The sequence below is a fragment of the Pseudoalteromonas phenolica genome, assembly GCF_044788725.1.
GTDB classification, from domain to species: domain Bacteria; phylum Pseudomonadota; class Gammaproteobacteria; order Enterobacterales; family Alteromonadaceae; genus Pseudoalteromonas; species Pseudoalteromonas phenolica_C.
Genome location: NZ_CP173161.1, coordinates 518,326 through 575,996, shown reverse-complemented (window position 1 = coordinate 575,996; position 57,671 = coordinate 518,326). Strand labels below are relative to the sequence as shown.

Here is a 57,671-nt window from a genome sequence, read left to right as displayed (position 1 = left end):
TATCCCAATTAGAGCGCACTTCTAAGATACCGCCTAGCTTCACAATAAATGGGAAGACGGGGGCACCGTGCCAACGTCTACCAATGTGCTTGGCTTTAGGCCAAGGGTTTGGATATAACAAGTAATGGTGCGTTGGCTGCCAACCAGCTTCTAGCGCAAGGCGCCAAAAGTCGTTTAAATCAGCCTGAACTAAAATATAGTGCCCTGATTCAGTTTGCTTATATTCCACATCATGTTTATCTAAGCGATGCGACGACTTATCGATACCAATCACTAAGGCATCAGGGTGCAGCTTAGCTAAGTTGGCTGTGCTTTCACCTACTCCGCAGCATGAATCTAAAATCAAAGGCCCGTTAAAAGCCTGAACCTTTTCATTGACCTCATCAAACGCTTTTTGCGTATGTTCGGCAATGGGCTTTTTAAACTCTGCCGCTAGGTGCTTTTGTACTATTTCATCGAGCTTTTCATGTAGCCCAGGTTGGTTTGAAACAATGCTTCTCGAATTTGCTTCACTCATCAGTGACGTAACCCTATCCCACGGCGAATTAATGTCAGTGCCGTAATAAATAAACCAGTAATTAGCACTAATAATACCGCAAATGAGGTGTAAATGCTGACATCTGACACACCTAAAAAGCCAAATCTAAATGCGTTCACCATATAAATGATCGGATTTGCTTGCGACACACCTTGCCAAAACTCAGGCAACAGCGTGATAGAGTAGAATACCCCACCTAAGTAAGTTAGTGGCGTCAGGACAAAGGTTGGAATAATACTGATGTCATCAAAGCTGTTTGCATAAACGGCGTTGATGAGGCCACCTAACGCAAAAACCGCCGATGTCAGTACCACAGTGGCGATGATCACAAACACATTATGAATTTGAATATCAACGAAAAACAAAGACACAATTGTGACGATTAAACCTACTAGCATGCCGCGGGCCATACCGCCGCCCATGTAACCAAGCACAATAATGTAATTTGGCACGGGCGCCACTAACAGCTCTTCAATGCTCTTTTGGAATTTAGTCGAATAGAAGCTTGATGCCACATTTGAATAGGAGTTGGTGATCACCGACATCATGATCAGGCCAGGAACAATAAACTCCATATAGCTAAAACCGCCCATCTCGCCAATACGCGAGCCGATTAAACTACCGAAGATCACAAAATATAAGGTCATAGTGATCGCAGGTGGCACTAAGGTTTGCACCCAAATACGTAAAAAGCGGATACATTCTTTGATCCAAATACTTTTTAACGCGACTGAATAACGACTTAAACTCATGCTTCACGCCCCTGCTCTAGTAAACTTACAAACAATTCTTCTAATCGGTTGGCTTTATTTCGCATACTCAGCACGGTATTACCTTGCGCTGATAACTGTGAAAACACCTCGTTTAACCCTTGAGATTTTGCCACTTCAACCTCTAATGTGTGGTCGTCAGTCATAACGAACTCATAACCCTCTAAGGTAACGGGCTTCACAGGTGACTGTAAGTCGAGTACAAAAGTTTCTTTGTCTAACTTGGCAAGTAAGGCTTTGATCGTGGTGTTTTCAACAATCGTACCTTGATCGATGATGGCGATGTTTTTACACAGTAACTCCGCCTCTTCAAGGTAGTGGGTTGTCAGAATAATCGTTACCCCTTGCTCGTTGATTTCACGTAAGAAATCCCACATTGAGCGACGTAGTTCAATGTCTACACCTGCGGTTGGTTCATCTAAAATAAGTAACTTAGGTTCGTGCATTAATGCGCGCGCAATCATCAGGCGGCGTTTCATTCCACCCGAAAGCGTACGCGCTTGCTTGTCTTTCTTATCGAACAGACCCAGCTTTTTTAAATATTTCTCGGCACGCTCATGGGCAAGTTTGCGTGGCACACCATAGTAACCCGCTTGGTTCACTAAAATTTGGTTCAGAGTTTCGAACTGAGAAAAGTTAAACTCTTGCGGCACTAAACCTAGCTCTTGTTTCGCGTCTTCAAGCTTTGTATCAATTGAATGACCAAAGACTTCAACTGTGCCTGCGGTTTTATTTACCAATGATGAGATGACGCCAATGGTGGTTGATTTACCTGCACCATTAGGGCCAAGCAGCGCGAAAAAATCACCCTGCTCTACTTGCAAGTCGATGCCTTTTACCGCCTCGACGCCATTTTTATAGACTTTGCGTAAGCCTTGAATATTTAATGCGATGGTCATGTTATTTGTGGTCTCCATAACCCCAACGTTTAGTGAGTGTATGTTCGATATTGAGGTGGTCTAAAATTCGCGCCACCATAAAGTCGACAAGGTCGTCGATCGACTCAGGTTTATGATAAAAACCCGGAGCCGCAGGCATGATGGTCACGCCCATCTGACTCAGTTTGTGCATATTCTCTAAGTGAATTGAGCTAAATGGCGTTTCGCGAGGCACTAAAATCAGTTGTCCACGCTCTTTGATCACCACATCAGCCGCACGTTCTAATAAGTTATCCGATGCGCCCACCGCAATCGCCGATACAGAACCCGCGCTACACGGACAAACCACCATTTTTTTCGGTGCCGCCGAACCAGAAGCCACTGGGCTAAACCAGTTATCTTTACCAAATACTTTTACTTGCTCAGGCCCTGCTTTTACCAGCTCACTTAACTGCTCAGTGCATTTTTGCTCATTGCCCGACAACTTTATATTTGATTCGGTATCAAGCACCACACGCGCAGCGCTCGAAATAAGCACATAAACTTGGTAGTTCATTGCCACCAGCACTTCGAGTAGACGAAGACCATAGGGTGCGCCCGATGCGCCACTAAAAGCCAGTGTAATGGCCTCTTTATACTGTTTCATTTTTAAACCTTTAAGCTCGACGTTGGCAACCTAGCTAAATTTAGCCTGCAACGCTGCCAATAATTTTTGATGGATACCTGCAAAACCACCATTACTCATGATAAGAATATGCTGGCCTGCCTGTGCGTTTGCACACACCTTCTCAATAATAGACTCAATCGTGCTATCGCACTCTCGCCCTGCTTCTTGGGCTTGGGCCTTCAACGACCAATCTAACCCTTCAGGTTCGAATAAATACGCTTTATCAGCTTGTTCAAGTGACGCCAACAAGGTTTGTTTGTGTACGCCCATTTTCATGGTGTTAGAACGAGGCTCTAAAATTGCAACGACCTCATCACTGCCTACTTTGGCTTTTAAGCCTGCCAAAGTGGTTTTAATTGCCGTTGGGTGATGTGCAAAGTCGTCGTAAATACGAATACCTGCTACTTCACCGATCAACTCCATGCGGCGTTTTGGTGATATAAACTCAGCTAAGGCATCAATCGACACCTCAACTGGAATGCCCACATGACGAGCTGCGGCAATGGTCATCATGGCATTTTTCACATTGTGCTCACCAATTGCGTCCCACTTCACAACCCCTTGTACTTCACCGTGTAAAAGCACTTCAAACTGCGAGCCGTCAGCTGAGAGTAAGTGATAGTCCCAATCGCCTTTTAATGTTTCTTGTTCACTCCAAAAACCGCGCTCAATCACCTCTTGCAAGGCAATATCATCTGCCGGATAAATGGCTTTGCCTTTACCCGGTAAAGTGCGAATAAGATGATGGAATTGGGTTTGAATGGCGTTTAGATCCGCAAAGATATCAGCATGATCAAACTCTAGATTGTTCATGACCAACGTACGTGGCAGGTAATGTACAAACTTACTGCGCTTATCAAAAAAGGCCGTGTCGTATTCGTCTGCTTCAATCACAAAAAACGGCGTATCGCTGACACGTGCCGACACCCCAAAGTTTTGCACTATGCCACCGATTAAAAAGCCAGGGCGCAAACCTGCGTATTCTAAAACCCAGGCCAACATACTCGCCGTTGTGGTTTTACCATGCGTGCCCGCCACAGCAAGCACCCAGCTGTCGCGCAGTAAATGATTCTTTAGCCACTCAGGACCTGAGGTGTAATTTAAGCCTTGCTCTAACACATACTCAACGCATGCATTACCACGGCTCATGGCATTACCAATCACCACCATATCAGGCGCAGGGTCTAGCTGTTTAGGATCGTAACCTTGAGTGAGCTCAATACCCAATTCTTCAAGCTGAGTGCTCATAGGTGGATAAACGTTTTGGTCTGAGCCTGTCACTTTATAACCCAAAGACTGAGCAATGGCCGCAATGCCGCCCATAAATGTGCCGCAAATACCTAAAATATGAATGTGTTTATTATTGTTGTTGCTCATAAACCAAGACCTTGGGTGAAGAATATATGGTTTGCCATATTAACGGAAATCACCATTATTGTGCTAATTAATTACAGAAACAGGTGTTATATCAATACTGATTAAATATGGGCTGAATATATAAAAAAAATGCCAGTCTTAGACTGGCATCTTCTATCTTATATTTGTACCTACTCTATTAAACAAACGCATTTATAGCAGCACATAGAACAGGTTCAAACTCTAAGTATTTCATATTGTACGTAGGCGGCAAACATATGAGACCCATAAGCATAGGTTTCCTATGTGATCGGCCTGGCTGGCGACCCAGCGATATATGTGAAGCCAACACCCGTGCGTAGCAACATATACGGGTAACCCTTATAGATTTCGTTGCGTACGAAGGAGGCAATCGAATGAGTGCCATGAGCATAGTTTTACTATGTGATTGGCCGCAATGAGAGCAGCCAACGCATGTACGCAGCGAAAGATGACGGGGTTTAGACGCCGTACTGGTCGCGGTAAGCCTTAACTGCTTCTAAATGCTCGCCCATTGAGCCTTGCTCTTCTAGGTAAGTAATTAGGTCAGCAAGTTTCACGATTGATACCACTTGTGTACCAAAATCACGTTCAACTTCTTGAATTGCAGATAATTCAGCTTTACCTTTTTCCTGACGGTCTAGGGCAATTAAAACACCTGAAAGATCAGCACCTGCCGCAGCAATGATTTCCATTGATTCACGAATTGCAGTACCCGCTGTGATCACGTCATCAACTAACATGATACGACCTTCAAGTGGAGAACCTACTAAGCTACCACCTTCACCGTGAGTTTTTGCTTCTTTACGGTTAAAGCAATACGGTACGTCTTTGTTGTAGTGATCAGCCAGTGCAACTGCAGTCGTTGTTGCAATTGGAATACCTTTGTACGCTGGGCCGAATAGTAAATCGTATTCAATGCCTGCATCTTCAAGTGCTGCTGCATAAAAACGACCTAAACGTGCCAAATCACGACCTGTGTTGAACAGACCCGCGTTAAAGAAATAAGGGCTAGTACGGCCAGATTTTAAAGTGAACTCACCAAACTTTAATACCTGCTTCTCTAGAGCAAATTCAATAAACTCTTTTTGATATGCTTTCATGTCAACTTAACCCTACTTAAATTATGCCAATGCTTGTTTTTGAATATCGATGATTTCGCGGATTGAATGCTTCGCCAAACCTAACAACTCATCTAATTCTTCAAATGAGAACGGTTCGCCCTCAGCTGTACCTTGTACTTCAATCAGCTTGCCTGTTTCTGTCATGATCACATTCATATCAGTTTCAGCTTCTGAATCTTCTAGGTATTCAAGGTCAGAAATCGCTTGGCCTTTGTAAACACCCACAGAAATTGCTGCAATCATAAACTTCAGTGGGTTATTGTTGATCATGCCTTTTGCACGCATGTTAGTCAGCGCATCAACCAATGCCACACATGCACCGCTGATAGACGCAGTACGCGTACCACCGTCTGCCTGAAGCACATCACAATCAATTGTAATGGTGTTTTCGCCAAGCGCTTTTAAATCAACCGCAGCACGAAGCGCGCGCGCGATTAAGCGTTGAATTTCCATTGTGCGGCCGCCTTGCTTGCCTTTTGCAGCTTCGCGGTTATTACGCGTATGAGTAGAACGTGGCAACATACCGTATTCAGCTGTGATCCAACCTTTACCTTGGCCTTTCATAAAGCGAGGTACACCGGCTTCAACCGTTGCTGTACAAAGTACTTTTGTGTTTCCGAACTCAACCAGCACAGAGCCTTCGGCGTGCATAGTATAGTTACGGGTAAAGGTCACAGGCCTAATTTGATTTGCTGTTCTTTCACTTGGACGCATCCACGTTCCCCTATATTCAAAATTTTCAATATTATAAAGGGTCATGCGTTATCTTGCCACGGACATTTATGTTAATTCGAGCTATAACTTACTCTCAACAAAAATGATGATTTTGTGACTGGGCAGAAATTGCACTTCAAACTGACCTGCCCTGTAGCTATAATGCCATCGGTTTTAATTTTATGATTTTAGGAATCTTTACATGATCCACAGTATGACCGCCTACGCACGCCGAGAAGTTAAAGGTGAATGGGGCACAGGGGTTTGGGAAATCCGCTCAGTTAATCAGCGTTACCTAGAAACCTTTATCCGAGCACCTGAACAATTTCGCGGTATGGAGCCGGTAATACGCGAACGCCTTCGCAAGCACCTACAACGTGGCAAGGTTGAAGTATTCTTAAAGTTTGCAGCCAACCCAGCCCATGTTGGCGAATTGTCTATCAACGAGACTCTGGCACAACAGTTAATTAAAAGTGCCCAGTGGGTTCAGTCGCAAAGCAATGGCGACCAAGCGGTAAGCACCATCAACCCAGTTGATATTTTACGTTGGCCGGGCGTAATGGAAGCCGAAGAAATCGATTTAGACACAGTAAACAGCGAGCTACTTGCTGGTTTTGATTTACTGGTTGAAGATTTCAAAGCGGCGCGCGCAAGTGAAGGTGAAAACCTTGAAGCCATGATCACGACACGTCTCGATGCCATCATCGAGCAAGTGGCGATTGTTGAAGGTCATATGCCAGAAGTGGCTAAATGGCAGCGCGACAAGCTAACTAGCCGTTTAGATGAACTTAAAACAGACATCGACGAAGGCCGCCTTGAGCAAGAACTTATTTATCTTGCGCAAAAACAAGACGTCGCTGAAGAGCTAGACCGCTTAAAGTCTCACGTTAAAGAAACAAACAAAATCTTAAAGAAAGGTGGCGCATGTGGCCGTCGCTTAGACTTTATGATGCAAGAGTTTAACCGTGAATCAAACACCCTAGCGTCAAAGTCAATCAACACAGAGATCACCAATGCAGCGGTTGAACTTAAAGTGTTAATTGAACAGATGCGCGAGCAGATACAAAATATAGAATAATATCCATTTGAGTCCAAACACCTCCGCTAGAGCCCAGTAATACTGGGCTTTTGTGTTTTTAGTGTCCAAATTATTTTGAATAATTTAGGCCAAAAATGCAAAAAAGTGGTAGTGCGAGTGGTAGTTCGCTCTCTCAAGTCACCAATGTCGTCCAAATAACCCTACAAGTTTGGAGGATATATATGTTAACTGAGACCATACTCAAATCTATCATCAAAAAGGCTGAACCAACCCGCGGAATTGCCGATAAAGATGGCCTATTTTTTTCACTCACCAAATCTGGATATGCGAGTTTTAATTTCCGTTATCAAATTAACGGAAAACGTTCGGTGATCGCTATTGGCGCCTATCCAACTATTTCTTTAAAAGAGGCAAGACAGAAAGTCTTATTTTTTCGCCACCAGCTTGCAAACGGCATCGACCCTTTAATGGAAAAACGTAAAGCAGAGTTTCAAGCACGTAATACCTTAAATGCAGTCTTTGAACATTACTTCGAAACAATCATTGAGTCTCGTTATGCACATGCAGATCGTTTAAAGCGTCTTTATGAAATGAATTTACAGCAGCCATTAGGTAACCGCTCAATTAAAGAAATAAACGGCTTGGAGATTTCAGATGTACTGCAGAAAATCAAAAAAGGCACACGAACAAAAGCACCGAGGCCATCCATTGCTAATAAGTCACTTTATTTATTGAAGGCGTTATTTAAACATGCTGTTAAGCTCGATTTAATTCGCCACAACCTAGCCCTATCCTTCACGGCAATGGACGCAGGCGGCGAAGAAAGGCCAAAGGATACCTATTTAAATGAAAAACAAATCAGACAGTTTTTCGACATAGCCGAAGCAGCAGGCACCGCCTTTAGTAGAGATAACTACCTAGCAACCTGCTTGCTGTTTTGTACGGCAACTAGAAAGATGGAACTGTTAGGCGCTAAGTGGGAAGAATTCGACTTTGACGAGTTGTTGTGGACAATTCCAGCGGAGCGCACAAAACCGCGCCGAGAGTTCTTAGTTCCACTCTCACCACAAGTCATCGTTTGGCTTGATGAACTAAAAATAAGAGCCTGTGGCAGCGAGTACGTGTTTCCGGCAAGAAAGCAAAGCCGTATACCTCATGTCTACCACGATACCTTAAACCACGCATTCAAGAATCTAAATCTACCGTTTGCACTAGCACCACATGATATCCGCAGAACAACAAGAACATTGCTAGCAAAACTAGGCGTATCCGATCAGGTCGCTGAGATTTGCTTAAACCATAAACTACCAAAGATGCAGCACATCTATAACAAGTACTCTTTCTTGCCAGAAAAACGTGAGGCTCTGTTGATGTTATCGACAACCTTTTGTGAATGCTTACCTAGCAAGGAGCAATGATATGAAACGACTAACAGATAAAAGAATCATCGAAACAATCCAAGATCTTAAGCATTGGGATGGTTATCCGCCGACCACAGAATATATCGTTCAAACTTTTCCCATGCTGGAAGAAAAAACGGTTAGGCGTGCTTTAATTAGGGCGTGTAATAGAGGAAAGATCCAAAAACAAGGAAACCACTGGTATCCATGTAATTAAGTGAAAGCTGAATTTCGGTTTAATTAGCTAGTAGCAGCCTAGTTAAAAGTATCAACTAGCTCAATTTTGCACAGAAACGTGTTATGGACGAAGGACAGTTGTGTGCCATTTGCAGCCCGTCACGTTCTCACAGGCGAGGATCTTCTTTGTACGTATTTCGGACGGTCGCTTTTTGGTGGCGTTAGGTGGCAAGTAAGGGATATTAGCGGACTTATTGTAAATCAATTTATAAGTCCACTGATAATAAGCAACAGTAGTCCAGTTGTTTTTCTTTTCTAGACTTTTATATTAATCTTAATGACTATTCGATGAACCACTAGCACTAACGAAAACTGTTTCTAAGGTGATTTTTATGAAACTAACAAGCTGGTCTGCCGTTTTTTGTTGTCTATTCTTTGCCGTAGAAACGTTTGGTCAGTACCAAACTGGTCTAAACGGCGAATTTCTGAATGAATCTGAATCTCAGACTTACAAGCAAACCAATACTTTTCATAATTCAGATGTTGTGTGGGCGGTAAATGTAGGTGGTAAGGATTACATTGGGCTAGACGGTATACACTATAAAGCTGAACAGTATGTTAGTGGTGGAATTCGGGGTGAAATAGATAAAATTTTAGGCTCTCAGGATAGTGTTTTGTATCAATCATATAGAGAGGGTGATGTCGCTATCGACTATCCTCTCGAAAATGGTGAATACAATATAGTTTTTCATTTCGCAGAGCCCTTCGATATTGACATGGACGGACGTTTGTTCGATGTAATTGCGCAAGACGAGCTGGTAATAAATGATTTGAATGTTCGCCTTGCACGGGATGGCAAGCATAAGTCAGGTTTGGTCACTGCTGTTTCAAACGTAAAAGTGACTGACGGAAGATTAAAAATAAGGTTTGAAGCAACGACAGGAAAGCCAATTTTGAGTGCGCTCGTTGTGCGCAAAACAAATGATGACACCAGAAAATGGAACTTGATTTGGTACGATGAGTTTGAAGGTAATAGTCTCGATGAGAGCAAGTGGTCGATAGATGTTTGGCCAGCATTCAAAGTTAATAGCGAAGACCAAGCTTATACTGCTAGAGCGAAAAATATCAGACTTGCTGATGGCAAGTTGATTATTGAAGCTCACAAAGAGGACTTCGAAGGCGCTGCATACACCTCTGGCCGCATTCATTCAAAAGGCAAAGGTGACTTTCTCTACGGCAAAGCCGACATCCGCGCCAAACTTCCCCGTGGGCAAGGCACTTGGGCTGCGATATGGATGCTACCAAGCGATCCTTACAAATATTCTACTACATGCAGACCCAATGAGGATTGGCAGGGAAGCAGAACCTGTGATGCGTGGCCAAATTCTGGGGAGATAGATATCATGGAGCATGTTGGCCATGACATGGGAACAGTATGGGGAACTGTTCATAACAAGGCCTATTATTGGATAAACTGGGAACAGAGAAAGGGCAGTATTATTCAAGAGGATTTGGATAAAAGATTTCACCTCTATTCAGTTGAATGGACACCAGACCATATCCATATATTTCTAGATAACAAGCTATATTTCACTTACATAAACGAGGGAACTGGTTGGAAGGCTTGGCCTTACGACCATCCATATCACCTTATTTTAAACTTAGCTATCGGTGGAAACTGGGGAAGAGCAGGCGGGCCAATTGACGACAATATATTTCCTGTTCAAATGGAAGTTGATTATGTGAGAGTGTATCAGCTAGCTGAATAAGGTTTAGAGACCAATCAAAAGCCACCTTAACACCGATAACGTCTGCGTTTTGCTGATATGCAAGATATTGTTCTGTAGCTCTGTCGACTAATGGTTACGTATTATGTGGAGCTTGTATAAAAAATTCTGACAGTCAGATTGAAGCCACAGATCTGCCGTATGCTCGAAGAAACAAGAACGGCATGAGCTTTTTATTTGCTGCACAAAGGTGGCTTTGCGGCGAAAGCGCCATTTGAAATCAGAGTACTAAACTAATCATTGAATGTCCGCTCCTTGTCTATAGCAGACCGACAATTTAAGTTGGTTCAACTTCCACTTTTCGCTCTTTTGAGTAATTCGCCTAAACACGTCTTGGGGCACAATCAAATCTGGACACAACTGGTTCAGAACTCAAATATGTTAAATCTCTACAGATAGGTAGTAACAAACATGAACTGCCTTAAATCAGTTAGATAGAAAGAAAACCAGTTTATAAATAGGGAAATTTACGGAGTTAATTGCCGTAAATTAAAGGAATGCTAAACCGCATTTGTATTGAGTTGATAATATAATTGAAAAGCTCTGCTATTACCTGACTCAACTCCTAATTAAAATACAACCGATACTTTTTTATCGTACTCCCTCGCTAGCCACCGCTAAACAAGGCCTGCACCAGTTCAAGCTCTTTTGAATTCTCTTTGCATTCCTAATAACTGCACCACTAAACAAGATTTTGAGCGTTATAGTCATAATTCCGTACAACTCCTTGCCAGTATATGTTCCAGCCATCGACAAAAATAACGATGGAGAAAACGTTGAAACTAAAAAAACGCGTGAAGCGTGCAAAAACGCAGTTAAAAAAGCTTGAACTGGAACAAGGCAAGAACTTTAAGCTTACCAAGCTATATGACTGTCTGTACGTGAAATCAACAGATGGTGATGTGACTGCCGTATTTCGTAAGCAAGTACGAGGAAAACGGCCTTATATCACTCTGGGTAAACTAACTAAGAACTACTGTGTAGAAAAAGCCTTATCCGACTGTTGGGAGTATGAGAATTCCATGCTTACTCATGGTTTTGTAGATCAAGAATTTACTGAATTACAACAGCGTATTAACTCTATCGAGACTCTCAATGACTTAGCGTGTGAGTTTTTCTTACATCACGACGAAATCAACTTTCCTACAGGCAAAGAGCCGTTAAAAGAACTTCCAGCTCTTCAGAAGAAGTACCAACAATATGCACAAAGTTATATTGGTGAAACTCTTGTCACCTGCATTGATAGGAAACACATCATAAGAGTAATGAATAAGGTCTACGAAAAATCTCCGCAGTCACAGTGCCCTCTCTGTTCAATGTACAGTGTTTGTGAACATTGTGAAGATCTAGACGATTATGCTGCATTAGCTAACTCTTTACTGTATGTGCTAACGAGAGTTTTAGAGTTAGGTGTTCAATATAGAATAATTAAGAAAAATGTGGCCGCTACTATTAAAGCCAAAGACATTGGCTATAAACCTCATAGCAATCGTAGAGCACTAGTAATGCTAGAGTTAGCCACATTAGTTAAACGACTAGAAAAGAGCATGGAATCTGAGCCAGCTAATGTGTGCGCCGTGTACTTATTACTTCTATTTGGCGCTAGAAAAATGGAACTCGTGAAAGCAAAAATCTCAGAGTTCCGAAAGGAGATAATTCCTCTAAAAGGAGGATTAAAACTTGAAGAAGACATGTGCTGGGTACAGCAAACAACAAAAACTGGCGCTATAAGAGCTAAGTTTATTACTCCTCTCATGAAAAAATATTTAGACCGACTAGTGGAGTTGAATAATGGTTCAGAGTATTTGCTACCATCGAGAACGTCTGCCAGCAAATCTCCTTATATTAGCGCCTCAACGCTTAACAAATTTATAACTCGAATTGCTTCAGATCTAAAATTTGTGGTGCATGAACTTAGGCACACGACTAGAACCTTACTTAGTAATCTTGAGATTCCAGATGACGTTGGGGATTCATACATTACCCATTCCAAAAAGAAGTATCTACATGATGCTCTTCATCTGTACCCAAAAAGAAAAGACGCAGCAATAGACTTATCAAACTTGATAGAAACCTTAATCAAACGAGCTAATGAGAGCACCGAGTCATGAGTTTACTATTTAAAAAAGTTGAACCGTCACTGACGTTTAATGAAGTACTTGCGATTCTTAAGTACGAAAAATCTTGGCTTTATGGCCAAATGAAAGCGGGAAAATTTCCCAAACCAGATCGGAAGGTCGGCAAAAAAAACTTATGGAGTCGTGAAGCTATTGAGCAATATTTAGCGATGAAAGCCATAGAGGAATCGAATAATTCTGACCAAATTTACAATTGGTCTGGAAGTGCTATGACATCCTATCCTGCAATACCTTGCACAATGACGTTCGAGTTTTAATACATGCTCTTAGAGTCGTGTTCAAAACCCTGCGAGATATTGCAGGGTTTTATTCATCTATTCTCTTTTTAAATCAAAGCATTCACACTTTATATGAGTATGTTTCTGCAATACCTCGCAGAAAACACTTCAATTGAAAACCTGTGCCCTATTGATCTGATCCAGTAAAACTGGACACTGCATTAAGCGACATTCAATTGTTCAAATCTTTCAGGGCTTAAATAGCTTAAGGCACTATGCCTTCTCTTCTTGTTATAATCAATTTCGATGTACTCAAATATGTGCTGACGCATGGTTTCTCGGTTCATAATCGGCTCATATTGAATGGCTTCAACTTTCATCGAATGGAAGAAGCTTTCAACACAGGCATTATCCCAGCAGTTGCCTTTACGGCTCATGCTTTGGATTAAACCGTTCTTCTTAATCAAGTCTCGATAAACGTGAGAGCAATACTGACTGCCACGGTCACTATGAACGATGACATTCTTAGGCTTTCCACGACGCCATAGCGCCATTTGCAGAGCATCACACACCAACGTAGAGGTCATTCGGTTACTCATCGACCAGCCAATCACTGAGCGAGAATACAAATCGATGATAACGGCCAGATATAACCAGCCTTCGCTTGTCATTAGATAGGTGATATCACCCGCCCATTTTTGATTTGGTTTCTCGGCAGTAAAGTTCTGCTCTAGCACATTCGGTGCAATAGGCAACGAATGTTTGCTATCCGTTGTGACTTTAAACTTACGTCCTGCTTTAGCGACTAACCCTTGACGCTCCATGCTGCTGGCAATGGTTTTAATGTCATGCCTATGGCCTTGCTCTTCAAGCTCTGCTTGAATACGTCTAGCACCATCTCGCTCTTTACTGTCATCAAAAATGTGTCTGACTTTTTCATCACGAACTTGCTGTGCCTGCTTTCGCTTGCTTGGCTGCTGACAAGTCTTCAACCATGAATAATACCCACTTGGCGAAACAGACAATGCACGGGTCATTCTGACAATGGAGAATGACCCGAGATTGTCTTTAATAAACTCAAATCTGGCTACTTTTGGTTTTTCGCGAAGTAGGTGGCCGCCTTTTTTAGTATTTCTAGCTCCTCGGCTTGTTCAGCCAATTGGCGTTTTAGCTTTGCATTTTCTGTGGCTAGAGTGCTTTCTCGTTCAGATGTAGATGCTTTCTTTTGTGCCGAGCTTCGCCATGCGTAAAGTTGAGACTCATAAATGCTAAGCTCGCGTGCAGCCTGTGCGACTCCAACTTTAGAAGCTAACTTTAGGGCTTCTTCTTTAAATTCGACTGAATAGGTTTTTCTGGTTTTCTTTGGGGATGTCATTATTCACCTCTGTGAGTTAGTTTACTCACTTAATGAGGTGTCCAAAACTATTGGATCAGATCACTTTGGGTAAGGCCGGTTAGCGGGAATATATCTTCAACGTACTTTTTAAGATCGGCGGAAACGGGGTTTTCTATTTCGTATAAAGCGGTGAGTATTTTGCCCTGACCTTCAAGCAAGTTTTCATCAAAAAACTCGTCATCCTGCAGTTTATCTTTAAGCCATAGAATTAGTTGATTCGACAACTCAATTTGACGCTGAAGTTGATCATCTCCGGATGGTAAGCAATTAACAGCATATTCAATTACACGATTTAAAAAACGAGACAACCAAATTGCCGCCTCCGATTGCTCCAAAACACGCTCACCAACATAAAACTTATCGTGATTTAGACGACCTGAAATTAGGTTAGTGATAAGTTGTTCGTATATTCCTGTTTGATTCATTGAATTTCGTCCTATCCCTGTTATGAAACATAATATTCACAGTGTATTGGAATATATGAGAGCTTAGATCTAACTCATTTATGGAGAATCACGAGTTCTTTGTGCATCAAGCTACCAATGGCAACGTTGTAATAAACGGCTAAATAATAGTTGGCTAAAATTGAAGCGAAACAAAAACTAGCAAACTGCTATATGCCCTATTGCTTAAGCGCTTTGTTAGGCTTTTTTTGTAAAGTGCTTTTCTATTTCATAGCCAACTGCTGTATTACTTTGTTCAAACATACGAATATATTTTTTTATCTCAGGCTTCCCATTCGAACCAAATATAAGCTTATTTAGTGTAGCCCTAATGCCAAATTGATTTTTTAAAATATTTATAGGATTTGATTGCGTTGCTATTTTAAATATACCGACCCCAGCTTCCATAGTAACTGGTTTTCCACTAGCTCCTAGACCTATCTTTGCATTTACATATTGAGCAACTGAGTCTAACTCTTTTCTATACTTATTTATTTTTTTTATGTCATCATCTGTTAGTGCATTTTGAAACTGTTTCAGCCATTCTCGAAGTTTAGAAAAATCATCTCTCAATTCTAATGCTAGATCTACAAACTGATTTATTGATGATGCCTCTTGAATTATTCTTAATGGAATAGCAGGCAAATTTACAAACAAAGAATACAATGAATCAGCACCATAAATTTTTTTTGATACTTTCATTTGCTCATCATTTAAAAATGATGTTACTTGATGAAGGGCATCTCCAGCCGGGAGCATAAACCCTGAATTTACAAAAAATCGTTTTCTCAAAGGATGCGGAGTATAGCTTTTTTCATATACAAAACTACGGGCGCACATACCTGCACCTCCCCACATTGTTGCAGATAAAAGCCCATGCTTTACCTGCTTATTTTTTCCCCAGCTATCAACATTTTCTTTATGAGCAAGTCTAAGTGATTCTGTAGAGCACATATGCTCAAGTATTCTCTCTCTAGGAGCAACTAATTTAATTGAATCACTTAAAAAAGGATAACTCCTAACTACTCCTAACTCTTTTGCTTTTAAAATAGGGCTATTTGAATTGATCCACGAATGTTCGAACTTCTCTTCAACTAAAATTTCATCTCTGAGAACTAAATCAGTCAAAAAATCAAAAAGCGCTTCTGTTTGTATAGATGCAAATGAAACAGGATTATAAACATGAGTTTGTTCTTTAATTATTATTTCGTCAGCATTACTGTCGTCCATGCCTCGCGAAAATAAATTTGTTATATCTTGAAGAGACCAGTTATCTGAAACTACACCTTGTGCCATTTATATTCCTTGGTTTGATTGAAATACCAACGCCAAAAACAGATGTTCTTAGGCGTCACCTGATTTACTTGTTACATGCCTGCACTTTCAATTTGGCTGAATACCCAAGGTGAAACATGATCTCTTAAATCTGATATTTTTTTCTTTATTTGCCGATAGTCAGGATCTTCTTGATCAATATCCTTCAGAGCGGTTTGTTTAATATAAATAGCAGTGTCTCTTGGAATTCCTTTAGCGATAAGGTATTTAGTAACCTTACTGTAAGCTCCATTTTCAATAATACTTAGTATGGAGTTCTCATCTTCTGACATATCCGACAATGGCTTTAGTAGCATAGGCAAACCAAAACACACTTTCGATGAGATAGTTTTTACTGCTTTATCTATTTGATCACTAGCGTCATTAGTAAAATTGCGCTCTCTTAATATATCTCGAAGGAGGTTTTCTCTTCCCCAATCTGTAGCATATTTGCAGATACTCCAGATATATTTATCTAATTGGTCACTATCTTTCGTTGGGTTTGAAATGTACCTATTGAAGTAATAAGGCATAATTTTGGAAAATGTTATAGTTGCGCTTTTTAAAGAATCAAGAGTATTTCTATCCCATATGTTGGTCGGCAACTTACAAATCATGTTCTTTCTGAGACCTTGGTATATGACTTCAAGATCAAATGGATCCCAATACCTATTCTTATATATAACACCAGATGGAATAGTTAAAGAATCTAGAGTTTCTATGTTTTTTAGGATTTGTTCTTTACTGATATTTATGCCTACCTCTCGAAGGCGAGCATAACTGTTTTCTCTATGCCTATATATAGTTTGTCTTATATACGTGATGAGATGCTTCTCTTTACCATCTTCTACAAAAGTGTCGTTTTCAATTGAACGATCGATATTTTCTTTAAATTTCTCGTAGTACTCACTATAGCCCGTACTTAACTCTTTTTCGGTATGTTCAAAGAGGGTTTCGTTCTCTTGTTCAATTTCAAATGAAGATTCATCAAGTACTATAGTTCTACCAATAAATTCCTTAAGAAGTCTCCCTGCTCGACCTCGTAAGTTTGAAAACTCATAGTTTGATAGTTTAACATTATCCCTATTTTTCATTTTCTTAGTAAAGAGGTATGGATTTCTTACAATTATGTTTGAAGCAGGGAAGTTCACTCCTTGCATCAATGTTGTCGTACAAACAATGTTATTTATAATGCCATTTGAAAATGAGTCTTCAATGGCAGATCGAACGTGAAGTGGAAGTTTACCTGTGTGATAAGCGATCCCATGCCTTACTAGCCCAACCAAGTCATAGTCTTTATGTACAAACTCTGCAATATATTCAGCCAATGACTCAACTTGCTCTCTATTTTTAGCTTGTGCGTTATTGGCTAGATAAATAGCTGTTTTTCGCGCTTGGTTGGCTGTTGGAGAAAATACTAAATTACTTTTATTGCTTATGCGACTGATTACAAAATCTAGATAGCTATGGAAGTTATCATTGTATAGTGTTCCTCCTAAGCCTTTAATTTGTTCATTGTGCTGAATAATAATAGAATTTGGTTCTTCGGAAATGTCACTGTACTGATTGAAGTAGAACTTCCCTTTGAATTTTGATACTGAATAGGTAATGTTGACTACTGGAGGTACTTTTGTTTCTGCTTCATAAGACACTTCATCAAATATATCAAACCCGAGATTGCCTACATTTTTTAGCCTAGGTCCACTTAAAATAATTCTTTTAGTATTAGTCTGATGTTTTATCTCTTTCAGGAAGTCATATAAGATTTTTGATCTCTGATCGCCATCATTTGCAACACGTTCAATGTTTTGAACTTCATCTACAACTAATATATCTAAGTTTTCAAAGTGAGTTTCTTCACTGAATCCTGATATGGCTCTTTCCTGTGTCAATACATAGATATACTTTTCTGGCTGTACTTCTTGAATGTGAGTATAAATCTCAGTGTCATGAAGATTAAATTCTTTGACCAAGTTTGAAAGGTCTTTTGTTACTTGGTTAACAAGACTTATTGTAGGAACAACATAAACTACATTTTTATATTCTTGTGTCAGCTTTTGAATAATTTTTAAGTATATTGAAAATGATTTTCCAGCCGATGTTGGAGCTGATATACAAACAACTTTGTTGGTGTCAATTGAGTCCCAAACACTCTTTTGAAAATCTGTTAATAAATAGGTTTTTTCGCTGATATTAACTTCATACTTTAATTGATTTGCAATAACTGAGAGCTTATTGATGTAACTACTAAATGGACTATAGATACCTTCATTTTTGTAGTTTTCATCAACTAACACTGTTGATGGAGCTATACCCATACGAGTCAATGCTGTGATATATATTTCTCGAAGTGAATCTTTATAATCTTTGCTTGAGTATTCCCAAGATAAAGCAATTGTCAATATTGCCACACGTTTTGCAAACTCTTGATCATTTCTCGACAACCTATCAACGACCGATATAGCTTCTGCCAATTCTTTTCTTTCAAGGTAAAGTTTAGGAGTATCGACCAGTCCAAGAGTTGCTGCGTAATTTCTATGTTCAACTTTTAAAAGTTTGTTTACAATCTGTTTTTGTGAATGGGATATATTAGTCATGAATCAAAACCTTCCAGCATCCCGTCAAAATCCCAAAAAGGAAATACTATATAGTGAACTCTTTGAATTAATGGCCTACTTATATCTTTTGTCATTTCCGAGTCTAACGATGAAAACCTCTCAAGAATAATGCTTTCTATCTTTTCTTTTATTTCTTTTTCACAATCTGCAAGAGGACTCTTTAATTCATTGTATGAGATTAGACAGACAAGTTCATATCTCACATTCTCTAATTCACCATCCTTTAGTTTCTCAGCAATATCTTGTAGTTGCGGATCAATGAAGTCATCATATGTATATAATAACAACTCTTGTTGTAAAGAGTTATAAGTATCAATTATGCTGCTGAGAGATTCGGAAAATGCTTGTTTGAATTTATAATTTGATTTATAAGCTTTGGATTCACCAATAAAAATAACGTTTTCTTTGTCTTTTTTTCTGTAGTGAATGGCATCAGCCCCAAAACGCTCATGACCTCTACTAGTGGTCAAAGGCATTTTTCTTAACAAGGCAGGAGCTTTAAAAAAATACTGCAGGAAATTGAATAACAATAATTCACCAAATTGGCCTTGTGGAATCCCCTTTCTGAATTTGTCTCGTGCCAAACTATCTATATGGGATGAAGCATTTTGATAGTCATGGCCTCTTTTCGCTAATTCTTTTTGGAAAAGAGTATTATATTTATCTTTTCCATAAACCCAGCTACATACAGTATTTTTTAATTCCCGTAAAAAATCACTTCTTCGTTCTTGCAAGTCCGTATAGTTTACACACACGCCTTTATGGGTTTTTCCTTCTGGATTCGTTAAATCAAACGTAAAGTGGCAAGTGTGATTTATTAAAGAATCAACATTAGTTAATAGATTTTTTATTGTTTCGTCATCCATATTCAAAACTTATTTGATTAGAACTGTGTTTATGGTTGGAAGCATGTAACAGTTTATTAGATTGCATTTCGGGTTAAGCCGAAAATGAAATTGCAAAAAATGTAAATTGGCTTTTTATTAATAAAGTCATAAGGTTAACAGGTAAATTTTTTGATGTCTAAGTAAATTAATTTTTGGAGGGCGTGCATTGGGATATTAGAGCCTTAGATCGCATGATATGTGACTTGTACATATAACAGTTTCAAAGATTTACCTTTATTTGCAACTTATTCTAGCCATAATATAGGTTACATAACGTGCCATTTTCACAAATTTTTGAGACAAATTTACTTATAAATGTTTTTATATACAGATTTTTGTTCTTGATTATTTGAAGCCAGTCACAGGCCGTTATTCGCTGTAAGTTCAAAGGCGACCTTAACGTGTAAAGAACAAGTCGTTAAAGGGTAGTATGAGTTTCCATTATTCAAATAAAAATGGTAGCGCGAGTGGTAGTTCAGTGTTAATCTTGCCAAGACGACATTGCTGAAAGACTTGATTTTATTGGGCTGCAGAGGCACTCTGGATATTGTTCTTCGTTGAGATCCAGAATATTGAGTATCGCTGTAATACTGTCAGCATCTTACATAAAAGCCCAGATTATCCGGGCTTTTTTAGTCTTCTTCAGTTATAAATTAGTACTAATCAAATAAAACTTTTTAAATTCTAAATCTGGATTCTAGAAATTAATTTACGATATCAATTAAAGTACTAAAACCACCGTCTAAATCGTGACACTTAATCGAACTCAACTCACCATTATCGATTTTAAAACGTACCGTCTCGTTGTTTGCCATTGCAATATAAGCACGACCAAGTAACTCATAACGGCGAGAGTGGTTTGCCTTTAATTTTGCGGTATCTTCATATTCAAACCAAATCCACACATCATTGTTTGGTTGAACTGTAATTGAGTCAATTTTATCTTCGCAAGTGACTACTTTTGCTTGTACAGAAGTTATAGAAACCAAGCATAGCGCTAAAGTTAATGCTAGTTTTTTCATTACTTTTATCCTTAAATTAAAAAAAACATGCTGAAAATCAGCGCTAAATATACTCAATAACTTTAGTGACAAAACAACTAAAAATTTATTAAACAATATTCGCAGTTTTACTTAAACTGAGTGACACATTTCATATTTTCTACAGATAAATGAAAGCGCTTTTTAGCCATTAACACCTCTACTACCAGCAGATTTAAAACTAATCCAATCAAACGGTCGTAGTCGTGTAGTACGCTGACAGCAACCTCTCCAATCGGGCTGCTTACATCGATAAACAAACTTAAAATCAATTCTAAAAATAGCGGTGTTACCACAGCTAAAGTCACTGCGACGGCGCGTGTCATCCATACCTTGTGGGCGGCGATGTTTTTCTTCATTGCAAGTACAATAGCTGTACTGAAGCTAATACAAATGGCGATGGCGACAATCACCAAGGATATAAATCGCGCACCTAAGTCTGTTGGTGAAAATACTAGGTGCATCCACACACCAGATATTGCCATGACGCACGCAGACAAAACTGCCAAGCGCCCCATTACGCTGTGCATCTTAGGTCGAGTTATGCGTAATCGAGTTGAGAACTGAGTAGGCAATGAAAAGAAGAAAACAATACCGCTTACCCCATGTACCAAAATTGCTGCTGGGAGTTCAAAATAACGGGCATTAATCAAACCTGATGCCTCCGCAATTGCACCTGTGCCGAGTAAAACCAGTGCGACAATAAAAACTGCAGGTATAGCGGGCAGGCCAATTAAAAAGAATAACAGGCTGACTGCTTTCCAATTACTTGGACTTATTTTGTGAATACTTGTTTTGTGATTACTTTTTTTCTGACTACAGTGAACTGCATTTGAATTACTTAATGATGGAGCTGCCTGACAGTTTGGGTCTACTAGCTGTGATTCTCGTTGATTTTTATTTGCAGTGATTAAGTTCATAACATTGCCTTGTTTGTCGTTTTGCTTGAGACAATCTTGTAATATCAATGCTAGTGTGTCGTTCAGGCCTATTGATTAAGACTTTGTCGAAGACCATTTTTGAACTTCGCCTAACCAATAGAACACCATAAGAATAAAACTAACCAACTGTAAAGTAAGGATAAAAAAGGATTACTATATGCCAGCCTCTGATTTAAATTTACTGGCAATTAATATTGCGACTTTGAGTGTTTTATTCTTTAGCGCTAACTTACTGGTTGTTCGAACCGACAAAAACCACACTTATTTTCCGCTCGCTTCGAGCTTTATTGGCATCGCGATTGTCATTTGTCAGCCAAGTCTAAAAGCACTCGCACCCGCTTTACAGCTTTCAACCTTAACGCTGGCACTGCCTGCTTTATTACTGATCGCGCCCTGCTTTTGGCTATATGTAAAAGGCTTAACGCACAATGCACCTTGGCGATTTGAAAAAGCCGATACACGGCATTTAGTTCTTCCTTGGCTTGGATTACTGATTAGCCTTATCACCTTTTTACTACCCGCTGATATTCATTACAACCTGCTTGGTAAGGGTGACATGGCGATACTCGAACAGAAATCGGCACTGTTTAGAAACTTCATCTACGGATTGCTGATTGCCACTTTTATGCTGGTTTTGGGCTGGATCGCACAGTCAGCGTTTTATCTGATTAAAATCATCAAGCGTCTACAGCACTATAGAAACCAATTGAAACAGGTATTTGCTTCGACCGAAGCGAAAGAGATCAGATGGCTAAGTGGCTTACTGCTGTTTGTAGGCATTGCTTGGGCTTTCGCTACGGTGAATTTATTACTCGATAATTTGTTTATCGCCAGTGAATATACACAAGATACCTTTCAGTTTGTTTTACTCATTACGGTTTGCTTTGTCGCCACTTGGGGATTAAGACAAAAACCGGGCTTTGAAGAGCTATTTTCTACCGAGTCGGTTGATTTTGAACATCAAGCGTCTTTAGCTGTAGATAATGAAAACAGCCAAGTTAAACAATTTGAAAATGTTTCTTCTGAGAAATACAAACGCTCAGCTCTCACTGCTGAGATGGCAGAAAACATCGCACAGAAAATGGAAGCGGCGATGACCTCAGAGCACCTTTATTTGGATGCAAACCTCTCATTACCAAAACTTGCCAAACACATTCATACGTCGCCTAATTATATTTCACAAACGCTAAACGAAACCTTATCGACTCACTTTTTTGATTATGTGAATCATAAACGCATTGTGGCAGCAAAAAAGCTGCTATTAGAGTCAGAACTAACGGTTCTAGATATCGCCATGCAAGTAGGCTTTAATTCTAAATCAGCGTTTTATAGTGCATTTAAAAAACATACTAAACTCACGCCGAGTGAGTTTAAAAAGCGCCATATTAAAAATACTTAGATTTAGCAAACAAATATAAAGCAGAAATAAAAAAGCCGAGCTTAATTTTGCTCGGCTTTTGTCTTCCCGTTGATTGTATTACAAACCCAAACTCTGTCTTACTTGCACCATCTGCTGCTGTAGTTCAGTTTGAATATCGTTAACTTGCTGACTTGAGCTATTCACCTGATCTTTCATATTGCGCATTGCTTGGCTGAAGTTATCGACTAAGCTACTTTGCTGCTGTGCGAGCTCCATAGCATGACTCGCTACTTGGTTAGCGGTTTGCGCACTTTCAGCTACCCCTTCAGAGTTACGTTTTAACTCTTGTGCATGTTCTGTTTGGGCTTGTGCGTCTTGTGAAAGTGCACCCATTTGCTCCGATACTTTCTTAGAGTTTTCGCCTAAGGTATTTAACTGTTGATGAATGTCAGACAGTGAATCTTGCGTTTGCTGCGCCAGCTTTCTCACTTCATCGGCAACAACGGCAAAGCCACGACCGTGTTCGCCAGCTCGGGCCGACTCTATAGCTGCATTCAGTGCTAATAAATTGGTTTGCTCTGCAATGGTACGGATCATTTCAACCACAGTGCCCACATCAGACACGCCTTTTAATAACTCATTTAAGCTATCTTGCCCTTGTTCTACACGCTGCTCAGTTGAAGAACTCGCTTCTAGCATTGCATCGGCAAACTGCACGCTTTGTGACATGGCTTCGAAGGTACTATTGGCATTATCAGATACCTGAGCGTTAATATCGTTGGCTTGCTCCCCCAAGTCTTTAATATTGTGTAGCAGCCCCTGAGTTTGCTCTACTTGGTTGTAGGTGTTTTCTGACTGCTGACTTATTTGCGATAGGTTTTGACTCATCTGGGCCATAAACTCGTTTACTAGTGTCAGCATTTCTTGGCGCTCTTGCGCTTCAAGTTGCTGGCGCTGAATGAGCTGATTAAAGTAGCCTGCTATCTCACCCACTTCAGTGTCTGGGTTTTTACTGTGGATCTGCTTCATCTCATTAGAGTTAATTAAGTCAGCAAAACCATCTCTGAGTTGACGTAATGGGTTAAGTACCTGACTAAGCTGTACAAAGTAAACACCCGCAGCGAGTAAAATTAACAAACCAATCGCCACACTAAATAGTATAAGCACGTTCATTTTCAAGGCATCTTGACTGGCTTTTAAGTCATTTTCAGCGGATAGAACAATATCAATCAAGGTTTGGATATCACTACGTAGCGCTTTAATTCCCACTTGTCGTGATTGAGATTGCGTTAGGGTGTTCTGCACATCTTTACCAAAGCGGTTAGCCCAGCTACTTAATTCTGACTTTATCTCATCTCCCAGATCTTCAGCTTCTTCGCCAAAAAACAACGCATCTTCATCGACTTCACTCATAACCCCTAGGTTTTCTAAACGTTCGATTTTATTGGCAATAGATTGCAGTGTCGAAATACTGTTTTGCAGACTGGTTTGTGTATTTGCATCAGTGTTTATAGACAAGTGATAAGTAAAAATACTCAACTGATTCACAGCTTGAAAATAATCAGATGCCAAGGCGTAATATTGTGTTTTGACAGGGTTGTCATCAGCTTTCGACGCATAGCTTATTAGCGAAGACGCAGAGCCACTCATTTGTCTTAATGCATTATCAAGTAACGCCATTTCATTACCCGATAACTTACCAATCGCGCGATACTTGCCATTAATATCTGTATCGAGGGCATCTAACTTGGTATGCATAGTGTTAGCAAGTTCGTCTGGTAGTTGACTGATATGCGCTTGTTTGAGCTTTTTAATGATCTCAGAAGACTGAGTTAAATACTGGCTGTCTCCAGTACTGAGGTAGCTTTCGATGCTGCCAGATAACTCCACCAGCACAGCGTTTTTAAGTTGGTTGTATCCGGTATTCTGCTGATCTAATGTGCTTAGAAGATTCGACGCCCAAAACAACACGCCAGCTAAAAATAAACTTGCCGACGTTAGCAAAATTGCTAGCCATCGAGTAAAAACAGAAACACGCATAACACCCCCTTTGTTTCAAATTTCGGCGCTAGCGTATTACTCTTTTATGACAGTTTGATGTAATTTGTTCAACAAGAATGCATAAGGGTAAAAAGCATACTTTTTACCTACTTCACTTAGAGTCTCAGCTCTACTTCATGGCTGCTTTTACATAGACATCAAAGCGGTTTTTCTTAGTGGTGATTTGCATACTTGGCTTTTGCTCATCGAGGAATGGCGCGTAGTCAGGACGTTTCACGGCAACGCGTTTACTCGCCAATTGCATAGCAAAGGATAGTAATGCATCTGCATCGTGATCGTCTCCCACTAAAGATTGGAACACACGCATTTCTTTTTTCACCAGTGCCGACTTTTCTCTATGTGGAAACATAGGATCAAGATACACCACATCAGGTTCAACCGCGGTACTATTTAAAAGGTCATGACTAGAACCAAACGCCATACCCACTTGCGCCTTCATCCACTCACCTATTTCGGTATCTTGATAAGCACGCTGTAGACCGTCGTAGAGTAATGCTGCAACCACTGGGTGACGTTCGTGCATAGTCACTTTGCAACCTAGCGCAGCTAATACAAAAGCATCTCGACCTAAACCCGCTGTCGCATCAAGTACGTGCGGCGTTGCACCTTTATTTAGCCCAACGGCTTTAGCAATTGCTTGACCTTTGCCACCGCCGAATTTACGTCGGTGTGCACTGGCCCCAGTTACAAAGTCAACTCGAATAGCACCTAGCTTTGGTTCATCACTTTTAAAAAGTTGTAGTCCATGCTCATCAAACTGCAACTTGAACAGAGTTTTATTGGGTACACCATCGCTACTACACTGCTCTGCCCATTTGGCTAATTCAAAGCGTTTTTCGATTTCATCAAGATAAGGACGATTTTCAGGATAGGGGGTATGGATAAGCAAGGGCAAACTCCTTCAAGAACAGCTTGCCCATTATAACGTTGAAACCGCTATTTATACCAACGCTCAATAATACTTAATTAAGAAGATGGAGCTTAAAACAGCTCAATATCATCTTGAGAAGCTACTTGTTCTTCTGTCCAAGGCTGATTCAACTTATTTAAACTAGTGTGTAATGCCTCACGCGTTTCTGTTATTAACGCCAGCTTCTGCTTTATTACGCCAATCTCTTCATTCATAAAGGCAAAATGCTGTGAGACTTCTTTTAATTGCTCTACATTTGCCACTTCTTCAGCGATCAGTAATTGCTGAAGATTGTCTGATTGCGTGCTGTGGTGCATATCTAAAAACACCAATTGCTGCGCGATATCATCACACACTTGTCCAATTTGCTCCACTTGATTAAGCGCTTGCTCGCTCTCTTCCATATCTTGAATTTTGGCATTGGTAGCTTCAAGAATATGTGGCAATAAGTCTTTGTAACGTCCGTACATTGCGGGATCATCAGTGGGCATATTTTTAATAAGCAAAGACACTTTTGGATAGTTAATAATGGTACGACGACCAAAATCAACAAAACGACTTCCGTCACGGTTTTGCTCAAGTAACTCTTGTTCAATCGGCTGAATGGCGCCTTCAGCTGATTTAAACACTTCACCTTGTTGATGCCAAAAAGCCACTGCGACTTCAAGTTGTAACGGAATAAAGAACTCAAAGAAAAAGCTCGATAAGCTATCTAAATCATGGGCATGATACGACTGACCAACGTAGCGCATAATGCGACCCATATCGCCCGAATCTGTCATGGCGATTTCAGCGGTGATCTGCGCTTGCTCCATATCTTGCTTTAAACGTTGAGATACTTGGCGATAGTCATCAAGTACATTAATTCTGGCAAGCAATTCTTCTCGGTTAAAAGGTTTTACAATGTAGTCGGCCGCACCAGAATTATAACCGCGCATACGCTCTGAAATATCAGTGCGTGATGATAAGAACATCACAGGAATTGCACTCGTCTCTGAAGATTTTTTTAGCTTTTCGCATACTTCAAAACCATTCATACCGGGCATTTCTACATCTAGAAGAATAATATCAGGTTGATATTTAAGGGCTAACCGCAATCCTTCGTCACCATTTTTAGCTCGGATTAATTTACAGCTTTCAGCCAACGCGTCTTCGATGATCTTATGCACTAACTTGTCGTCATCGATAGCCAGCACCAGTCTGCTCATACCATTTCCCTTAATAAATCATGTCTTTAAATAGCATAGCCTGAGTTAATAATTTTGCGAACCCCAAAAAGCACAAAAGCGCCCTCGGGCGCTTTTATTTTTATAACTACATCAAACTATGTGCAATTATTCTGCAAATTTTCAATCTTAGCGCAGGCTATACCCTGCGCTTGTGATTTCGGTAGCACCGACTTTAAGTCGGGTTTTGTTGAGTTAGCGAGATACGAGATGAAAATTTGCGGGTACATTGTAGGCGCTGGTTTACCCTGCGCTTTTTAAAATCAAACGTGACATGAAGTCACCGCCTACAACAGGTCTAAAACGAGCGCGGGACTTACCCCGCGCTATAAAGGTTTTACGCAATTCCACTATGACGCAGAAGTGCGTCAACTTGTGGCTCTCGACCTCTAAAGCGTTTGAATAATTCCATTGGCGCTTCAGAACCACCTTTTTCGAGAATATTCTGCATAAAGTCTTGCCCTGTCTGCGGGTTAAACACGCCTTCTTCTTCAAAACGAGAAAACGCGTCTGCAGATAAAACTTCTGCCCACTTATATGAGTAATAGCCAGCGCTATAGCCACCTGCAAAAATATGACTAAAGCCATGTTGGAAACGGTTAAACTCAGGCGCTTTAACCACGGCTGTACGCTTACGTACTTCATTTAGAGTAGCCTGAATTTGACAGCCCTCTTCAGCCTTATAATCAGCATGAATATGGAAGTCGAATAAACTGAACTCTAATTGACGGAGCATCTGCATCGCCGACTGGAAGTTTTTCGCAGCCAATAGTTTATCAAGTAACTCTTTAGGTAATGGCTCACCGGTTTCAAAGTGACCCGAGATAAAGCTCAGTGCTTCTTCTTCGTAGCACCAGTTTTCTAAGAACTGACTTGGTAGCTCAACTGCATCCCATGCTACACCATTGATACCCGCCACCGCTGAAGCATCGATTTGCGTCAACATATGGTGAATACCATGACCAAACTCGTGGAATAAAGTGGTCACTTCGTTGTGAGTGAATAAAGCAGGCTTGTCGCCGACGGCTTTATTGAAGTTACATACTAAGTACGCCACCGGTGTTTGCAGCTCACCATTGGCACGAATTTTACGACCCATGCAGTCATCCATCCACGCGCCACCACGTTTGTGCTCGCGCGCATATAAATCTAGGTAGAAGTGACCACGCAGTTCATCGTTTTTGTCATGCACAGCAAAGAAGCGAACATCTTCATGATAAGTGTCAAAATCTGAAAGCTCAGTGACCTTGATGCCAAATAGCTTGTTTACTGTTGTGAACAAGCCTTTTAATACTGTATCTGCTGGGAAGTATGGGCGTAACTGCTCGTCAGAAATGGCATACTTAGCTTGCTTTAACTTCTCGCCAAAGTAACCGTAATCCCATGCTTGTAAGTCTGTCATTTGATATTCAGACTCAGCAAATGCTTGTAGCTCTTTTAACTCTTGCTCGGCTTGTGGTTTAGACTTAGCCGCTAAATCATTTAAAAACTCAAAAACCTGCGCCGGACTTTCGGCCATTTTTGTTGCCAATGATTTATCTGCAAAGCTGTCAAAACCTAGTAGCTGTGCTAATTCATGACGTAACTTTAGCTCCTCAGCCATAATCTCTGAATTATCAAATTCACCGGCATTCGGGCCTTGATCAGAAGCGCGAGTGCTAAACGCTCGATACATTTCTTCACGTAACTCGCGGTTATCAGCGTAAGTCATCACAGGCAGGTAAGACGGAATATCTAAAGTAAACACCCAGCCTTCAAGCTCTTTGCTTTGCGCCGTGTGTGCCGCTAACGCAATTGCCGACTCAGGCAAGCCCGCAAGCTCGCTTTCGTCCGTAATATGTTTTTGCCATGCTTGTGTTGCATCCATAACATTATTACCAAATTTTGCAGCTAGCTCTGATAAACGCGCTGAAATTTCGCCATAACGCTTTTGCTTGTCGCTATCTAGTGCAATACCCGACAAGGTGAAATCACGTAGCGCGTTATTGATTGAGGTTTGCTGGGCAATGCTCAGTGATGCAAATTCTTCTGAGTCTTTTAACGCTTTATAGGCTTCATATAAACCTTGGTGCTGACCTACATAAGTTGAGTACTCTGAAATAAGCGGTAAGCACTCATCATAGGCTTTACGTAAATCTTCAGAGTTAACCACTGAGTGCATGTGCGATACTGGCGACCACATACGAGAAAGCTTGTCATCCGCCTCTTCAAGTGGCACTACCAACCCTTGCCAAGTGAATTCTTGTTTTGCCAAAACTTCATCGATGGTTTTACGGCAATGTTCAATTGCCGCTTTAAGTGCTGGTACTACATGCTCTGGCTGAATTTTCGAAAATGGTGGCAAACCTTCAAGACCAATCAGTGGGTTACTCATAAATACTCTTTCCTTTAAACTTGTTCTATTAATATGTTCTTTTATGACATATTTAACGTATTAGCATTGAAATTGGGGCAAATGCCGCAATTACAAGTTAGACTGAAATATTCTTGATACTTCGCCTTTCTATTATTGAAAGCTTAGAACATAAAACCAATTTTTAAGGAGTTTTTATGGCTCAACATTTTGATTATATTGCCATTGGTGGTGGTAGCGGTGGTATTGCATCGGCTAACCGTGCGGCAATGCGTGGCGCAAAAGTCGCTTTAATTGAAGCTAAACACATGGGCGGCACTTGTGTAAACGTCGGTTGTGTACCAAAAAAAGTGATGTGGCACGGCGCACAAGTCGCTGAAGCAATTAAGCTTTACGCACCAGACTATGGCTTTGATGTTGAACTTAAAAACTTTGATTGGGCTAAGTTAGTAGAAAGTCGCGAAGCCTATATTGGCCGTATTCATAAGGGCTATGAAGGTTATTTAGCAAAAAATGGCGTAACCGTGATCAACGGCTTTGCTAAATTCGTTGATAACAAAACCATCGAAGTGAATGGCGAGCATTATACGGCTGATCATATTTCTATCGCGGTAGGCGGTCGCCCTTCTATTCCGAATATTCCAGGTGCTGAGTACGGTATCGACTCAAACGGCTTTTTCGAATTAGACGAGCAGCCACGTCGCGTTGCAGTCATTGGCGCAGGTTACATTGCGGTAGAGCTTGCAGGCGTATTAAGCAGCCTAGGTACTGAAACACACCTATTCGTTCGTAAGCATGCGCCTCTTCGTAACTTCGACCCACTGGTTGTTGAAACACTGACAGAGGTAATGGACAAAGAAGGTCCAACGCTCCACACCAATGCCACGCCGAAAGCGCTGACAAAAGAAGCTGACGGCTCTGTAACCTTGCATTTAGAAAATGGCGACACTCATACGGTTGATCAAGTTATTTGGGCGATTGGTCGTGAACCAGTGACTGATTTAATCAATCTACAAGCGACTGATGTTGAAACCACTGAACGCGGTTATATTAAAACCGATGAATACCAAAACACCTCTGTACCTGGCATCTATGCACTGGGCGACATTATGGAAGGTGGAATTGAACTGACGCCTGTAGCCGTAAAAGCAGGTCGTATGTTAGCTGAGCGTTTATTTAACCCAGAATTGCCTGATGCCAAAATGGATTACGATTTAGTACCCACGGTAGTATTTAGCCACCCGCCAATCGGCACAATCGGCTTAACCGAACCGCAAGCGATTGCGCAACACGGTGAAGAAAATGTAAAAGTGTACACTTCTACGTTTGCTGCTATGTACACCGCTGTAACGCAGCACCGCCAGCCTTGTAAAATGAAATTAGTTTGTGTGGGCGAAGACGAGAAAATCGTTGGTTTACACGGTATTGGTTTTGCTGTGGATGAAATGATCCAAGGTTTTGCTGTGGCAATGAAGATGGGCGCGACAAAAGCTGATTTTGATTCTGTAGTGGCGATACACCCAACGGGTTCTGAAGAATTCGTTACCATGAGATAGTGAATAGACCCTGAAGCAAGTTCAGGGTGACGGACTAAGTAGGCGTCGACTTTATGTCACGCACAAAAAAGCGCTGGGTAAACCAGCGCCTACAATCAGGCTGGCGCCTTTGCTCTCGCAGCTTGCCAGCTGAATTGACCCGACATAAAGTCGGTGCTACCGCACTAAAATTGAAAGCTGGTTGCTGTAGGCGGCGACTTTACGTCGCGCTTAATGGTTACAAGTGCTGGGTAAAACAGCACCTACAAACAGACATAAAACCTACCAAGCAAACTTGCCGCTAAAGCCCAAACGTATTGCTAGCGCCTCATTGGGGTTAAAATGATCTAAACCAATCTGCCAATTTATTTGCTCTCCCTGATATTTCACATCAGCGACCTTATTAGCAGGGTCCACCAATAGAGTCCAAGCACCTTCGCTCACACCAAACTGCGTAAATTGCTTTTCGCCTTGCTTGTAGCCAATTAGATGATAAATAAATGGCCCTGTTTGATAATCTAGACCGATGCGTGTTTGCTTTGGCAGCTCAAATTCATAACTTTGCTCTTTCTCAACGCCTCTCAAAAGTGGTCTGAAACTACTGAAGCCAACATTATCCACAAAACTACCTTTGGTATTGATGTCAGCCTGCGTATAACCAGTATTTGAGATTTCAAAGTTATTCAGTAAATCGGTGAACTCGCCATAAACACGAACAGTGTCCGAGATTTGGTAAAACACCTTTAAATCCAGTGAATAACCGTCACCCCTGGTTTGCCACTCGCCCTCTTTATTTGGACGTTTTAAAAAATTGTTGTCGGTATAAAACTCTTCAAACTGCAAGTTACCTAGCAATTGCAAGTTCTCTTTACCCGAAATCGCACCATTTACCTGAGAGTGTCGCAAATAATTTAAATGCCAGTAATTTGCTTGAACCGACAAATCGACTTGTCCAAACTGCTTTTGGTATTCGATGCCAAGCCCTTTGCTTCTGGCACCCGTTAGATCAATTTCAACTGAATACTCTTCAAAGCTGGTAAGCGCGATATCATTTTGCTCTTGGTAATAACCTAACGCCGTTTCAGGGTTAGTCTCTAACTGATAATCTATTCGTTGTATGTAGTGTGCTCGAAAGTTTGGCAATGCTTGATTTTTATAAGCGAAGCCATATCTAGACTGAGAAAAGCCAATATTGGCATCGCGCTCTGGACCTTGCTGCCAATCATCATCTGCAATTTGTAGTACTGGCGCTATATTCGTGAAACTATTTGAAGTTAAATAAAACTCTAATTCATGCTGGCTTGCAAAGCTGCTTATAGAGGTTAATAACGCTGCGCTTAGGCACGCTTTTTTTATCATTTTTATTGTCCATAACTTTTTATTTTAATATCCCCCCTCTTCATGAAGTGATCTATGTAGAGGCGAAAAAAACTCATTGCTAGCAAGGCGAAAATTTTGCTATTCAGTTGTTCTAAATAAGAAACTTTCAGCGCCGATAGTGTCAGTTTTACCCCCTCAAAATGATTGAGTATCATTGAGGATTGGTATAGCTGCTAGTATACCTTGAATTTAGGTATAAAAAAGGCCAGTAAAAACCGGCCTTTCAGCTAAATTTTAGTGTATTTAAAACACGTTATAGTGATTCAATTACACCATCTGTATATTTAATTAATACAATGCTGTCACGCTTCAATATAGTAGCAGCAACTTCTTCGCCAACCATGATCTTACCGATTTCAACTTCAACGCCAGCATCTGCGTCTTCATCTGAAATCTCACCTTTATCTATAAGTACTAAAGAAACCCCTTCAGTATTTTTAGCCGATAAGCTTTCAGTCTTAGTATCATATTCAACCATGAAACTACGTTGCGCGTCAGAACCAGGAATAATGTACTTAATATCAAGCTCTAGTTTACCCTGTTCAAGCTCTGTACGCTGGCCACTTAATGTTAAGTCAACCGCATAATCACCAAGTACAACATCTACATTAAGTGCAGCACTGATGTCTAAGAAGTTGTTTTCGTCTTCAAGTTCGAAAGTGTCATCAGGATACAAGTAAGCCGGTACTGATACAGTAGCTCCCGGTTGAAGCTGATCTGCATAAGTTTCAAACTGCCCATCTCCATATGTATGAAGATTAATTTGGAAAGACCCTTTGTTATCGATGTAAGTTGATGGATTGGCATTACGCATAGAACCAATAGCTGGATACTCTGACTCAAATGCAAAGTTGTAACTCTTTGAGTAGGAAACTGCACTGTCTAAATTATCAGCAGTTGCATAAAGATCATATTGCTCATAATTGATTAATGCCCCTGCAGAATCTACTAACTCATTATTTTCGTTAACTTCTGCAACTCCAGTAATTCGATAGACATCAAAATAGTGCATATCTCCATTTTGAACTGGATTGAAGTAATAACCCGCGGTGTGATATTCACTCGGCTCAGGAGTTGGTTGCTCGATAACTGAACCATCCTTGTTAAACTCTACATATTCAGATTTGTTGTAAAAGAAATATGGCTGCCCCGATGCAGTCTCTTTTAATGCGGCAAGCGTTACAGTTACCGTATTTGAGTACTTTTCTTTTATCCCTTCATGATAAACAAATGTAAATGAACCATCTGCGTTTTCATCCATTCGGTAAGACAGCGTATTAGTCCCAATCTCTCCAATTACTTCAGAGCCACTTTCATTTACGGTAATGTCGTAAGTCATATCAGCAAGCTCTAATATTAAGCGGCCTGAAAGAGATTTACTTTGTCCAATTTCTGGTTGTTGCTCTGGGAAGGTAGCAAAACCCAAACCTACATCATCAATATCAATAATACGGCTTTGCTGGTAAGCTGGTTGGCTTAACAAAGTATGTAAGTTTGTGATTTCGTTTGGAGCCGCAACAAAACCTTTAAGTTCTTGCAAATGACTAAGCTCATCATAATAGCCTGTAAACCTCCAATACATATCTTCAATGTTTGTCGATACGCCATCAACAGTCACCTGGCCGTTATTGAAATCTGTTACGTTCCCACTAATATTTGCAAATTGTAATTCATAACCATAATCAAGTGGTACGATACGATAAAAGCTATAATAAGATTCATATAAATTGCCACTTACCGTAAGATTTTTACGAAGAAGATATTGCTTAGAATTAAATTCTCCAGACCATACCGTTTCCGTTACATTATCTACTACCACTTCGTAGGAGAATATGCCTTCTTTACCATCTCGGAGTAAGGTATGAGTAGAAAGTAGCTGTCCAGATTGACTAGATAACAAAGCTTTATTTTCAGACTCAAACTTTAGGCTTGCTACATTTTCAATTTTACGACCATAGTAGCTAAACCCTGCCGCTTGATAACCATCTGCATTCGCAACATTCACAGTGAAACTTGCAGTAACAGAATCGCCCTCAAGAGAACTAAAGCTACCACCCAAACCAATCATTTTAGGTACTACAATTGTCTTTTTAGAAACCGGCGGAGTTACATGATCCTGACTAGTATAATAAACATTTTCATAATTCAAACGTTCAACAATGACAGGCACTAACTCTGCAGATAACTGCCCGCTGAAACTAACGGGGTTTGTTACTTCATCGGTTTTCTTCTGTGCCAGTGTTAGTTCTAGGTTTAAAGCACCTTTAACAGCTTCAATGCCATGCGCTTCTAAATCGAAAGTATCTGACTTCAGTTCATCTGCTGTTACAGCCTTGTTCAGCGTTACCGAGACTTGCGTGCCTTCGTTTAAAGTAAACTTAGCTGCATCGTTCTCGATTATGCCGTCAACCTTTAACGTGTATTCAGTATTTGCTTCATTACTGGTGACAGCGGCTTTAGCTGATAATGATTCATTACCTGCTGTTGCTTGAACATTAAACGTTAAACCATCTTCATCAAGCGTTGCTGTACCAGTAGCACCAGGTAATGCTAAATAGTTTTTAAGATCAACAGTATTTGTAGTGATTTCACCCGCTCTGCGAAGTGAATCAATCACAGCTAGCGCTTCACTGACATCTGCCAATAACTTAAAGCTCTCAGCTTGCTCTTCAACCATAGTGCCAGCGTCTTCAACAAGTTGCACAAACTCTTCACCTTGCGTTTGTACTTCTTTACCTGATGTATCTGCGACATCAAATAAGTTTGCAAATACACGGATATCTTTCACCATAGCTGCTGCTTTTGCTACCGCATCACCTTCGGTTACATCGGTTTCAGTGCCTTTTGAACGGCCATCAGAACCCGCATCAGCTTTTTTCTTTGCTAAATCGTTGTTTAATTTAGTAACTAGTAACTCAAAATCAGCAATACGAGATAGGTTTTTAGCAAGTACTGGATCTTTTTTGATCAATACGATGATCTGCTGAGTCGCTTGCTCTGCACCTTTTAGAATATCTTCTAAAGTAAGCTCAAACTCAGCATCATCGTCATTATCACGACTCACTAAAAACGCACCGTCAGCGGCTACTAAATCTGTAATTGCTGAGTTTAAACGTGCACTCATGTCACCTACGTTACCTTCACTACCCACAAATAATGCTTGCGCAATACCTGCGTTGATTAGTGCATAACGTAAGTTATCAGATTCATCGTCATCAACGAGTGAAGCTTGATCTTCTACTTTTGCTGGTACTAATTCGTTAAGCGCACCAATTAAACCGAACGTATCGGCGATTTCAGATTGTGCTTTGCTAACCGACTCAGCGCTTACGTTACCGCGCTGCTCGGCAAGCGCTGTCGCGAAGTGAGTTAAAGGTGTGATGTTGGCAGTATTTTCAACATCCCCTTCATTTTTAGCTGCACTGATCAATGACGTTAAGGTAAATGTTGGATCTTTTACCGTCATGTTGATTTGTTCACCAAAACTAATCGCTTCGCCTTTTGCATTTTGACCACAGCCTGCTGGTGCATCACAGATCATATAAGTAGGGCTGCTAATATCTTGGCTTATTCCGATCTCAACTTTAACTAAACCATCTACTTTAACTTGTGCACTGTATTGACCATTTTCATCGGTCATAGTACTCGCCGCACCTAGCTCTTCTTCAGTTAGCCTAACTGCTGCACCATCTACATATTTGTAGAAATAAACAGGCGCGTTGATGAAGGTACCTTTAGAAGCAACGCCTTTAATATCACTAGTTACTGCAATATTATCTACAGGGGTCGTTTTTTTATCATCGTCTGATGAGCCACAGCCGCTAAGTACCGTTAATACACCTAGGGCTAATACTGATTTTTTAAATTCCATGTTTTTATCTCTATTCTTTGAGCGTTTGACAGTAAATATTTTTATTTCTGTCGGTTAACTAGGGAGCTTATAAATAAGCTCCCGCCTTGTTTTATTGATAGTTGTTATAATTCAGCTGAATATGATTTTCAGGTAAGCAGGTATCAGATACTAAATATCGACAGAGTGTCAGGCCGTCTTTAGTATTACTGCCTGGCACTAGCTCAATGTGATATACCAGTCCATTACCCATTCGAACGGTCATTTTTCCACCTGAAAATGTATATGGGAGTGGTTCAGCTGTGCCAATTTTTAAACCATATTGTAATTGTCCATCTACAACTCCCATGTAACGAGTTCCCCAACCCTGCGGGTTTTCCACATCAGACTTATCTACAAGATCCATATAATCAATCATATAGCCCTTAAGTTCTGAGATACTCAACTCTTCTGCTTTATCTAACACTTGAATATGGGTGTCTTTTGAGTTTTCACCAAAATCTTCCCATTCACGAAGGAAATAAGTACGGTCACCTTCTTGAGCTATTGGACGATAAACCATTTGATAGTTCAATTCACATGAATCTAAACTTGTATCGCATGGCTCCACGATTTTACCTTCGACTGGATTATAAAAACGCTTTCTTACCAACTGATTGTTTTCGTACATACCTTGGATTGAAGAGCTAAAAGTACCAAAGCGAATAGAAAAATCATCATGCACTTGAATAGTCAGTGACTCTTCAGCTTGATCTTCACCTGTTTGTATTAACCAGCGACCTTTAAGTTCAGCTTCACTATAAACTAACGATTTATCATCTTTCACCATCAAGCCTGGTGTGATCCAATTCTCATAACCGTCGCTTCGGTGTGCAATAAGCTGGAAACCATCTATACGAAGGTCTTTAGTGATACCTAAACGCTCTGTGCGCATACCATCTTCATAATTAATCTCAACGGTGCGATCTGTCACTTGCCAATTAAAGCCATGTTCAACACCATAAATATCGATCTTATGACCAATATTGCCATCTTCGAAGCTATAAGAACCTGAGCCCAAATTATTTCGACTTATTTGGCTATCAACAAACCATGTACCTAGCAAGCTGTCGGCCTCAACGCTTAAATAATCACTCTCAGTCAATTTTTTAGAATCATATTGATTCACCTGAATTAGCACATCAAGGCCATCACGGGAAGTGCGACGAGTCTCTTCAACTTGTAGTTGATTATTCTCAAATGTAAGCTTTAAGTTATCTAGCAGCGTTATTTCATTTACTGGCATGCCATCAATTTCTATTTGCTGCTGACTAAGTATTAAATTTTCTGGCTCGATAATTAGTGCGCCATCTTCTAAGCGCCAAGTTACTGGGCTAGACTCTATATTCCCCATTTCTTTTATAGAGCCATTCCTATTTTTCCAGTTTTGAGATAGGTTAATTTGATAAGTCTGTGATTCAAATAAATCTGGGTTATTAACTACGAACTCACCTAGATGTGGCATATCGAAAGTCCACACCAATGTATTTTCGGCAGTACACTCTTCTCCTTTCGGATAAGTACATATTTTTAAACCAGCTTCCGTTTGCTCTATTAGCTCAATAACAAAACTCCCTTCTGAAGTACTATATTCAAGTTTGCCATCGACTAAACGAAACACATAAGCCTGATCCCCCATAGATATGTTACTTACTAATGAGTTGACTCCATTGTTGTAATCTTCTTTATACACCACTGATATTTGTATTGCTTTTCCGTTGCTATCTGTAAAATATAATGGTTGCTCTAAATCACTTTTATCTGATAAAGCATTGAGTAAACTCTCTGTAAACTCTGAATGAGCAATATCTGATGAATACTGATAAATAAATAAGCGATCACTATTAACTCTCAAAACTCCATCGTAATCATAGTCATCTTCCCACGTTCTACGAACATAGTATTTATCGCCTTCTATCGCGACAAATTCATGTTTTACATTCACTCGAGCTGTACAGCTTGTTTCTGAGGTATCACAGAAAGAAACATCTTGCCCATCAAGTCTATATTCTTTACCTCTGTAAAAAATACCATCAACAAAGTGACCATCATTTGAAGATTCTAAGAAACCTATTTTGACATTAAGGTCGTCTTCAACAATCATGTCAAAGTTCAATTGCTCATAACCCATAAGCCCAGTCCAACGGCCAATGACTTGCTCTCTGGTGATATTTAGCTTTTCATCTTGTTTAAAAAGCCAACCCCACTCAGATTTAGAGTGAGCATCTTTCGCATCATTTTTAGTACCGTTATCCATAGCAACAAACTGATAACCTACCTCTAATGACTTAGTCATCCACATAGTCATAGAGCCAGTCACTTCGTTTTCACCTTCTTGGTGTGTGTAAGTGAATGTCAGTAAATTATTTTCAAGCTGCCAGGTGATAGTTTTTCCTTCTTTGCCTCCGACAACCTGACCATCAGCCAATAACGTAAGTTTTTCTACTGATTCTGTTTCATTACCTTGATTATTGAGATCAAATACATTTAAGAACCATGTTCCTACTAACTCATCTTCTTGAACTGCCAAAGTCATATTTTTATCAAGTAAGTTTGACGTATATACCTTTTCGCCAGGCTCATAACTTTCATCATAAACACCATTAGCAAATCGTTGAGCATTTGAAATAAAATCAACTGTACGATAGACATCATTCTCAGACAGCACTAACAAGTCGATTTTAGATGTCTTATAAACAACATCTTCAAAAATAGGCTCGTAGTTACTGTCATATATAGGCTGCCCATTTTCATCGAAGAGTTGCTCTTTTCTCTGACTTAAAATAAGCGGCTCAAGCAAAGTTGCTTCTAACCTGCCACCTGTAATCGCCCAAGTATCTATTTCGACTTGGTTGACAGAGCTTATTGTTCCACTTTTACCGTTTTCGCCTAAGGTAAGGTGATATGCAGGGTTAGTAACAAACTCTGGTGAATGAATGATAAAATCACCAGCACCTAAAGTTGTTTTTGTAGTAACTAGATCTTTATCATTTCTAATTTCGTCTTCAGTTTTTTCTATTAACCCTGGGTCGCGCTCATTAATTTCTTGTTCAAACTCTGTAGCCGTCGCTTCATCATCAACTAGATCTAATGTCGAGTTAACACCTTCAGGTAACTCATAATCGTCGTTATCTACAACAATTTTAATCAGTGCCGCTAGTTTTAATTTTTGTTCTGCATCGACATTTAGTAGCGCTTGTTGTAGCTCTTCGTCTGTTGTGAATCCTTGTCCTTCACGCGTTAAAAGTGCGTATTCTGCAGTTGAAACGTTGGTGATATTTACACCAAAATTTTCGTCACTTACAAGCTGACCATCTTCACCCGCTTGCTCAACGAGCTTGTTCATTGAGTTAAGTTGCGAAACAAACTCAACATCATCTTGATTACCCAAACCAGTTGCGCGAATTTGTACTAATGAGTTAGCTTCAGATTCATCAACCGAGAAAGTCGCTGTATAGCGACCAGTTTCGTCTGCAAACGCATTTACTGAGGCACTGCCTGCCGAAATAGTTAAGTTTGCATTTACAATTGGTTTATCTGTAACAATACCTGTGATGGTTACACTTGAAACTTTACGCTTGATAACAATGGCTTTATCAACACTTGCGGTTGCACCGTCGTCATCTGTGACTGTTAAAGTGAAGGTAACAGCTTTGTCTTCTTTAATATCAGGTGAATTTACTGTGATCTCAGCCGAGTCAACACCCGATACCGTTAATTCCATGTCTGATTGATAAGTCCACTCGTAACTCGCAATAGAGCCATCAGCATCATTAGCGGCTGCAGATAGTTTAAACTCTGTTTGCTCTTTTGCTTGTGCTTCACCGTTGATAGTGACGATTGGGGATTTATTTGCTGCTGGAGGTGGGGTTGTATCTGAGTTGTTGTCATCATCCGATCCGCCGCAACCTGTGAGGGCTAAAGTTGAGCTGATCACGCTGGCTAGTATTGCCTTCCTAAATACTGATGTGGGTGTCATGGTTTTCTCCATACCATTTTGTCAAAGTTTATAATTTTTATATAAAATCGAAACAATACTAAGCACTATTCAGCCTATATTCAATATTACAAATGTCTAAAAGTGTTATTAAATCAAATGCAACATTGAAGAATTGATTTAAGTTAATTTTTAATATTATTTTCATCGAAATTTTTTATATCAAGCTAATACGAACTGCTAGAATAGCGACAACTTTCTGCTCTCAATACAACAAGGTTTTCATAGATGAAAAAACGTATTGCTTTAGCACTTATTGCAAGTGCAACTTCTGCGGCAGTGTCGGCTGCTGATACTCGTTCACAAGGTATGGGTAATGTAGGTGTCGCTTCTGCTGACTACTTATCTTCAGTATTAATCAACCCTGCTCTAATCAACCGTCACTCAGATGATACTGATGATTTTGGTTTGATTTTACCTTCAGCAAATGTATTTGTTCGCGATGAGCAAGAGTTACGCGATCATATTGATACATTCCAAGATAGCTTCGATGAACTATCTGACTTGCTAGAACTGGCTGAGTCAGGCGGCAATGTCTCTGCTGAAGAGCTAGACCGAGCTCGTAAACAACTTTCTGCAGACTTAGCGAAACTCAATGGCGGCATCAATATTGAAGCAAACCTAGCACTTGCTCTTGCTTCGCCTAGCCGCATCGGTGGTTTTGCGCTTTATGCAAACACTGATGTTGATGCAAACGCAAACCTATTTATTTCTGGTGATGACGTTAATGTGATTGCGAATGCACAAACGCCAGAAGAGCTAGAAGAGCTAAATTCACGTATGCAAGTTGTGGGTGCTGCAATCAGTGAAATCGGTTTTGCTTATGCCAACCAGTTCACCCTGTCTGATAAACAGGTTTATTGGAGTATCACGCCAAAGTTCCAACAAGTTGATTCATTCAACTACGTATCAAAAGTGAATGACTTTGACGAAGATGACTTTGATGCCAATGACTACACAAAAACTGAAAATAACTTTAACTTTGACATTGGTTTAGCAACAGAGCTAACTGAAAGAGTTACAGTGGGTTTAGTTGCTAAAAACTTAATTGAAAACGACTATCAGTCTGTGACAAGTCAAGGCATTACACCGTCTTATAAAGTGGGTCCTGAATATATTGCAGGCATCTCATATAATGGTGACATTGTAACGCTAGCCGCTGATATTGATTTAACAGCACCACAGCGTTCTAACATCATTAAAGAAAGCCAATATGCGCGTTTAGGTTTAGAACTGAATGCATTTGACTGGGTGCAAATTCGTGCGGGTTATCGTCATGACTTTAATGGCGACCAAGAAGACAGCTACAGCGTTGGCTTCGGTTTCAGCCCATTTGGCGTAGTACGTTTAGACTTAATGGCACAAACATCGGGTGAGAACGACATCGGCGCTGGTTTACAGCTTAGCTTTACACTGTAATCTCTTCCTAAGCTAGGCTCGATCTCTTGGTCGAGCCTACAACCCAATCTCGACAATTTCCCACAAACCTTTGATCTTACACACTTGACTAATGTCGTACTTTTAAGCAATCTGAGAGTAATTAATACAGCTTTAATTAAACCAAAGTATTAGATTTTAGCTTTATAAGGTGGGTACCGTGTTTAAACTTGCACATAATGGTAAAATTTTAATGGACATCGCTCAAGCCGCGCCTCCGAGCGAAGGCTTTATTCTTGATGCCTTAAAGCAGTCGCCATTTGCGCAATGTGAAGTCGATCACGATAGTATTAAAGCGTATTTCAAAGGCGATCAAACCGAAAAAATACTGGCTGTTGCGATTAAACGTGATGCCATATTTAAGGTTGATATCTGCGAAGACAAAATGCAAGCCATTGGCACGATAACCGTTGCCTATGGTGGCTCGGCTATTTCTCTCGATGAAGCAAAAAAAGCACTCGTCGCTGCAGGCGTTACAAGAGGTTTTAAAAACGCTTACCTAGAAAACCTACTCAAAAAACAGCATCTAGCTCAACCTGGCGAAGAAGTATCTGAAATGCTCGCACAGGGAAGATTGCCGACCAACGGCGATCCTGCCACGTTAAAATTGCATGTTTGTACTTTAAAACAACGCTTAAAACAGCCAAAACTTCGTGAAGATGGTAGCGTCGACATGCGTGACTTTGGTGCGCTAGCAAGTGTTGAAAAAGGCACATTGTTAGCAACACAAATTCCCGCCACAAACGGTGCTGATGGTTTTAACGTTTTAGGAGAAACCTTACCAGCTAAGCCTGGTGATACTTTTCAATTAACAGCCGGGGAAGGCACCGAAATCTCATCTAAAAACCCTCTTCAATTGATTGCAACACTGTCGGGGTGCCCGAGCGAAATCAATAACGGTTTAAGAGTTGATGATGTTTTTACTATTGATGAAGTTAGTGTAAAGAGTGGTCACATTGAATTTGATGGCAGTGTGATCGTCAGCAAAAGCGTTGCACCAGGTATGAAAATCATCGCCAAAGGTGACGTGACTATTTTAGGCAGCGTGGAATCGGCCGAAATACAAACTAAAGGTAACATAGAAGTTAAACAAGCTGTGATTGGCCACCTCGATCACCAACATAACGATGAAGGACTGACCTGCAAATTAGTTGCCGGTGGCGATATTGAGATTTCTCACGGCCAATATGCTTACCTTGAAGCAAATAACATTACTGTACATAAACAAAGCAACCACTGTGACTTAAAAGCATTTGATACTATTACCATTGGTGATGGTGACAAACCAAATGGAAAGCTGATCGGTGGTGAAATTATCGATGCCCAAAAAGTCATTGCTGGCGAGATTGGTACGTCATCTGGTACCAAAATGAATATTTTCTTGGCCCGCAGCGGGATGGCTTTAACTGAAAAAACGGATGAATGTGTAAAAGAGCTGAGTGCCGTTGAAGAGCAGCTAAACGCCCTTCAGCAAGCGGTAGAAAAAGCAGACCATTTAAAAGATGCTGATAAGAAAAAAGAAATCATGCAGAAAATTTTGGCAACTCAGCAACATTATTGTCAACAAGCTGAACAACTAGAAAAGCAGCTCAGCGAGTTAGATCACCACTTACATGACTTACTCGACAATACCCTATTAACAGTAAATAAAGCCTTAAACAGTGACGTCGAGATCCATATTTTTGATCGCGTTTATAAAACACAAAGACAATACCCTCCTTGCACAGCCAAGCTTATAGAGAATGAGGTCAAGATTGAGTTTTAAACTCAATTTGTGTTTGTTAGTTAGTTCATAAATAACGATATACCAAACGACCCTTCAACACCTGTAGGTCGCGGCTTTAGCCCGACAACCTTTAAAACATGTCACCATAACTACGGCCAAGTTAACTCAAAATAGACTCTTAAATATATTCTAAGCCCGTAGGCAGCGGCTTGATGTCGTACACAAAAAAGCGCAGGGTAAACCTGCGCCTACAGTTTAGAGTGTATTAACTCTCATCACTTGCTAACTTTACCCTCAGAAATCGCTAGCTAAACAAAACCCGACGTAAAGTCGGTGCTACCGAACTTACAACACACCTTCAACTTGCTGTTTTAACTCATCACTCCAAACGCCCACTTGCACCTGTGCAATATGCTGTTTTTGTAGCATTAACATCACCAAACGTGATTGACCAATACCGCCTCCTATGGTTTGTGGCATTTCTCCCGCCACCAGCTGTTGGTGCCAATCTTGCTCTAAACGCGCATCATCTGAAGTGATCGCTAACTGACGCTTTAACGACTCAGGGCAAACGCGAATACCCATAGAGGAGATCTCAAATGCATCTTCAAGCACTGGGTTCCAAACCAGGATATCGCCGTTTAAACCCTGATACTTATCACAAGTGGCTGTAGACCAATCATCATAGTCAGGCGCACGCACATCATGAATTTCTCCGTCACCTAATGCTCCGCCAATGCCAATTAAGAATACCGCACCATATTCTTGAGCAATGGCTTTTTCGCGCTGCTTAGCAGTAAAGTCAGGATACATTTGGCGTAGTTCTTCACTGTGCACAAAAGTAATTTTTTCTGGTAAAAATGGCGTTAAACCAAACTCGCTTGCCACCATTTTCTCAGTTGCTTTAATGGCTGAAAATAATGTTTCAACGGTAGATTTTAGCTTTGTTAGAGAGCGCTCACTGTCAGCGCAGATGATTTTTTCCCAATCCCACTGGTCGACAAAGACAGAGTGAATCGGCGATAGCTTATCTTCATCAGGACGCAGCGCTTTCATGTGTGTGTATAGCCCCTCACCAACAGCAAAGCCATGATCACCTAAAGTTTTGCGTTTCCATTTAGCCAGTGAATGCACCACTTCAAAGCTCGCTTCAGGTAATGTTTTTACTTTCACCGAAACCGCTTTTTCAGTGCCGCTCAAGTTATCTTGAATGCCGTCGCCTACTTTAGCCAAAATAGGCGCTTGAACTTCTAACAAGCCAAGCTGGCTTTCTAGTTGCTCCGAGAAAAAACGTTTCACGGCACTGATCTGCTTTTGTGTTTCTAGATAACTTGTTTTCATATTTGGTTCCTCATTCCCAATATTCGATTACACGGAGTCTGCAACCCAGCTCGCTCTGTGCTGTTAAATCCATCGTCAACAAATTCGAACATAAAAACAAGATCCAATAACAAAAATACCTTTATGCTATGTTTTTCATTAAAAATTTCAGGTAAATTTTAATGATTCATAAATTATGAGTCTTTAAAAACATGGAAAATTATCAGATCGATAATCTCGATAAATCGATTTTGCACGCATTAATGGATAATGCGCGTACACCTTATGCCGAATTAGCAAAACGATTTGCCGTGAGTTCGGGTACCATTCATGTTCGAGTTGAGAAGATGAAACAAGCTGGGATCATACTTGGTACGCAAGTCACCATAGACCCAAAGCAACTTGGTTATGACGTGTGCTGTTTTATTGGCGTTAATCTAAAACATGCGGGTGACTACCCGAGCACCATTGAACAGCTAAGAGGCTTTAATGAAGTGGTAGAAGCCTATTACACCACAGGCAACTACAGTATTTTTATTAAAGTCATGGCGCGCTCAATCGATCACCTACAAGATGTTCTGATCAATAAAATACAAACCATAGAAGCCATTCAATCGACTGAAACACTGATTTCATTGCAAAACCCAATTTGCCGTGAAGTAATGCCCTAAGCGCGATAAACGCGTATAATCGGCGCAATTTTGAGAATTAGAGTAGTAACCGTGGACAATAAACGTTTTCATCGCGTAAAGCAGGTTTTAGACAGACGCCAAACCGACTTAACGGTATGTTTAGATGAAGTACATAAACATCATAATTTATCTGCCATTGTGCGCACAGCTGACGCTGTAGGCTGCCACCATGTACATGCTGTATGGCCACAAGATCAACGTCGCTTAACCAACAACACCTCTGGCGGCAGTAAAAACTGGGTTGAGACCCACATGCATGATGATATTGATCAGGCGGTTGCTGCTATCCGCGAACAAAACCCTGGCATTCAATTGTTGGCAACCAATCTCAGTGATGAAGCCGTTGATTTCCGCGAAATTGATTATACCAAGCCGACGGCTGTGATCGTGGGTCAAGAACGTTTAGGTATCTCGGACAAAGCACTTGCCCATGCCGACAAGCACATTGTTATTCCAATGGCTGGTATGGTGCAATCACTCAATGTATCGGTAGCTGCAGCACTGATTTTATATGAAGCACAAAGACAGCGTGAAGAAGCAGGCCTTTACGATCGCAACGATATGTTAGATGCTGAGGTTAAACACAAACTCTTGTTTGAAGGCTGCCATCCTATTATTGCGAATCGTTGTGTGGAGAAAGGCTTACCTTATCCTGCACTCGATGATGAAGGTGAAATTGTCGCAGATGAAGCGTTTTGGAACACGCTTAAGTTCAAACAAAAGTAGTCATATAAAAGTCATTAAGGAATAGTATGTCGAGTCCTAATTTAGCCAACTACCCGATCACTGAGCTCAAAGGTGTTGGGCCTAAAGTTGCCGAACGTTTAGCTAAATTAGGCATTACCTCTGTGCAAGACATGCTATTTCATTTACCGCTTCGCTACGAAGACCGCGCTCGCACTTATACGATTAATGAGTTAATGCCGCATACTCATGTCAGTATTGAAGCTGAAATTGAGCACAGTGATATTACCTTCGGTAAACGTCGCATGTTGGTTTGCCACGTAAATGATGGAACGGGTAGGCTTACGCTGCGCTTCTTTAATTTTAATGCTGCACAAAAGAATGCCATGTCACCCGGCAAGATCATCCGATGTTTCGGAGAGGTAAGGCGGGGGCGAGCTGGGCTTGAAATGGCACATCCAGAATACAACATTCGCAGTTGCCCAACAGAGCCGCAAGATCCGAACCTCGCAACCCTAACCGCTGTTTACCCTACAACCGAAGGCCTAAAGCAGCTGAGCATTCGTAGTATTGCCAACAAAGCACTCGACTTACTAGATAAATACGATTTAGAAGAATATTTACCGCAGCAATATCGCCCGAATCAACTGAGTTTAAAAGATGCGGTATTACAACTTCATCGGCCACCTCAAGACACCGACTTAAGTTTACTTGAATTGGGAGAGCATCCCGCGCAGCAGCGTTTAGCATTTGAAGAACTGTTAGCGCAAAACCTCAGTTTATTACAACTGCGCCAAAAAGGTCAGGCGGTGCAAGCGGTGTCCTTACCGCCAACGAATAAACTCGAACCTGAATTTTTAGCTCAGCTACCGTTTAGTCCAACCAATGCGCAAAGTCGCGTCGTAGCAGAAATAAAACAAGATTTACAGCAGCCTTACCCTATGATGCGTTTAGTCCAAGGTGATGTGGGCTCTGGTAAAACCTTAGTTGCCGCGCTCAGTGCTTTGACTGCAATTGCCAAGGGTTATCAGGTTGCGTTAATGGCCCCAACTGAAATTTTATCTGAGCAGCATGGCATTAGTTTTAAAAATTGGTTCAGCAGCTTAGGTGTAGAAACTGCTTGGTTAGGTGGCAAAACCAAAGGCAAAGAGCGTACACAAGTACTGGAAAGCATCGCTTCTGGTAAAGCCCAGATGGTGATCGGCACCCACGCGCTTTTCCAAGAACAAGTCGAATTTCATAATCTGGCATTGATCATCATAGATGAACAGCACCGCTTTGGTGTGCATCAACGTTTAGCGCTCAGAGAAAAGGGTAAATTTGATAACTGCTACCCGCACCAGTTAGTCATGACCGCCACACCTATCCCGCGTACGTTAGCTATGACCGCTTATGCAGATTTAGAAACGTCGGTCATTGATGAACTCCCTCCGGGGCGCACGCCAATCACCACTGTGGCTGTGCCAGATACACGCCGTGAGCAAGTGATACAAAGGGTGAAAAGTGCCTGTATAGAAGATCAGCGCCAAGTATATTGGGTCTGTACGCTTATAGATGAATCTGAGGTTTTACAATGCCAAGCTGCTGAAGACACCGCTGCACAATTAAAAGAATTACTGCCAGAATTAAAAATAGCCCTAGTCCATGGCCGAATGAAACCGCAAGAAAAGCAAGAGATCATGGCAGCTTTTAAAGCTGGTGAATTCCATGTGTTAGTAGCGACAACCGTGATTGAAGTTGGAGTCGACGTCCCCAATGCCAGTTTAATCATTATCGAAAACCCTGAACGCTTAGGATTAGCCCAACTCCACCAGCTAAGAGGCCGTGTTGGCCGAGGTGCCATCGCATCGCATTGCCTATTACTGTATCATGCGCCACTGTCTGTCACTGCGCAAAAGCGCCTAGGGGTACTGAGAGACAGCAATGATGGTTTTGTGATTGCTGAGCGGGATTTAGAAATTCGCGGCCCTGGTGAGGTGCTTGGCACAAAACAAACCGGCTTAGCCGAGTTTAAAGTGGCAGACCTAACTCGTGATAAGCACTTGTTACCACTAGTTCGCGTACTGGCTTTTACATTGATGCAGCAACAGCCTGATACGGTGAAACCACTGGTCGCTCGCTGGTTAGGTGGTAAGTCAGAGTTAGCAATGGCTTAAATTTTAGCTTTTAGACCCTGAAACAAGTTCAGGGTGACAGTTAAAACACTAATCTCAACCCCGTCATTCCGAACTTGTTTCGGAATCTATTGTTTGGTCAATTGATCCAGAAGCTAATTTAGCCAGATATAATTATTCAAACCATGACACTTGATCTTAACTGTCTCTAAAAATTTGAATATAAGTCTAACCATTCTGGATTCTTTTGTTCAATCAGGTTTATCTTCCATTGTCGATGCCAGTTCTTTAGTTGTTTTTCACGAGAGATTGCATGATACATATCTTCAAATAGTTCAAAATATACTAATTGGCACACATTAGACCTGTGAGTAAATCCTTCGATTAGGTGTGCTTTATGCTGATAGATGCGCTGCTTTAAATTACTAGTAACACCTATGTATAGAGTACCTTTTGGTTTGGAGGCAAGAATATATACAGCTGTTGACATTTTGAATTCCTTTCAAAATAACAATTATAGACCCTGAAACAAGTTCAGGGAGACAGTTAAAACACTAATCTCAACCTCGTCATTCCGAACTTGTTTCGGAATCTATTGTTTGGTTTATGGACCCTGAAGCAAGTTCAAGGTGACAACTAAAATACTAATCTCAACCTCGTCATTCCAAACTTGTTTCGAAATCTATTGTTTGGTTCATAAACCCTGAAACAAGTTCAGGGAGACAGTTAAAACACCAATCTCAACCTCGTCATTCCGAACTTGTTTCGGAATCTATGGTTTAGTTCATAAACCCTGAAACAAGTTCAGGGTGACTAATAACTGATACACTAAATAAGCTCAATGCCTTTCTAAAAAACGCTGCCAACGCACAGATGAATTGATCACCCTTACTGGTGCAATGATCTTTTTTAATAACTGAGGGGAGGGCTCTTTTAATAGGTCGTTATCTTTTAGGCCCAATAAATAATGAAATGCAGGTTTGTTTAAGTGTTGAATGGCTGAAATACGAATTTGCTGCTCGAAGTTCAAACGCAAGCTACTCACAGACGTTTTATGACCTTGCTGGTCAATACTTGGTATATCGCACTTTTGTAAATACCCTAATCGCTTGCCTTCACCAGAAAACCAAATACGTACTTTTTCGCTGTAACGTCCTGTTTTAGCTGGCAGGTCAAACAGCAAGCGCTGTTCGTCTTGGCTTTTTACAAACTCTAAATACGGTTCTAATCCTGCTTGCCATAGTGCAGTATGAATAGGTACCACTCTAGATTGAATTTTCTGGTGGGTCGTAAATTTAAAGCAATGCACGCCCTCTATTTTAATCACATCATCAAGGGTTAAATTACCAAGTTCATCGCTATAAGCACCGGTATAGTAGGCAATGAGAGGTAACCAAAAGTGCCAGTGTTTTGGCTGTTCACGCTTTTGCTTTTCATCACCGTAAATATAACCATGGAACAAAGTATGTAATTCCATAGCTGAAAATGCGCGACGACCAAGGTGTACTTTCATAGACTTACGGTAACCTTATTTTGAAATAAGAAACACTATAAGTTTAAAGAGATTATTAAAAAGATAAACCACCAATTTTAAAATTAACGGCTTTATAGGAATGAATGTTACTTAAAATTAGGCCTATAGACCTTGAAACAAGTTCAGGGTGACAGCTCAAATACAAACCTCAACTTCGTCATTCCGAACTTGTTTCGGAATCCATAATTTGGTTTATAGACCCTGAAGCAAGTTCAAGGTGACAACTAAAATACTAATCTCAGCCTCGTCATTCCGAACTTGTTTCGGAATCTATTGTTTAGCTAGTAGGCTATGTAACAAGTTATGGCTAACGTAAAACCTGTAGGCGCCGACTTTATGTCGCGCACAAAAAAGCGCGAGCTTGTTAATCAGCTCGCGCTTAAAAATTTTAAATGAAATAAATCAGCCTAAAGCTAACAAATAAGTTAGATTTAAACTATAACGATAAGCTAAAGACTCTTTACGAACTTAGTAAACTCTTCGCCTAAAGTTTCATCACGCATTGCATATTCTACAATTGCTTTAAGGTAACCCATTTTGTCGCCACAATCATGAACACGACCGCTCATATGGAACGCCTCTACCGTTTCTTGCTCCATAAGCATATCAATAGCGTCGGTAAGTTGAATTTCACCACCCGCACCAATCGGGGTCTTTTTCAGTAATGGCCAAATATTTTTAGACAAAACATAACGACCAACAACCGCGAGGTTTGAAGGAGCCTCTTCCACAGCAGGCTTTTCTACCATAGTTTTAATTGGTGCACTTTCACCCGCTTTTAGCTCTGCGCCATTAATATCTGCAATACCGTATTTGCAAACGTCTTCTAGTGCGACTGGTTCTAGCATGATTTGGCTAGATTTAGACTCATTAAAGCGTTGAATCATCGCCGCTAGGTTTTCTTGAGTTTGATCTGCCGAGTATTCATCTAAAATAACATCAGGTAAAACAACAACAAAATCATCTTCACCCACAATTGGACGCGCGCACATAATTGCATGACCAAGGCCTTTCGCTTCACCCTGACGCACATGCATAATCGTCACATCTTCAGGACAAATACCACGAACTTCATCTAACAACTTACGTTTAACGCGTTTTTCTAACGTCGCTTCAAGCTCAAAACTGGTATCGAAATGGTTTTCAATGGCATTTTTTGAAGAGTGCGTTACTAACACTATCTCTTTAATACCTGCAGCAACACACTCTTTTACAATGTATTGAATAAGAGGCTTATCTACTATTGGGAGCATTTCTTTAGGAATTGCTTTAGTTGCTGGGAGCATACGAGTACCAAGACCCGCAACAGGAATAACTGCTTTCATAATTCGTCCAATCTATTATTTCGCCGCAAATAGCAGCTGTTAATATACATTTTAACGGGCTTTCTGGATAAATGAAAATCTCAACACTTATTAACCTATTTCTACGGATGAATTAGACAAAATATGCTCAAGCTTACTCTTTAGTTCACTCTTTGCTTCGATATCACCATGCACTAGCTTTATGACACTAGGCGGCTTTTTTATTGCCTTCGTGAATCGAATCAGACCTTCTTGATCTGCATGTGCAGAATAGCCACTTATTGTGTGTATACCCGCTCGAATATCTATCCGCTTTTCATCAATAAACACATACCCACCCCGTGGTCCATAGTGCTGAATATCTCGTCCTAACGTCCCTTCGGCTTGATAACCTACAAACAATACATCAGCTGTGGGTTCAATAAGAAACTTTTCGAGATAATTAACTATACGACCACCATTACACATACCACCAGCAGCAATTACTATAGCTGGCTTCTTTCTAGATTTAAGATAATTTACAACAGCCATATGTTCTTTGTGCGACCCAATTGTCACTACGCTCGAAAAGTCTAATGGGTGACGCCCAAGCTTTACTCGGCGCTTAGCCTCAGAGTCCCACATTACTTTAAACTCTAAATAAAACTCAGTGAAATTAGCTGCCATTGGAGAGTCGATAATGACCTCAATTGTATGCCAGACTGACTTTTTTGACGCGTTATGGATGATTTGCTCTAACTCATAAAGTAACTCTTGGGTTCTGCCAATACTAAAAGCGGGTATTAACACCACGCCATTATCACTCACCGCCTTTTCAATGACTTGTTGCAATTTTTTAGTGCGTTGTTTGCGTCCCTCATGGTTTTTATTACCGTAAGTCGATTCAAGCACCAAAACATCGGCTTTATATGGCGGCTTTGGCGATGGTAATAAAGGTGTATGAGGCGCGCCTAGATCACCAGAGAAAACAACGCGCTTAGACTCTAATTTTTCGCCAACATCAATTTCAACATAGGCTGAACCTAAAATATGCCCTGCGCGCTGAAGTCTTACTTTTGCGTTAGCATCACAATTGAGTTTAAGCAAAAACCATTGGTTAAACTCTATTGGCACGATTAACTTTTCAAGTAATTTTAGACAAGCATTGATTAAGCTTTGCTCTCTTGTGACACCAACTTTTAAAGCATCCTCAATAACAAGCGGTAAAAGTTTAGCTGAAGCTTGAGAGCAATAAATGGGTTTATTAAATCCTGCTGCCAGCAAATATGGAATACGCCCAACATGATCTATATGACAATGGGTAACGATGAGAGCATCAATGTGCGCGATATCAAACTCTATATTAAGTGAGTCACGCGCTTCTTTACCTTGAAACAGGCCACAATCTATTAAAATACTCGATTGTTCGCTTACAACGAGCTCATGACAAGAACCTGTAACTCCTTGCGTGGCACCATGATGCTTAATAATAATTTCGCCGTTTCCATTTGGTATAGTAAATCCTTTATTTGATTCGTGTTAGTCACATTAACAAAACACATTAAATTAATTAGTTAGATGGGTAAATAGCATTTATAGACCCTGAAATAAATTCAGGGGGACATGAAAACAACAAATTCAGAGCGACAATTCCCCCCTGTAGGCGTCAACTTTACGTCGCTCAAAAAATATAGCGCAGGGTAAACCAGCGCCTACAACCCTGCAATTCAGAACTTGTTTGGAAATTTATAGTTTAATTAGCGGGCCCTGAATCTAGTTCAGGGTGACGAATAGCGCATATTTGTGAAAAATTGAGCCTAAGGTAGCGGCTTTAGCCCGACAAAAATTTAAACATGTCGCCATAAATGACGATCTATATAAAAAATAAAAACGCGGTGCAATTACTACATCACACCGCATTTCGTAATATTTACTCGCTAACTTTTATCTCGCTAACTCATTGTTTCTCGTCATATCAGTCACAGCCAAAAATATCTCTGGTATACACTCTGTGCTCAACATCTTTTAACTCATCAACCATTCTATTAGACAAGATCACATCACTTTTTTCTTTTAATTCATCCAGTGTTTTCACAACCCTAGAGTTGTAAAAGCTTTCACTTGTTAGAGTAGGCTCATAAATTACAACTTCAATTCCCTCTGCTTTTATCCGCTTCATTATTCCTTGAATAGCTGAAGCTCTAAAGTTATCTGACCCCGTTTTCATCACCAGACGATAAACCCCAACTATCTTAGGTTTAAATTTCAAAACGCTTTCAGCAACAAAGTCTTTGCGAGTACGGTTTGCGTCAACAATTGCTCTGATCATGTTATTAGGCACAATCTCATAGTTAGCTAATAGTTGCTTTGTGTCTTTAGGTAAACAATAGCCGCCATAACCAAAAGAGGGGTTGTTATAATGTTCACCTATTCTAGGGTCTAACCCAACACCTTCAATTATCTCCTTAGAACATAAACCAAAAGACTCAGCATAACTATCAAGCTCGTTAAAATATGCGACTCGCATAGCTAGATAAGTATTCGAAAACAGCTTAATCGCCTCGGCTTCTGTAGAAGGTAAGAGCAACACTTTAACTTCGTCTTTTAATGCAGCCTCTTTGAGAAGCGCTGCAAACTTTTGCGCACGCTCAGACTTTTCACCAACAATAATACGAGAGGGATAATAATTATCGAGTAAAGCCTTGCCCTCCCTCAAAAACTCAGGGGAGAAAATAATATTACCCCAGCATTTCTCAGCTTTCATTGTTTCAGTAAAGCCAACTGGAACCGTAGATTTAATGATTACAACAGCGTTGGGATTAATAGCTTTTACATCATCAATGACAGATTCTACCGTGGAGGTATTAAAGAAGTTTGTCTCAGGGTCATAATCAGTGGGAGTTGCAATAACAACATACTCTGCTGATTCTAGAGCCGCTACTTTGTTCGTTGTAGCAACAAACTCTATTTCGCGTTGTGCCAATACCAATTCAATTTCTTTGTCAGCAAAAGGAGCTTGCCGATTCCGTAGCTTTTCAACTCTAGATTCATCAATATCTAAAGCTGTTACTTTATTGTGTTTTGCTAACAATAAAGTATTTGAAAGCCCAACATACCCTGTACCAACAACCGTGATTTTTACCATAGTAATTCCATTAATTACGCAGAGGTATAGTAAGTATAGAAAAAGTCATCAGTTCAGCTAGTTAGGTTTTCCTAAAATCTCGTCATTCCGAACTTGTTTCGGAATCGATTATTGAGTTCTTAGACCCTGAAACAAGTTCAGGGTGACAGCAGGCGCACAAGTTGAGGTTAACAAAACACACACAAACCCCAAATGTGTCGCCATAAATGACGATCTCCACAACAAATAAAAAACGCGGTGTAATTACTACATCACACCGCGCTTCTTAATATTTACTAGCTAAATTAACTCTCGCCAACTCAGCAATTCTAGCTTCTAACTTTCAACTCACTTAAACGTTAAATACGCTTCTCTTAATCTGGCCAGATTAGCATACACATAACTGCTCGAATTACGACCTTGATTCAAGAAAGTGCGCGACATGTTAATACGCGTATAGGGTACGTAAGCTTGTTTGCTAACTAAAGCATTATGAGACTCACCGATTCGCGTTGAAACACTATGACGCCAAGCTTCATTACCTTTAACCTGGCCAAAAGGAGTAACCGCCATATCTTTACGCGGGCTTAATGGAATACTGAAAGCAATACCAACTTGTTGCGCGACAGTTTCTGCTGCATAAACCGCAATATAGCTATCGCCAAACCAGAAACGACTTTCTACTTTAACACCCTTATCTAAGCCCCAGAATTTACCCATGCTTGCATGCAGAGTTATATCTTGCTCAGACCAATTAAACTGATATTCACCCACATAATAATCACGGGTAAAATCATAATCTTGGTACTCAAATTTACCAATATTGGCACTGACCTGATGGCGTCCATCTGGGCTTACCCAAGTAGTCTCGTTTATAACGCCATAGTAATCGTAATACTCTCTAAACAAACCTACTTGAGTTAGGTTATAAATATTAAATGGCAACTCAACAGCCTGATAAAACACCGCCTGATCAACACCACCTTTTAAACGACGCCCTTCAAAAGAATCGCCCTTCTCAAAGTCGTCGGTATTCGCCACGACTTTTTGCATAGTCACGTTAACACCCGCACCTTTCCAAAGCGGTACTTCTACATCGGCACGAAGCGCCAGAGAAAAATCATAAACACCTAGCTCAGTTGCATAGGTAGAAGACAACGCAGGAGAAAAGCTGACTCTTGGAAGAAAATATGGACTTTGCTCTGCTGTGTTACCCACCCACATCATGCCTGATGGAGTCGCAACATCACCTTGACGAATATCTAAGTCAGGGCTAGTACCTTCTACTACAAACTGACGATAATTTTCAACCGAGCCTTGGATGTTTAATAAGCCAATATCACTCTTTTCTAACTGAACTAAAAAGCGCGTATGTTCTTGAGTAACAAATTCACTAATGCGCCCCATAACAACGCCTAATGCATCAATGTCATTACGATTGAACACTCGATTTTCAAACTTGACTACAACACTTGGAGTTTGGTTAAAACCAATACTAATATTCTCAAAACCATCTTCAATAAGTGCAAGCTTCAAGCGGTGAACTTGGCTACTCAAAGAAACCTTTGACTTAGTCGAATTTTTTTCAGAAATGTGAGTATTATTTTGACTTGCTGCACTAACAGCCGCTTGGGCAACTTCAAACTTTCTTGGTTTCGATAAATCCGAAGGCTCAGAGTTTTTAGCAACTACAAGCGCTGGCGCTGGTTTAATCTCTTTATAATTTTTACGCGCCTGGCTAGAAAGTGGCATTGTGAAGTTAACGCCATAATATGTACTGTCATTCTCAGAGTAATCGGTATTGCTATAAAAACGGCTCGTAAAGGTTAATTCACCCAAATCGAATAACCACTCTTTTGGCACTGTTAAACGAGCAGCCGCATTAACCGCTTCGGCGTCATGCTCAACTTGCAAGGCAAACCAATCTAATGGCACCCATTCAATACCACCAAAGGTTCCATTCATCATACCCGTTGCATGATCACTTTTCGCGACACCTAGTGAGAACCTAAAATTCCATAGCTCTTTTGAAGCAACAGCGAAGTGAGTTCGATATTGATTCGCAGCACCACCAACATCTTTACTGCCTATTGCTGCACTAAACCACTCTCGAGGGATAAATGGAATTTGATATTTTGCATTGAAAGATAAATCTCGTACTTGCCCATCTGTTTCTGCACTGAACAAATTATCGTGAATAGTGTTAGAGGCAATAAACCCTGTTACTTCTAAACCATCAAATAAGCCAGCCGAAAAAGCGAAGTTATGCCCATCAACATACTCTTTACCACGAAAATCCAACATATTATTATGACTAATATCAACACTGCCAGACTCCAACACCTCAGCATTAGTCGTATTAATTAAACCGGTGAATCCGGTAAAGTTACGGTAAGTTTTTAATGGTTCTTCTGCAAAACTAGGCACAGCGACAGCAACAAAGCCAGATGCAAGCAAAGGGAGTAATTTAGACATAAATCCAAGGTCCAAGCGGTTATTATTTAATCCAGAATTCTAAACAGCAATATAACATTGAAAGCGGTAAGCGGAAAGAATGAGTTTGCGAGTTTGCGAGTTTGCGAGTTTGCGAGTTTGCGAGTTTGCGAGTTTGCGAGTTTGCGAGTTTGCGAGTTTGCGAGTTTGCGAGTTTGCGAGTTTGCGAGTTTGCGAGTTTGCGAGTTTGCGATCAAATATTTTTATACATGGATTTCATAAGTCCACCAGTCATTTTTGATAATTGTTCAGTTTCTTCTATTCACAAGTTAGCATGCTAAAGAGAAAGCTCATTTATTTCTCTAGCGATATAGAGCTGAGTTCGAAATTCATCACAACTCCTTTTCGCATAAGATAAAAACTTAACACAACCTTTTGCAGTGACTCGTTCGTAACCTTCAGCTATATTAGAAGGTATAGATAAACTAGAGCGAGTTATTTAGTCTTTCAAGCCATATTCTTTGGGTAGCTTAAAAGCCTTATAAACTGAAAAACTCAAAGCCAGTGAGCGACGCCACTCCTCCAAACCTCATATCAATCCCTGATAATAAAAAACTAAATGAGAACTACCAAACTAACTCGCATCTAGCTAACTCGCTAACTGCCTCATTTAAAACTAACCACTTTACTATCAACTTCACCCAAAACTTCGGATTGCGAAATTTTCGCATTCCATACCAAGTCACAGATACCATCAGTAGGGTTAAAACCTGTCGGCGCATCCAGAAGCAATTGACGAATTTTTTCATGATCAAAATTATGGCAAGCAATATCGAGCGCTTCTAAAAACACATTTAACTCAGCAAGTGGAAGCATAACTTCTTTAGCCGTCATAATTCGCTCATGCGTTGTATTTTCAACGTTATCGCCAATTAGCAACTCTTCATAAAGCTTCTCGCCAGGTCGAAGGCCTGTACATTTAATTTCAATATCACCATGCGGGTTAGACTCAGTTTTAAGCTCCAAGCCCGACAAATGCACCATTTTTGTGGCTAAATCTTTAATTTTTACAGATTCGCCCATATCAAGCACAAACACATCGCCACCTTTACCCATGGCACCAGCCTGA

Annotated in this window: 42 protein-coding genes and 1 pseudogene (2 of these 43 only partly in view); 13 read left to right on the top strand and 30 right to left on the bottom strand. The window is 40.5% G+C overall.

Features of this window, described 5'->3' with window-relative positions:
* From ACH784_RS02615 to rph, 7 genes are all read right to left on the bottom strand, one after another.
* Positions 1-517, bottom strand: partial view of a tRNA (guanine(46)-N(7))-methyltransferase TrmB gene (locus ACH784_RS02615; RefSeq protein WP_404393304.1) — the 5' portion only. Its footprint begins 155 nt before the window's first position; only the first 517 of its 672 coding nucleotides appear in the window; it begins with the start codon at positions 515-517; the stop codon falls past the left edge of the window.
* On the bottom strand, positions 517-1,290 hold the full coding sequence (locus ACH784_RS02610; RefSeq protein WP_138477977.1) for an ABC transporter permease: 774 nt from the start codon (positions 1,288-1,290) through the stop codon (positions 517-519). Before ACH784_RS02610 ends, ACH784_RS02615 begins: the two co-directional genes overlap by 1 nt.
* Complete coding sequence (locus tag ACH784_RS02605; protein ID WP_058030998.1) at positions 1,287-2,207, bottom strand: ABC transporter ATP-binding protein; 921 nt, start codon at positions 2,205-2,207, stop codon at positions 1,287-1,289. Before ACH784_RS02605 ends, ACH784_RS02610 begins: the two co-directional genes overlap by 4 nt.
* A 1-nt stretch (position 2,208) precedes the next feature.
* Positions 2,209-2,832 carry a flavin prenyltransferase UbiX gene (locus tag ACH784_RS02600; protein ID WP_130255467.1) on the bottom strand — a complete coding sequence of 208 codons (624 nt, stop codon included), beginning with the start codon at positions 2,830-2,832 and terminating at the stop codon, positions 2,209-2,211.
* Positions 2,833-2,862: 30 nt separating this feature from the next.
* Positions 2,863-4,230 (bottom strand): UDP-N-acetylmuramate:L-alanyl-gamma-D-glutamyl-meso-diaminopimelate ligase, encoded by a 1,368-nt coding sequence (mpl, locus tag ACH784_RS02595; RefSeq protein WP_404393301.1) that lies wholly within the window; start codon positions 4,228-4,230, stop codon positions 2,863-2,865.
* A gap of 479 nt (positions 4,231-4,709) precedes the next feature.
* Positions 4,710-5,351: an orotate phosphoribosyltransferase gene (gene pyrE / locus ACH784_RS02590; RefSeq protein WP_138477972.1), complete on the bottom strand. Its 642-nt coding sequence runs from the start codon at positions 5,349-5,351 to the stop codon at positions 4,710-4,712.
* A gap of 21 nt (positions 5,352-5,372) precedes the next feature.
* Entirely contained in the window at positions 5,373-6,086 is a 714-nt protein-coding gene (rph, locus tag ACH784_RS02585) for a ribonuclease PH (protein WP_058031002.1), read from the bottom strand.
* A gap of 202 nt (positions 6,087-6,288) precedes the next feature.
* Between rph and ACH784_RS02580 the strand changes: the two genes are divergently transcribed.
* The 6 genes from ACH784_RS02580 to ACH784_RS02555 all read left to right on the top strand — a co-directional run bounded on the left by ACH784_RS02580 (position 6,289) and on the right by ACH784_RS02555 (position 12,884).
* The gene (locus ACH784_RS02580; RefSeq protein WP_138477970.1) at positions 6,289-7,164 is read left to right on the top strand and encodes a YicC/YloC family endoribonuclease; all 876 of its coding nucleotides are present in this window, start codon (positions 6,289-6,291) and stop codon (positions 7,162-7,164) included.
* A gap of 182 nt (positions 7,165-7,346) precedes the next feature.
* The gene (locus ACH784_RS02575; protein ID WP_404393298.1) at positions 7,347-8,543 is read left to right on the top strand and encodes a tyrosine-type recombinase/integrase; all 1,197 of its coding nucleotides are present in this window, start codon (positions 7,347-7,349) and stop codon (positions 8,541-8,543) included.
* Between the two features lies 1 nt (position 8,544).
* The gene (locus tag ACH784_RS02570) at positions 8,545-8,742 is read left to right on the top strand and encodes a hypothetical protein (RefSeq protein ID WP_404393296.1); all 198 of its coding nucleotides are present in this window, start codon (positions 8,545-8,547) and stop codon (positions 8,740-8,742) included.
* A gap of 352 nt (positions 8,743-9,094) precedes the next feature.
* Entirely contained in the window at positions 9,095-10,471 is a 1,377-nt protein-coding gene (locus ACH784_RS02565; protein WP_404393294.1) for a family 16 glycosylhydrolase, read from the top strand.
* A gap of 794 nt (positions 10,472-11,265) precedes the next feature.
* Positions 11,266-12,600 carry a tyrosine-type recombinase/integrase gene (locus tag ACH784_RS02560; RefSeq protein WP_404393292.1) on the top strand — a complete coding sequence of 445 codons (1,335 nt, stop codon included), beginning with the start codon at positions 11,266-11,268 and terminating at the stop codon, positions 12,598-12,600.
* A complete protein-coding gene (locus ACH784_RS02555) occupies positions 12,597-12,884 on the top strand; it encodes a helix-turn-helix transcriptional regulator (protein WP_404393290.1) in 288 nt (95 codons plus the stop codon). The genes ACH784_RS02560 and ACH784_RS02555 overlap by 4 nt, the downstream gene beginning before the upstream one ends.
* Before the next feature lie 182 nt (positions 12,885-13,066).
* Here ACH784_RS02555 and ACH784_RS02550 read toward each other — a convergent pair.
* From ACH784_RS02550 to ACH784_RS02520, 7 genes and pseudogenes are all read right to left on the bottom strand, one after another.
* Positions 13,067-14,220 (bottom strand): IS3 family transposase gene (locus tag ACH784_RS02550; RefSeq protein WP_404393288.1). Its coding sequence is split into 2 segments (ribosomal slippage): positions 13,067-13,974 and positions 13,974-14,220, totalling 1,155 coding nucleotides; the frame shifts between segments, so codons are not numbered across the junction.
* A 56-nt stretch (positions 14,221-14,276) separates the two neighbouring features.
* Positions 14,277-14,666 (bottom strand): annotated as a pseudogene (locus ACH784_RS02545) (DUF3427 domain-containing protein); the annotation flags it as partial.
* A gap of 216 nt (positions 14,667-14,882) precedes the next feature.
* Positions 14,883-15,980, bottom strand: coding sequence for a hypothetical protein (locus ACH784_RS02540; RefSeq protein WP_404393286.1), 1,098 nt, complete (start codon positions 15,978-15,980; stop codon positions 14,883-14,885).
* Positions 15,981-16,051: 71 nt separating this feature from the next.
* Positions 16,052-18,595: a DEAD/DEAH box helicase gene (locus tag ACH784_RS02535; protein WP_404393284.1), complete on the bottom strand. Its 2,544-nt coding sequence runs from the start codon at positions 18,593-18,595 to the stop codon at positions 16,052-16,054.
* Complete coding sequence (locus ACH784_RS02530) at positions 18,592-19,482, bottom strand: DUF1837 domain-containing protein (RefSeq protein WP_404393282.1); 891 nt, start codon at positions 19,480-19,482, stop codon at positions 18,592-18,594. The genes ACH784_RS02535 and ACH784_RS02530 overlap by 4 nt, the downstream gene beginning before the upstream one ends.
* Positions 19,483-20,207: 725 nt before the next feature.
* On the bottom strand, positions 20,208-20,525 hold the full coding sequence (locus ACH784_RS02525) for a hypothetical protein (protein WP_404393280.1): 318 nt from the start codon (positions 20,523-20,525) through the stop codon (positions 20,208-20,210).
* Between the two features lie 107 nt (positions 20,526-20,632).
* Positions 20,633-21,463 (bottom strand): DUF2306 domain-containing protein, encoded by an 831-nt coding sequence (locus ACH784_RS02520; RefSeq protein ID WP_404393278.1) that lies wholly within the window; start codon positions 21,461-21,463, stop codon positions 20,633-20,635.
* A gap of 178 nt (positions 21,464-21,641) precedes the next feature.
* On the opposite strand from ACH784_RS02520, the gene ACH784_RS02515 reads away from it, so the two are divergent.
* Positions 21,642-22,883: a helix-turn-helix domain-containing protein gene (locus ACH784_RS02515; protein ID WP_404393276.1), complete on the top strand. Its 1,242-nt coding sequence runs from the start codon at positions 21,642-21,644 to the stop codon at positions 22,881-22,883.
* 78 nt (positions 22,884-22,961) lie between these two features.
* On the opposite strand, the gene ACH784_RS02510 is transcribed toward ACH784_RS02515, so the two are convergent.
* From ACH784_RS02510 to prlC, 4 genes are all read right to left on the bottom strand, one after another.
* Positions 22,962-24,884, bottom strand: a complete 1,923-nt coding sequence (locus ACH784_RS02510; protein WP_404393274.1) for a methyl-accepting chemotaxis protein — start codon at positions 24,882-24,884, stop codon at positions 22,962-22,964.
* 130 nt (positions 24,885-25,014) lie between these two features.
* Positions 25,015-25,794 carry a class I SAM-dependent methyltransferase gene (locus ACH784_RS02505; protein WP_404393272.1) on the bottom strand — a complete coding sequence of 260 codons (780 nt, stop codon included), beginning with the start codon at positions 25,792-25,794 and terminating at the stop codon, positions 25,015-25,017.
* Between the two features lie 92 nt (positions 25,795-25,886).
* Positions 25,887-27,023, bottom strand: coding sequence for a PleD family two-component system response regulator (locus tag ACH784_RS02500; protein WP_404393270.1), 1,137 nt, complete (start codon positions 27,021-27,023; stop codon positions 25,887-25,889).
* A gap of 355 nt (positions 27,024-27,378) precedes the next feature.
* Positions 27,379-29,415: an oligopeptidase A gene (gene prlC, locus ACH784_RS02495; RefSeq protein ID WP_404393268.1), complete on the bottom strand. Its 2,037-nt coding sequence runs from the start codon at positions 29,413-29,415 to the stop codon at positions 27,379-27,381.
* A 176-nt stretch (positions 29,416-29,591) separates the two neighbouring features.
* Between prlC and gorA the strand changes: the two genes are divergently transcribed.
* On the top strand, positions 29,592-30,950 hold the full coding sequence (gene gorA / locus ACH784_RS02490) for a glutathione-disulfide reductase (protein ID WP_404393266.1): 1,359 nt from the start codon (positions 29,592-29,594) through the stop codon (positions 30,948-30,950).
* A gap of 261 nt (positions 30,951-31,211) precedes the next feature.
* On the opposite strand, the gene ACH784_RS02485 is transcribed toward gorA, so the two are convergent.
* The 3 genes from ACH784_RS02485 to ACH784_RS02475 all read right to left on the bottom strand — a co-directional run bounded on the left by ACH784_RS02485 (position 31,212) and on the right by ACH784_RS02475 (position 40,177).
* Positions 31,212-32,288, bottom strand: coding sequence for a hypothetical protein (locus tag ACH784_RS02485; RefSeq protein ID WP_404393264.1), 1,077 nt, complete (start codon positions 32,286-32,288; stop codon positions 31,212-31,214).
* Between the two features lie 274 nt (positions 32,289-32,562).
* The gene (locus ACH784_RS02480) at positions 32,563-36,180 is read right to left on the bottom strand and encodes a hypothetical protein (RefSeq protein ID WP_404393262.1); all 3,618 of its coding nucleotides are present in this window, start codon (positions 36,178-36,180) and stop codon (positions 32,563-32,565) included.
* Positions 36,181-36,271: 91 nt separating this feature from the next.
* Positions 36,272-40,177, bottom strand: coding sequence for a PKD domain-containing protein (locus ACH784_RS02475; protein WP_404393260.1), 3,906 nt, complete (start codon positions 40,175-40,177; stop codon positions 36,272-36,274).
* Between the two features lie 246 nt (positions 40,178-40,423).
* Here ACH784_RS02475 and ACH784_RS02470 point away from each other — a divergent pair, with 246 nt between their 5' ends.
* Positions 40,424-41,614 (top strand): conjugal transfer protein TraF, encoded by a 1,191-nt coding sequence (locus ACH784_RS02470; RefSeq protein ID WP_404393258.1) that lies wholly within the window; start codon positions 40,424-40,426, stop codon positions 41,612-41,614.
* A gap of 178 nt (positions 41,615-41,792) precedes the next feature.
* Positions 41,793-43,397 (top strand): DUF342 domain-containing protein, encoded by a 1,605-nt coding sequence (locus tag ACH784_RS02465; protein WP_404393256.1) that lies wholly within the window; start codon positions 41,793-41,795, stop codon positions 43,395-43,397.
* Between the two features lie 306 nt (positions 43,398-43,703).
* Here ACH784_RS02465 and asnA read toward each other — a convergent pair whose 3' ends face one another.
* The gene (gene asnA, locus ACH784_RS02460) at positions 43,704-44,699 is read right to left on the bottom strand and encodes an aspartate--ammonia ligase (protein ID WP_404393254.1); all 996 of its coding nucleotides are present in this window, start codon (positions 44,697-44,699) and stop codon (positions 43,704-43,706) included.
* A 191-nt stretch (positions 44,700-44,890) separates the two neighbouring features.
* Here asnA and asnC point away from each other — a divergent pair, with 191 nt between their 5' ends.
* The 3 genes from asnC to recG are packed head-to-tail and all read left to right on the top strand — an operon-like array spanning position 44,891 to position 48,210.
* Positions 44,891-45,349 carry a transcriptional regulator AsnC gene (asnC, locus tag ACH784_RS02455; protein WP_058031017.1) on the top strand — a complete coding sequence of 153 codons (459 nt, stop codon included), beginning with the start codon at positions 44,891-44,893 and terminating at the stop codon, positions 45,347-45,349.
* A 51-nt stretch (positions 45,350-45,400) separates the two neighbouring features.
* Complete coding sequence (gene trmH, locus ACH784_RS02450; RefSeq protein WP_058031018.1) at positions 45,401-46,096, top strand: tRNA (guanosine(18)-2'-O)-methyltransferase TrmH; 696 nt, start codon at positions 45,401-45,403, stop codon at positions 46,094-46,096.
* Positions 46,097-46,122: 26 nt separating this feature from the next.
* Entirely contained in the window at positions 46,123-48,210 is a 2,088-nt protein-coding gene (gene recG, locus ACH784_RS02445) for an ATP-dependent DNA helicase RecG (RefSeq protein WP_404393252.1), read from the top strand.
* A 166-nt stretch (positions 48,211-48,376) separates the two neighbouring features.
* On the opposite strand, the gene ACH784_RS02440 is transcribed toward recG, so the two are convergent.
* From ACH784_RS02440 to ACH784_RS02405, 8 genes are all read right to left on the bottom strand, one after another.
* Positions 48,377-48,658 carry a GIY-YIG nuclease family protein gene (locus ACH784_RS02440; protein ID WP_404393250.1) on the bottom strand — a complete coding sequence of 94 codons (282 nt, stop codon included), beginning with the start codon at positions 48,656-48,658 and terminating at the stop codon, positions 48,377-48,379.
* A gap of 348 nt (positions 48,659-49,006) precedes the next feature.
* Complete coding sequence (locus tag ACH784_RS02435; RefSeq protein WP_404393248.1) at positions 49,007-49,681, bottom strand: hypothetical protein; 675 nt, start codon at positions 49,679-49,681, stop codon at positions 49,007-49,009.
* 470 nt (positions 49,682-50,151) lie between these two features.
* Positions 50,152-51,027, bottom strand: coding sequence for a UTP--glucose-1-phosphate uridylyltransferase GalU (galU, locus tag ACH784_RS02430; RefSeq protein ID WP_404393246.1), 876 nt, complete (start codon positions 51,025-51,027; stop codon positions 50,152-50,154).
* Between the two features lie 90 nt (positions 51,028-51,117).
* Positions 51,118-52,479, bottom strand: coding sequence for an MBL fold metallo-hydrolase (locus tag ACH784_RS02425; protein ID WP_404395166.1), 1,362 nt, complete (start codon positions 52,477-52,479; stop codon positions 51,118-51,120).
* A 481-nt stretch (positions 52,480-52,960) separates the two neighbouring features.
* Positions 52,961-54,130: a nucleotide sugar dehydrogenase gene (locus ACH784_RS02420; protein ID WP_404393244.1), complete on the bottom strand. Its 1,170-nt coding sequence runs from the start codon at positions 54,128-54,130 to the stop codon at positions 52,961-52,963.
* 327 nt (positions 54,131-54,457) lie between these two features.
* Positions 54,458-56,584: a YjbH domain-containing protein gene (locus tag ACH784_RS02415; RefSeq protein ID WP_404393242.1), complete on the bottom strand. Its 2,127-nt coding sequence runs from the start codon at positions 56,582-56,584 to the stop codon at positions 54,458-54,460.
* Positions 56,585-56,879: 295 nt separating this feature from the next.
* Positions 56,880-57,008 carry a four helix bundle protein gene (locus ACH784_RS02410; RefSeq protein WP_404395165.1) on the bottom strand — a complete coding sequence of 43 codons (129 nt, stop codon included), beginning with the start codon at positions 57,006-57,008 and terminating at the stop codon, positions 56,880-56,882.
* Positions 57,009-57,208: 200 nt separating this feature from the next.
* Positions 57,209-57,671: the 3' end of a polysaccharide biosynthesis protein gene (locus tag ACH784_RS02405; RefSeq protein ID WP_404393240.1), read on the bottom strand. Its footprint extends 1,496 nt past the window's final position; 463 of the gene's 1,959 nt are visible here — the last part of the coding sequence; its start codon lies beyond the right edge, outside the window; the stop codon is at positions 57,209-57,211.

Coding starts and splice junctions, on each gene's coding strand:
- recG (WP_404393252.1), top strand. CDS start 46,123: ATGTCGAGTCCTAATTTAGCCAACTACCCGATCACTGAGCTCAAAGGT.
- ACH784_RS02470 (WP_404393258.1), top strand. CDS start 40,424: ATGAAAAAACGTATTGCTTTAGCACTTATTGCAAGTGCAACTTCTGCG.
- ACH784_RS02605 (WP_058030998.1), bottom strand. CDS start 2,207: ATGACCATCGCATTAAATATTCAAGGCTTACGCAAAGTCTATAAAAAT.
- ACH784_RS02515 (WP_404393276.1), top strand. CDS start 21,642: ATGCCAGCCTCTGATTTAAATTTACTGGCAATTAATATTGCGACTTTG.
- rph (WP_058031002.1), bottom strand. CDS start 6,086: ATGCGTCCAAGTGAAAGAACAGCAAATCAAATTAGGCCTGTGACCTTT.
- ACH784_RS02440 (WP_404393250.1), bottom strand. CDS start 48,658: ATGTCAACAGCTGTATATATTCTTGCCTCCAAACCAAAAGGTACTCTA.
- ACH784_RS02580 (WP_138477970.1), top strand. CDS start 6,289: ATGATCCACAGTATGACCGCCTACGCACGCCGAGAAGTTAAAGGTGAA.
- ACH784_RS02600 (WP_130255467.1), bottom strand. CDS start 2,832: ATGAAACAGTATAAAGAGGCCATTACACTGGCTTTTAGTGGCGCATCG.
- ACH784_RS02415 (WP_404393242.1), bottom strand. CDS start 56,584: ATGTCTAAATTACTCCCTTTGCTTGCATCTGGCTTTGTTGCTGTCGCT.
- ACH784_RS02570 (WP_404393296.1), top strand. CDS start 8,545: ATGAAACGACTAACAGATAAAAGAATCATCGAAACAATCCAAGATCTT.
- asnA (WP_404393254.1), bottom strand. CDS start 44,699: ATGAAAACAAGTTATCTAGAAACACAAAAGCAGATCAGTGCCGTGAAA.
- ACH784_RS02555 (WP_404393290.1), top strand. CDS start 12,597: ATGAGTTTACTATTTAAAAAAGTTGAACCGTCACTGACGTTTAATGAA.
- mpl (WP_404393301.1), bottom strand. CDS start 4,230: ATGAGCAACAACAATAATAAACACATTCATATTTTAGGTATTTGCGGC.
- ACH784_RS02565 (WP_404393294.1), top strand. CDS start 9,095: ATGAAACTAACAAGCTGGTCTGCCGTTTTTTGTTGTCTATTCTTTGCC.
- ACH784_RS02535 (WP_404393284.1), bottom strand. CDS start 18,595: ATGACTAATATATCCCATTCACAAAAACAGATTGTAAACAAACTTTTA.
- prlC (WP_404393268.1), bottom strand. CDS start 29,415: ATGAGTAACCCACTGATTGGTCTTGAAGGTTTGCCACCATTTTCGAAA.
- ACH784_RS02525 (WP_404393280.1), bottom strand. CDS start 20,525: ATGAAAAAACTAGCATTAACTTTAGCGCTATGCTTGGTTTCTATAACT.
- ACH784_RS02610 (WP_138477977.1), bottom strand. CDS start 1,290: ATGAGTTTAAGTCGTTATTCAGTCGCGTTAAAAAGTATTTGGATCAAA.
- pyrE (WP_138477972.1), bottom strand. CDS start 5,351: ATGAAAGCATATCAAAAAGAGTTTATTGAATTTGCTCTAGAGAAGCAG.
- galU (WP_404393246.1), bottom strand. CDS start 51,027: ATGAAAGCAGTTATTCCTGTTGCGGGTCTTGGTACTCGTATGCTCCCA.
- ACH784_RS02435 (WP_404393248.1), bottom strand. CDS start 49,681: ATGAAAGTACACCTTGGTCGTCGCGCATTTTCAGCTATGGAATTACAT.
- ACH784_RS02575 (WP_404393298.1), top strand. CDS start 7,347: ATGTTAACTGAGACCATACTCAAATCTATCATCAAAAAGGCTGAACCA.
- ACH784_RS02475 (WP_404393260.1), bottom strand. CDS start 40,177: ATGACACCCACATCAGTATTTAGGAAGGCAATACTAGCCAGCGTGATC.
- ACH784_RS02420 (WP_404393244.1), bottom strand. CDS start 54,130: ATGGTAAAAATCACGGTTGTTGGTACAGGGTATGTTGGGCTTTCAAAT.
- ACH784_RS02520 (WP_404393278.1), bottom strand. CDS start 21,463: ATGAACTTAATCACTGCAAATAAAAATCAACGAGAATCACAGCTAGTA.
- gorA (WP_404393266.1), top strand. CDS start 29,592: ATGGCTCAACATTTTGATTATATTGCCATTGGTGGTGGTAGCGGTGGT.
- ACH784_RS02530 (WP_404393282.1), bottom strand. CDS start 19,482: ATGGATGACGAAACAATAAAAAATCTATTAACTAATGTTGATTCTTTA.
- ACH784_RS02540 (WP_404393286.1), bottom strand. CDS start 15,980: ATGGCACAAGGTGTAGTTTCAGATAACTGGTCTCTTCAAGATATAACA.
- ACH784_RS02500 (WP_404393270.1), bottom strand. CDS start 27,023: ATGAGCAGACTGGTGCTGGCTATCGATGACGACAAGTTAGTGCATAAG.
- ACH784_RS02510 (WP_404393274.1), bottom strand. CDS start 24,884: ATGCGTGTTTCTGTTTTTACTCGATGGCTAGCAATTTTGCTAACGTCG.
- ACH784_RS02485 (WP_404393264.1), bottom strand. CDS start 32,288: ATGATAAAAAAAGCGTGCCTAAGCGCAGCGTTATTAACCTCTATAAGC.
- asnC (WP_058031017.1), top strand. CDS start 44,891: ATGGAAAATTATCAGATCGATAATCTCGATAAATCGATTTTGCACGCA.
- ACH784_RS02480 (WP_404393262.1), bottom strand. CDS start 36,180: ATGGAATTTAAAAAATCAGTATTAGCCCTAGGTGTATTAACGGTACTT.